The following is a 56,259-nucleotide window of genomic DNA, read 5'->3' on the forward strand; positions in this document are numbered from 1 at the left end:
CGCCGGTACCGCAAAAGAAGCCGGTGTCGCTGCCGGAAACCGTCGAAGGCCTGCCGTGGGTGAGCAATCACGAGGTCAAGAAGGAGGCGAACCCATTCACCGATCGCGACTGGCGCATGCTCGTCTATGCCTGGTCCGGATTGCTGGTGCGCCTGGCGATCATCTTCACCTTGATCTTTTCGGTCTACCAGTTCCTGGCGAACCAGGAGCAGAAGCGCGTCGAGCAGACGATGTCGCTGGTCGAGCTCTGGGAAAGCAAGGATTACCAGCAGGCGCAACGGGCCCTCAAGCAACGCCTGGCGGCGCTCAACGCCAAATACGGCAATCTGCTCAGTGCCAATCCGACGCCGACCGAGGAACAGGTGTTCAGACAGCGCATCGGCATCGAAGCGATGAGCGCAACCGGCGGCGACATGCCGCTTGCCGAGTTCAGCGACAATTTCGACCGCATCGTCTATTTCCTCAACCGCCTTTCCTTCTGCGTCGAAGGCAGGCTGTGCTCGCGCGACGTCGCCGACTCCTATTTCCGCGACTATGCCGCTTCGTTCTGGAGCTATTTTGCCGGCTATATCGACAAGGAGCGCAAGGCCGGTTCACCGACTTTCGCCCAGCCGATCGAGAACTATGTCCGCCAGGCGCCATCCTCGGCCCAGTCCAGATAATCCCCGAAAAATGCGAAGCCGGCGACGGAAATGCTCCGCCGCCGGCAGGTTTTCCGCGACGATCGCGGCCGAAATTCTGCAAGCCTATTTGTACAGGCTGTTGATCCACTGGACGTTGATGGCGTTCAGACGCACGGCGGTATTGGCATCCGGGCTCTCGGCCACGTTCACGCCGGTGATGACGCGCTGCTTGGAGCCATTGTCATAGGCATAGACCGAGCTGCCGCTCGACCCGGGATAGGTGTCGCAGTCGTACTGGAAATACTCGGTGGCGATGTTTTCGGCATGCACTTCGCAGGTCGCCTTCCACATCGTGCCCATCGGCTTGTCGCCGGGATAGCCGATGATATTGGCGGTGAAATCGCCGAGGTCGTCATAATTGGCATAGCCGAGCCAGCCGAGGTTGGTGCCGACATCCTGCTTCAGGGTGACGATGCCGAGATCCCACGGCACGACCGAGCCGTAAAAGCCCTGGTAATTGTCGATGAAGCCCTGGATGACATAAGCGCTTTCATAGGTGAAGGCGCCGAACGGCGCGTCGTCGGCAGTCTTGCCGTTGAGAGCCGGCACGAACAGGATATCGTCGAGCCAGGCCTTGTCCTCGTGGCTGTAGAGGCAGTGCGCCGCGGTGAGCACCGTGCGCGGGCCGATCAGCGTCGCCGAGCAGCTGCCATAGCTGCCGCTCTTCGATTTGCCTTCGAGATAGCCGATCGCGGTGAATGGGTAGGTTTTGGTATTCTTGATCTGCTCGCGGTCGTCCGTGCCGAACACCTGACGGCCAGCCTCTTCGCCTCCGCTCAGTCCGGAATTGTCGGACTTCTGCCCGTCGGCGGGCGCGTTCATGTCCTTGATGACAAGGTCCTTCAGCGTCTCGTTCGGGTCAATCTTGATGTCCTTGCCATCGGCGGAGCGGCCGACGATGCCATAGGATTTGACGGCCGTTGCTTCGTCGGTGAGCGGCGCGGCGCGGTTGGCCTCGTCGTCGGTCAGTTTCGGCGGGGCGATTGGTTTCGCCCGGCCGGGCTTGTAATCGCCCGATGTTACATCCCGCATGCTTTCGCCGTTGCCGGCATTGGCGGAACCTGGATCGGCAGCCAAGGCAGGAACCGCCCACATTGCGGTGGAAAGCAACGCGGAGGCAATAATGCTATGTGTCAGTTTTGTCATGGTGAGACTCTCCCAAAAGTCAGCAAGGACTGGATCAAGATACAGAAATATTGTCGAGATCGTGGTGGCGCAAAAAAATGAAATTGGTTACCGGTGCCTTTACCGGGCCATTATTCAGTGCAGCCAGTTTAGGTCCCCGCCAAAAATGCCTGCAACGGTATACTGCCTAAAATAATCCAACATTGGCAACGACAAATTGCTTCCACATAGCCCGTGGGGGGCTATAGGATTTTGGGCGGGTTGGCTCGACAGCACGACTAGCAGAAATGGTGCTCGGCTTTGTGACGGATCGTGCTTCGCCGTGGAGCATGATCTCACCGGCCGGTTCCATTTGAGTGGACCATGCGTCGGCGACTGACCTGTCGGGAACATCGTCTCAGGGGGTTCGAGGTGAAGATCATCCATAGGTTCAGACCGATTGCCGCCGCCGCGCTGCTCGGCATCGCGGCGGCCTTGCCGGCCGTCAATTCCGTTCATGCCACGGACGCGGCCGCTCGGCCGGAGGCGGCGATCTCGCCGATGAAACGCGTGGCCGAGGCCAGGGCCAAGGCCAGGGCGGAGAACCCCGACGGCGCCGATCGCGTCTACGGCGGCAAAGAGGCCGAGAAGGGCGCTTACCCGTTCCAGGTGGCATTGCTGACCACCGGCAAACTGGACAAAAGCCCGGCCTCGCAGGCGAATGCGCAGTTCTGCGGCGGCAGCCTGATCGCGCCGCAATGGGTGCTGACGGCGGCGCACTGCCTCAATGACGACGGCGAGCCGATTTCGCCTGATGTGGTCACCGTGCTCACCGGCGCCACCGATCTGAGCGAGGGCAAGCGCTACAAGGCGGTGGAGATCATCGTCAACGAGGGCTACAGCGAGCAGACGCTGGACAACGATCTCGGCTTGATCCGGCTGGCCGCGCCGGCCGATGCCCCGACCATCAAAATTGCCCGTGAGCCGACACCGGACGCCGGCAAGACGACGGTCACCGGCTGGGGCAAGATGCAGGACGGAACGTTTCCCACCGCGCTGATGGTCGCCGACCTGGACCTCCAGCCGAACGCAACCTGCAACAGCGGCATCAAGGCGATTTATGCGCATGATTTGAAGGCAGCGCTCGGCGAACTCGCCCGCCGCATGCGTTATTCGGAAAGGGGCATCGAGGCGGCCGCCAACGCGATTGCAGCCGATATGGCCGATCCGCTTACCGGCAACATGATCTGCGCCGGCACGGCCAGCGGCGAGCGCGACGCCTGCAATGGCGACAGCGGCGGACCGCTGTTCGTGACCGGCGCCGATGGTCCGGTGCAGGTCGGCGTCGTCAGCTGGGGCGAAGGTCCGGCCGACGGCGGCACCGCCTGCGGCCACAAGAACGCCTACGGCATCTACACGCGGCTGGCCAATTACACCGGCTGGATCGAGGAGAAGATGAAGACGGCGGCGCCCGCAGCGCCCAAAGCCCTCGGCACGGCGCAGAAGCCCGCCACGCCCTGACCGGTGTCATTTGCTGAACCAATGAACAGCGGGAGCAATCCCTCTGGTTCTTTCCCAAAACCCGGTTCTGTCCCAAAAACCTGGGGTCGGGACTAGAACCAGCGATCGCGGCGCTGATCTGTGGCGGCCAGGGTGAGGCCGAGTAGCGCTCCTACGGCCGCTCCGAGGATGAATGCCGACGATATTGTGCCGGGATTCTCCTGGACCACGCCCGACACCGTCTGCGCCCTGTTGCGCAGGGCTTGTGCTGTCCGAGAGGCGCGCTCGGCAGCGTTGTCATACCAGCCGCCGGCGTCTTCGATCGCCTCTTCCGCGCGTTCGGCCAAGGTCCGATTGATCTTGTTGATCTCGCGCCTCAGCTGCGCGACCTGCTTCTCCAGGGCTTCCTGAGCTTCACGTTGAGTCATCTTCGGTGCTGCGGATTCGTTCGGTTCGTCGGCCATTGTAATCTCCTTTGCTCAGGCTCGGCTCAACGGCCGGCCCACTGTGCAGGTTCCTCCGCAAAACGCGTATGTCCGGTGTTTGTTCGGTGAGAAACCGGCTTTTGTCCGGCATGTCTGCGAATTCGGCATCAACATCGGATCGTTCCGGCGCTCCCCGCGTTGGTGAAAACGCCACAAGGGAGGATCCGCCATGGACGACGATCGGCATGAAAAGATTCGGCAGCGAGCCTATGAAATCTGGGTGCGCGAGGGCCGCCCGGATGGCGCGCATGAACGTCATTGGCAGCAGGCGAAGCAACAGCTTGGCCTCGACGACGCGGACGTTCCGGCGGGAACGATCGCCAGCTCCGACGTTCTGACGGTCGAGGCACTGGCGATGCGCACCGGGATAACCGGTGATCAGGCGCAAGAGCTGATCGACAGGCTTGGCAACGACAGGGCGACGCTGGAGGAAGCCGCGCGGAACCTCAAGGCAGCCGAAAGTTAGCCGCTGGCCACCGTGTCGAAGACAGCTACCAGTTCGCGCTGCCGCGTCTTTTCGATGAAACCGGACCGCAGACCGTCGTCGCCTACTTCCTCGGCGGCCCCTTGCGCTCGGCCGATGCCGCCCAGAGATTGATGTCCGACTCGCGGGCAAAGCTGTCTATCTCGGCGAGCTCGGCATCGCTGAAGTCGAGCGCCTTCAGCGCGCCGACGCAATCCTCGACCTGTTCCGGCCGGCTGGCGCCGATCAGCGCCGACGTCACCCTGCCCCGGCGCAGCACCCAGGCCAGCGCCATCTGCGCCAGCGTCTGGCCGCGGCGACGGGCGATGACGTTCAGCGCCTCGATATTGGTGATCGACTTGTCGTTGATGAATGCCGGGCGCAGCGACTTGCCCTGGCTGGCGCGGCTGCCGTCGGGGATGCCGCCGAGATATTTGTCGGTCAGCATGCCTTGCGCCAGCGGCGAGAACACGATCGAGCCGACACCGAGCCCCTCCAGCGTATCGAGCAGGCCATCATCCTCGACCCAGCGGTTGAGCATCGAATAGCTCGGCTGATGGATCACGCAAGGCGTGCCGAGCTGCTTCAATATGTCGGCGGCCTCGCGGGTGCGCTGCGAATTATACGAGGAAATGCCGGCATAGAGCGCCTTGCCCGAGCGCACCGCGTGATCGAGCGCGCCCATCGTTTCCTCCAGCGGGGTGTCGGGGTCGAAGCGGTGCGAATAGAAGATGTCGACATAGTCGAGCCCCATCCGCTTCAGGCTCTGGTCGAGGCTGGCCAGCACATATTTGCGGCCGCCCCACTCGCCATAAGGCCCTGCCCACATTTCGTAGCCGGCCTTGGTCGAAATGATCAGCTCGTCGCGATAACCGGCAAAGTCCGTCCGCAGGATCTCGCCGAACGCCCGCTCCGCCGAGCCGGGCGGCGGGCCGTAATTGTTGGCGAGGTCGAAATGCGTGATGCCGAGATCGAACGCCCTGCGCGTGATCGCCTGCTTGGTTCTATGCGACGTGTCGTCGCCGAAATTGTGCCACAGCCCAAGCGAGATCGCCGGCAGCTTCAGGCCGGACCGCCCGCAGCGATTGTAGACCATCTTGTCATAGCGGTTTTCGGCGGGGACATACGGCATGGGAAATCCTCAAATCGAAACGAGCCGACAGCTGCGCCGCAACAGTGGGGCAGTCGAGCTTGCCACCCTTAGCCTCTCCCCGCGCAAACGGGGAGAGGCTTTTTGCGGTGCTTGGGCGGCGCGCCGCCTACTTGGTTTTCTGCTTCGCCAGCAGCTCCTTCGCCGCCTTGACGCCGAGTGCCGCGGGCCGCTCGCAGCTGGTCTGCATAGCGACGAACTTTCCGGTCTCGCCCGAACGCAACAGGCCGGTCATGACGTCGACGGCATGCAGCGCCAGTTCCATCGAGCAGCGGTGCGGCCGACCTTCGGTAATCGCGATCGCCATGTCGGCCAGACCGGCGGTGCGATAGTTGGCCATCATGCCTTGCGAATGCATCTCGTTGGGCACGCCGAACGGATGCGGCCATTTCGGCAGCTTCTTCACCGGTTTGGCGGCTTCGGTGTAGCGCACTTCGCCGCCGAAGAAGTTCGGATCCGGCACGAACACCGTGCCCGCCTCGCCATAGAGTTCCATCGGCGCGTGGCCATGGCTCCAGACATCCCAGCTGGTGTTGAGCGTCACCATGGCGCCGTTCTCGAATTCCAGCACGCCGTGGATCGTCGTCGGCGTGGAGACCGGGATCTTTTCGCCGGCGCGCGGCTTCGAGCTGATGATGCGTTCCGTCATCGGGATCGAAGCGAAGGCGGCGACCTGCTTCACCGGCCCGATCAGCTGGATCAGGTTGGTGATGTAATACGGTCCGATGTCGAGCACCGGCCCGGCGCCCGGCTGGAAGAAGAAGTCCGGATTGGGGTGCCAGTGCTCCATGCCGTGGCTCATCACATGACAGGTGCCGCTGGTGATCCTGCCGAGCCTGCCGGTGTCGATCAGGTCGCGGACAAGCTGGTGCGCGCCGCCGAGGAAGGTGTCGGGCGCCGAACCGATGCGCAGCCCCTTGCTTTCCGCCCGTTTTTTCAGGTCGAGCCCTTCCTTGACCGACAGCACGAAGGGCTTCTCCGAATAGACGTGCTTGCCGGCGTCGAGGATCTGCTTCGACACCTCGTAATGCACCGCCGGAATGGTCAGGTTGACGATGATGTCGATATCGTCGGCCTTGAGCAGCCCCTCGACGGTCTCGGCGCGCAGCTTGAACTCTTTTGCCCGCGCTTTCGCCGCTTCCATGTTGATGTCGGCGCAGGCGCGCATCTCGATGCCGCGAAACAGCGGCGCCAGCGAGAAATACGCCTTCGAGATGTTGCCGCAGCCGATGACGCCGATGCCAAGTTTTGTTGCCATGCTGATGTGCTCCTAATAGGTCTTGGCGGCTGCGATCGAGCGGCGGGCGAAGCGCTCGATATCGTTGGGATTGTCCTGTTCCATGACGTAGTATTTTGCGGCGCTTTTGGCGCGTAGCGCCTTGATCAGGCCGGGCCAGTCGATGGTGCCGTGGCCGACGTCGGACCAGCCGTCCTCGTCGAGGCCCTCGCCCGGCTTGGCCAGGTCCTTGACATGGACGGCGACGATGCGCTTGCCGTGCTTCTCGATCCAGGGCAGCGGATCGACGCCGCCGCGCACCACCCAGGCGACGTCCATCTCCCAGCCGATGTCGGGCGCGGAGGACAGGATGTGGTCTTGCGGCACCGAGCCGTCGGCGAGCGCCTTGAACTCGAAATCATGGTTGTGCCAGGCAAAGCCATAGCCGGCTTTCCTGGCCGTCTCGCCGACCTTGGCCAGGCGTTCGCCGAAGCCGCGCCAGCCGGCTGTGTCGGCCGGCCTGAACTCGGCATTCAGGAACGGGCAGATGAGCAGCGTGATGCCGAGCGCGTCGGCCGTCCTGCGCACGCCGTCGAAATCCTTCTCGAGCGCGTCGATCGAGAAATGCCCGGTCGGCATGGCGAGCCCGTTCTTGTCGAGCTCGGCACGGAACGCCTTGGGATCGTCATAGACGCCGCCGAACCCTTCGACTTGGCTGTAACCAAGCTCCCCCAGCATCTTGAGCACGCCCTCCCAGGGCTGGAAATTGCGGGCGCTGTAAAGTTGGAATGACCAGTTCATCGTCTCTGTCCGTTTTCTTGTGGATGGTTAGTTTTGGGGGGATGAGTCTTGGGGGAGTGGAAGAGTCTTGGGAGGCTAAATCATGCTCTAGAGGCGGTTACCTGTGACGGCGTCGAAAAGCGAGGCGCGCATCGGGTCAAAACCGATGCCGACCGCCTCGGCGTTGTTTGGCGTGCGCTCGGCTGTCACCCGCACCGTGAAATTCTGGCCGGCGAGCTTCAGCCAGACCAGCGTGTCGGAACCCATGGGCTCGACGACCTCGACATTTGCCGTGGCTGCGAACGGCCATCCCGTGCCGCTGTTGAACGCCACGTGCTCGGGGCGGATGCCGAACACGGCCGGCCCTGGCACCGGGTCCTTCTCGAAAGCATAGGTGGCAAGCGGTATCCGCACATCCTCGGCGACGAAGTGCCAGTCGCCTGCCGCTTGCTCCAGTCTGCCGTCGAGGAAGTTCATTGCCGGCGAGCCGAGGAAGCCGGCGACAAACCGGTTGACCGGCCGGTTATAGATGGTCTGCGGCGCATCGAGCTGCTGGATGACGCCGCCCTTCATCACCGCGATACGGTCGGCCAGCGTCATCGCCTCGATCTGGTCGTGAGTGACGTAGATCATGGTGTTCTCGAGCTTGCGATGCAGCAGCTTGATTTCGACGCGCAATTCCGCGCGCAGCTTGGCGTCGAGATTGGAGAGCGGTTCGTCGAACAGAAATACATCGACGTCACGCACAAGTGCGCGCCCGATCGCCACGCGCTGGCGCTGGCCGCCGGACAGCGCCGCCGGCTTGCGATGCAAAAGCGGTTCGATCTGCAGGATCTCGGCGGCCCGGGCGATGCGCTTGGCGATCTCGTCCTTGGCGAGGCCGGCAACGCGCAGCCCGAACGACAGGTTCTTCTCCACCGTCATCTGCGGATAGAGCGCGTAGGACTGGAACACCATGCCGATGCCGCGATCCTTGGGCTCTTCCCAGGTGACGTTCTTGCCCTTGATGAAGATGCGGCCTTCGGAAACGTCGAGCAGCCCGGCAATGCAGTTGAGCAAGGTCGACTTGCCGCAGCCGGACGGGCCGAGCAGCACGATGAATTCGCCTTCGGCAACATCGAGGTTGAGCGTCTGCAGCACCGATATCGCACCGAAATTCAGCGACAGGTTCTGGATCGAGACGCTGGTGCCGTTTGCCGCAATGCTGCCGTTTGCGTTCATCGCCATCATCCTTTCACCGCGCCGGCGGCGATGCCGCGCACGAACAATTTTCCGGACAGGAAATAGACGATCAGCGGCACCAGGCCGGTCAGGATGGTGGCTGCCATGTTGACGTTGTATTCCTTCACGCCTTGCACCGAGTTGACGATGTTGTTGAGCTGCACCGTCATCGGATAGGTGTCGGGGCGGGTGTAGACGACGCCGAACAGGAAGTCGTTCCAGATGCCGGTCACCTGCAGGATGATGGCGACGACAAAGATCGGCAGCGACATCGGCAGCATGATGCGGAAATAGATGCCCCAGAAGCCGGCGCCGTCGACACGCGCTGCCCGGAACAGCTCCTCCGGCATGGAGGTAAAGTAGTTGCGGAACAACAGTGTGAGGATCGGCATGCCGAAGATGGAATGGACGATCACCAGGCCGCTGAGGCTGCCGTAGAGGCCGACTTCGCGCAGGATGATGACGATCGGATAGATCATCACCTGATAGGGGATGAAGGCGCCGACGATCAGGATGATGAAGAAGGTGTCGGCACCTTTGAAGCGCCAGTTGGCAAGCGCATAGCCGTTCACCGAGGCGAGCGCGATCGACAGGATCACCGACGGGATCGTGATGCGCACGGAATTCCAGAAGCCACGCGACAGCCCGTCGCAGTTGAGCCCGGTGCAGGCGCTCGACCAGGCCTTGACCCATGGCTCGAAGGTGATCTCCATCGGCGGCGAGAAGATGTTGCCGAGGCGTATCTCGGGCATGCCTTTGAGCGACGTCACCACCATCACATAGAGCGGCAAAAGATAGTAGAGCGCCACCACGATGAGCGTGCCGTAGAGGAAGATGTTGCGGCGCGAGAACATATGCCGCGGCTTCGGCCCGCTCGGCCCGTACGCTTCGAGCGTGCCGGGGCCGGCCGGCAAGGAAACGGTATGGTCAGACACGCTTCTTGCCTCCAAACTCGAGATAGGCCCACGGCACGATGACGATGATCACCGACAGCAGCATCATGGTCGAGGCGGCGAACCCCTGACCGAGGTTCTGGGCGAAGAACATGTAGTCATAGACATATTTGGCCGGGACTTCGGAGGCGATGCCGGGCCCGCCGCTGGTCTGGGCGACAACCAGGTCATAGATCTTGACGATACCGGCAGCGATGATGACCAGCGTGGTGATGAAGACCGGCCGCATCATCGGTATGATGATGAACAGATAGGTCTTCCAGGTCGGTATCCCGTCGACCCGCGCTGCCTTCCAGATATCCTCGTCGATCCCGCGCAGGCCGGCCAGCATCAGGCACATGATGAGCCCGGTGCCCTGCCAGAGAGCGGCGATCAATATGCCGTAGATGACGATGCTGGAATCATAGAGCGGATTGAAGCTGAAGCTCTCCCAGCCGAGGCTGCGCACCACTCCCTGGATCCCGAACTCGGGGTTGAGCAGCCACTGCCAGACGAGGCCGGTGACGATGAAGGAGAGGGCGAAGGGATAGAGGAAAATGGTCCGGAACGTGTCCTCGAACCGGATCTTCTGGTCGAGCAGGGCGGCAAGCAGGAAGCCGATCACCAGCGAGAACAGCAGCGACAGCACGCCGTAGATCAGCAGGTTCTCGATCGAGACCAGCCAGCGCGGCACCGACCACAGCCGGTAGTACTGGTCGAGCCCGACGAAATTCAGCCGTGGCAGGAGCTTCGAACTGGTGAAGGAATAAAGCACCGTCCACGCGCTGCCGCCGACAAAGATCACCAGCGCTGTGAGGATCATTGGGATCGAGGCGATCTTCGCATTGAGGTTGCGAAAGAGTTGGCTAGGGCGTTCGCTCTTGCTCATCTGCACAGCCGCGCTGGATCGGGTAAGGGCCGGAGGGTCAAGAGGCCTTGACCCGAGCTCCCGCCCTGCGTTTGCAGGGGCGGGAGTGAGGCGGTCGGTCGATCGCTCAATCGGCCGAACCGACAATGGCGACGAAGCGCTTCTGCGCATCTTCCACGGTCATGTCCTGCTTGGCGAAGAACTCGGAGAAAAGATCCTCCTTCTGCTTCTGGGTATCCTGCGAAAGCAGCTGGTCGGTCCAGGGCATGACATTGCCCTTGGCGAGAATTTCGAGCCCCTTCTTCATGCAGTCGTTCGCCGCCTTGAGGTCGACGTCGCCGCGTACCGGCAGCGAACCTTTCTTGAGATTGAAGGCGACCTGCGTCTTGGGATCGAGCAGCGTGTGGGCCAGCACTTCCTGTGCCTTCGATTTTTCGGGATCCTTCAGCAGCGGGAAGTAGAAAGCGTCGCCGCCGGTGGCGATCATCTCGTTGAGACCGAGGCCCGGAAGGCAAGTATAGTCCTTGCCGGCGGTCTGGCCGGCAACCTGGAACTCGCCCTGCGCCCAGTCACCCATGATCTGGCCGCCCGCCTTGCCGGTGATGACCAGATTGGTGGCCTGGTTCCAGTCCTGCACATTGGTGTTCTTGGCCATCTTGCGGGCATCGTCCGCGGCCTTGAAGACCTTGGCGACCTCGGGCCCGGCGGCGAATTCCGCGTCCTTGTCCTTGTAGACCTTGAGGAAGGCGTCGGTGCCGCCGACCGCCGCAAGCAGCACGTCGAAAGCGCCGGAGGCCTGCCAGGGCTGCCCGCCGACCGCGAGCGGCTGGATGCCTGCCTTTTCAAGCGCGGGCGCCGCAGCGACATATTCATTCCAGTTCTTCGGCACCGGCACGCCGGCTTTTTTGAAGGCCGCATTCGACAGCCACAGCCACTGCCAGGAGTGGATATTGACGGGCACGCAATAGATCTTGCCGTCGAGGGTACAGCCATCGAGCAGGCTCTTCGGCTGCACGATTTCCGTCCACTTTTCCTTGGTGGCGAGATCGGTGAGGTCGCGCATCAGCCCGGCCTGCACCAATTCTTCCGCCTGCCGGCCGTGATTGAACTGGGTCGCGCCCATCGGGTCGCCGCCGGTGATGCGGCTGATCATGATCGGCCGCGCCGTGCCGCCGGAGCCGGCGATGGCGCCGTCAACCCAGTGATTGCCGGTTGCGTCGAAAGCCTTGGCGAGTTCGGCGACCGCTGCCGCCTCGCCGCCGGAGGTCCACCAATGGGTGACTTCCAGATCCGTCGCGGCCGCCGGGCCGGCAAATTGCAGCGCGACCGTCGTAGCCAGCGCAGCAGTCATGAGTTGGTATCGCATTTCGTTCCTCCCAGAATCTGAAACGTTACAGATTTTCGATACGGCAATTGCTTAAGGCGCGCAACCCCTCAGGCGAAGGTGGCATCAAGTTTTTTCGAAGCGCGAATAAAATCACGCGGCTCGTCGGCCTACCGCATCGCAACAAGAGGGGTTGCACTGCAAAATGGAATGCTGCGACGCCAAAAAATCGGAAAAGCCCGTTCCAATCACGGTTTTGCACCGACTGCAGCACCGCTCGTTCTGCATCTGTCACCAGTGATATGGCGACGGTCGTGACAATCTGTAACGTTTCAGTATATAGCGGTTTCATTCGGTGAGGGCCCGCGGCGAACCCGCGGCCGGCCGATTGCCGGCCTGTCCGGCAACTGTTATGCGCCTGACGGGGCGGGATGAATGAACAGGCATCAAAAAGAGAAGGCCGACGAAGCGTCGGGCCAGGGCCGGCCGACACTGAAGACGCTCGCCTTCATGACCGGGCTGGGCGTCACCACCGTGTCGCGCGCGCTGAAGGACGCCCCCGAGATCGGCGCCGAGACCAGGCGGCGCGTCCAGCTTGTCGCCAAGCAGATCGGTTATCGGCCCAACCGTGCCGGCGTCCGCCTGCGCACCGGCAAGACCAATGTCATCAGCCTGGTGCTCAACACCGAGCACGAGATCATGAGCTTTGTCTCGGATATCATCTACGGCGTTTCCGAAGTCATTGCCGACACGCCCTACCATTTGATCGTGACACCCTACTCGCGCTCGCAGGATCCGCTCGACCCCATCCGCTACCTCGTGGAAACCGGTTCAGCCGATGGCGTCATCATTTCGCGCACGCAGCCGAACGATCCGAGGGCCCGTTATATGCTGGAGCGCGGCATCCCCTTTGCCACGCATGGCCGCACCGATATGGGGCTGATCCATCCCTACCATGATTTCGACAATTACGCTTTCGCAGCCGAGGCAGTGCGCCATCTGGCCGGCCTCGGCCGCCGCCGCCTGGCTCTGTTGGCGCCGCCGGTCGAGCTGACCTATCACGGCCACACGCTCGCAGGCTTTGCCGATGCGCTGAGCGAGGTCGGCGCCAGCGAGATTCCATTCAACACCGTTTCGATCGATCATTCGATCGAGCAGATCAGAATGCGGACCGCGCAGCTGATGCGCCGCGAAAGCCGCCCGGACGGTTTCATCAGCAGCGCCGCCGCCGCGACGCTCGCCATCGTTGCCGGCATCGAAGACGCCGGCCTCAAGCTTGGCCGCGATGTCGATGTGGTGTCCAAACAATCGTCGGAGCTTCTGCACCTGTTTCGCAGCGAATTGCTGGTCGTCAACGAGAACTTCCGACTGGCCGGCGCCGAACTCGCCCGCTCGGTGCTGGGCTGGATCGGCGGCGCCGCCCCCGGCTCCTTGCAAAGCCTGAGCGAACCGGGCGAAGTCCAGGCCTATCGCCGCCCGGCGTGAGCGGGATATGTTCAGATTGAACTGGCCATCCCGCGCATCTATTTGTCTTGGCCGCATTTCTGCGACGCGAAATGACCCCACTTGGCTGCAATGCAAAATGCGCGCTGCTGACTGGCAGCCTTGGGGCCGGAGAACGAACCCGCTGCGGGGGATGGGCGCGCGCAGCGGGTTCGTTCTCCGATCTCTTGCAAGTCATTCCCGAACGTTGGTGCACTTCTCGAAATTCGCCGTTGCGAATACGGGATTCCGTGTACGTGCGTGCCGGACCCTTAATGTCGGCGCGGCCGGCGATTGCGCTGGACTCGCTCTTGTAGTTCCCGGAGGTAAGTAATGTTCCGCTTGATAACGGCAGACAAACTACCATCGGGGTTTAGTCGCATCGCTCTCTGCAGATGCTCATTCGCGTTGGCAACATATTGGTCAAACTGCGCGTAAGACCGTTCACGTGCCGGTTGCGGTACGCCGCTGCGTCGCGCATTGTTATAGCACTTGTTCGCCATTCCGATCAGCGCATCACCACGAAGTTGATGGTACGACGCGCTATGCTCAACTTCAGGATGATCTCGAGCGAAATCATCCATCAGCTGAATCGCGGCCTTCTGCTCGCGACTTCGGATCATGGCTACAGCAATACGACGGAGTTCTTGCTCTTCGAGCCGGCCGACAGCAGCTTGGATTAAAATTTTGCTAGCTAGTGCACGCTGCTCCTCAGTTGTCTCGTCTCCAGAAAGGAGAGCTTCTCCAAACTGGACGAGAACATCGCGTGGTAGGCCTAGGTAACTATTGCTGCGCGTGTTAAGCCACTCCTGCACCGGCCTAGGATCTTTTAATGATGCTTGGACTTCTGCGAAGAGTTGTAAGGCTCGAACATTACGTGAATCCCGCTTAAGTAAATCTGCTACGGCTCGCTGAGCTTCAACAATGTCACCTATGGCCAAGTCCTGCTCAATGGCCCGCAGTTCTCTTATCGTTGCGTATCGCGGATGTGCGGGAAGAACACACAAAACCCGTGCTTCATCAATATCGAATACCGGCGGTGGGCAACCTTCCTCGCGCATTGCACGAAGAATAGTAGGTATCCCCTGCCCTTCTGCTTGCGCTATCTGCAATCGATTGAAGAACCAAGCTAACGTTTGGTTTCGCCAACGTGGCGCAGCCTCCCCGGCCCGAAACTTGTCGGCGTTCACGCCATAAGGCAGTGATCCCGGCGATAGTATTTCAATACGATCTTCGAATACTGTGACGCGCGTTGGTTCGGTCTCTTCGTAGTCACGATGAGCAAGAGCATTCCCCATCGCTTCATACAAAGCGCGCTTTGGATACTTCACTGCATTCGGGACAACCCTATCGCTCTTGTCGAAGGTGGTGAATGACTGAACATCTAACAACTCGTTGAGTCGTCTCGACTGCTCAATCAAAGTTCCATAAAGTTCGTGCCGCTCAGCATAGACATCAGAACGATCGCGGCCTGGATAGATAGAAAAAAGGCTGACCAAACCTGGAACAAAACGCTGCGGCTCACGGCCGAAGAGGATTACTGCGAAATTCCTAGGGCGCAATAATCCAGTAAGCGGCTCTCGACCACAGAGCGGAGGAACCATTGCACTAAGCGCTGTTTCGTCGGAAAGATAAGCTTCAACGCCTCGTTCAGCAGAGAACATCCTCATCCGTTGCAAGGCATCTCTTAACGCAAGCAAGTCCAAATCGTTGATTGTGGCGCCGTTGCAAAGCCGACGATCCCACGGCAGCTTCGCTCCCTTACGGATTAGCAACTCACGCAGGGTCCCGTTCCGCGCCTCTCGCGTTTCGCGACCGATCCGGACGAAGTGCTTGGCGCCGTCGTCTCCGGAACGGACGCTATGCGCATCACCTGTGGATGGCTGGATGAAAATCAGCAAACGTCGAGAAGGATCATCGCTGGGCAGCTCTTCTACTATAGGAGCGATGGGCGGAGCGACGCGATCACGGCAGCGTTGGAGAACCTGACCTTTCCTTCAGCCGATTGGCTGTCAGACCGACCTTCATCAAGGCCGGGAAGCCGTGGGTATCTTTCGCCTCACGTGCACCACAGACAACGTATCCTCCTCCAAGGTTGGCTAGGTCATTCGCGAATGCTGATAACGTTCGTACGACGTCTTCGATGTCCGCCACGTTCTCTTTCCATTCAATCTGTTCCGACTCGCGCGCTGCGAGTTGGTCCAAGTCGATGGAATGGCGGAAGCCTTGGTTAGCTCGGGATTGGTTGGAGTTTGACACCAATATATGACCTTGCAATGTGTACTTACAAATCCGGCTTGATACGCTACGGCGATTTTCGCCTAAGTCGGCCTCGATAGCAGAAGATGGGGACAATCGCAGCGCATTTATGTGAATTATTGTACGTGTCTCGTAGCGCTTGCCGGGCCTAGTGCATCCCGGTGAACGCGGAACCCGAGCGGGAAGGGCTCTGAGACTGGTCTGGCTCATAGCGGTGGCGACGGATTGATAGATAAAAAAGAACGCCCGGTTGCCATGGCAGACGGCATCGATATGTTGCGCTGGCGGGCCCGGTCGCTCCCAGCCGAAGTCAGGTTTCAACGTTCCATTCTTTTTTGGCGTGAGCGCGCCAGCGCAATGACGTCCGCTTCCGCTATGTGGCGCCAAAACCAGACAATTGGCAAAGCCCCATTTGCCGGCGTCGGGCGCGGCCGCGAGGTTGATGAAGGGCAGGTTCTGGGATCAGCAATCTGCGTGCTGAACGGCAACTATGCGGCGCTAGCCGCCCGCTCCGCTCCCCCACGGGCCATGGAATGCACCCTGCCCGTCGATACGCTCGAAGCCATGCGCGCCGAAGAAATCGCGCTGCGCCTGGATCAGGTTCGAAGTGCCGCGGCCCTGCCGGTAGCTGTCGAAATAGGCAAGTGCAGATGACAGGGCCGGCACCGGCGAGCCGGCTTCGGCCGCCCTTGCGACGACACGGCGAAGCGACGGATGTGCCTCCTGCATCAATGAGACGAAAGCCGGCGCCATCAACAGGTTGGTGGCTGCACCGCCGGCGCCGAAGGCCTCCGCCATCGTATCCAGCAATTGCGAGCGGATGATGCAGCCGGCCCGCCAGATCTTGGCGATGACCGGCATCGGCAGGTTCCAGTTGAATTCCTTCGACGCGCCGCTCATCACCGCGAATCCTTGCGCGTAGGCGGCGATCTTGCCGGCAAACAGAGCCAGCTCGAGATCGCCGAGCAGGGCGTCCCTGTCTCCGGAAATCTTGCTCACGCCGCCGCCATAGACCTTTTCGGCGGCAAGCCGCTCGTCCTTGATCGACGACAGCACGCGTGCCGCCACAGCCGCCTCGATCGCGGTGGCCGGGATGCCTAGCTGCTGCGCCTCGATCACCGACCATTTGCCGGTGCCTTTCTGGCCGGCGCGGTCGAGGATGATGTCGACCACCGGTTTGCCGGTCTTGGGATCGTCGGCGGCCAGCACCTTGGCGGTGATCTCGATCAGGTACGAATTGAGCCGACCCGTGTTCCACTGGGAAAACACCTCGGCGATCTCTTTCGGCCCCATGCCGAGCCCGTCGCGCAATATGCCGTAGATCTCGGCGATCATCTGCATGTCGGCATATTCGATGCCGTTGTGGATGGTCTTGACGAAATGGCCGGCGCCGTCGGTGCCAAGCCACGCCGCGCAAGGCTCGCCCTTGAACTTGGCCGAGATCGCGGTCAGCACCTTTTCGACGCGCTTCCAGGACTCTTCGGTGCCGCCGACCATGATCGAGGGACCGTGGCGTGCGCCCTCCTCGCCGCCGGACACGCCCATGCCGATGAAGGTCAGGCCCGAATCGGTAAGCTCGGAGAAGCGCCGCATCGTATCGCGGAAATTGGCATTGCCGGCGTCGATGACGATGTCGTTGGCCGACAGCACGCCGCGCAATGCCGCGATCTGCTCGTCGACTGGCTTGCCGGCCAGCACCATGATGATGATCGGCCGCGGCGGCCGGATCGCGGCGGCCAGTTCTTCGAGGCTGTAGCAGGGCACCACCCTATCCCGAAGCGCGCCGGCATTTTCGACAAAGGCATCGGTGCGCGCCGCGGTGCGATTGAAGACGGCGATGCGGTGCCCCTTCTCGGCGATATTGAGCGCCAGGTTGGAGCCCATCGTGCCAAGGCCGATCAGGCCTATTTCGGCTTTTTCCATCGTTTCTTCCCTGCTTTCGGATCTTGTTGGTTTGAGCCCGCGATTGGGTTGGACGCCCATTCTTGATGGCGATGATTGACGGGGGTTCGCGGCCGCGTCAACCGCCTCGCCGAATTGTCTTGCAGCCTGAGGCGTGCTGAGCTTCAGGTCAGGCCGAGCCGGGGTCGAAGACGGGCGCGTAAGCGACCAAACAGGTGGTTTCCGAGAACCGGAGCGGAGCGTACTTAAGTACGTGAGCACCGGAAGCGCAGGATACCGCCATTTGCAGGCCGGCATCACCTGACTATCAGCACGTCACTCCGGCCTGATATCGATCGGCGCCTCTATCTTCACCATCTCGAAATCCGAGACCAGGATATCGAGCCGCGCCGTCCACCGGCCGGAGACCGGAATGACGAGATCGTCGACGCGCCAGGTGCCGTCGCCAAGCCTCGTCGCCGGGCGTTTTATCGGCTCGACACCGGAATCGGGCTTTGACAGCACCAGCGTTGCCTGCTTGGCGTCGAGCGGGCCGAAATCGCCGGTCATGATGAAGATCGAAGCGGCAACAGGCCCGGTATGGCCGGGCACAATGCTGAGATCGGCCATCGCTTGCAGCGTGTGGATATGCACCGATGCCGGCTGTGCGGCGGCGATCGCCAGCGCGCGCGGTGGCGGCGTGAAGCGCCAACCGGCGGCGATGCCGAAGATCGCGACCACGATCAGCACCTCGATGCCGATCGAGCGGGCCAGTCGCCTCTGGACTTCCGTCTTTCCCGCCTCGGCGGGGACCGTAAGCTTGAAGCGGTTGACGGCAGCGAGCGTGAACAGAAAGACAAGCAGCACCAGCTTGATCAGCAGCAGCCGGCCATAGGCAGTGTGGACCAGCGCCGACGGCGTTTTCACCTGGATGACGGCGAGCACGATGCCGGCTGCCGCAAGCCCGACCACGACGGGCAGGATCGCTTGCGAAAACCGGCGCAGCAACGGCCCGGCTTCGGCCGGCTGCCGTTTCAAGGCTAGACCGAGCGGCGTCAGCGCTCCGGCCCAGACAGCAATGCCGACGCCGTGCAGAAACACCATCGGCCTTGTCAGCCATTGCGGCTCGGCGGCACTGGCATGCCCGCTGGCGGCAAGTGCAGCGCCGACGCCGACCAGTCCGGCCAAGGCGAGCGGCCTTGCGTCGGCGGGCGGCACGACCAGCGACAACAGGCCAAGGCCGAGCGCCATCAGCGCGATCAACACCGTCCAGCCAAAGCTGGTACCGAGCGCGGTCTGCCAGATGACCGGCTGCGCCAGCCGGGCGAGCGGCGCACCGAGTGCATCCAGCCCCTGGAAACCGAGCGACAGCGGTGCCGCCGCCAACCCGCACAGGATCGCAGCGACGATCATGTTCCGGCCGGATCGCCCGCCTTGCGCCAACCAGGCCTGCGCAAAGGCACCGCCGACCCCGAAAAACAGGCCGATGTATAGAAAAACCTTGCCGATCCAAATCGCCGTTCGAAGCCCCCGGTCGACGGCTTCGGCAACGGTCGGCGCAGCACTCGATGCACCGACCGAGAACAGCACCGAGCCGCCGACCGGATGCCCGTCGGCGGAGATTACCCGCCAGCTCAGCACATGTGTGCCCGACGTGAGCGCCTGCGGATTGTCGATCTCGACGGTCTGGCCGCTGAGCCGAAAGGACGTCAGCGGAACCGCCGTGCCGTCGGGCCGCACCAGCGTCAGCACCAGCGGCGAAACCGGTTCGCTGAAGGTCAGCGACATTTGCGACGGGCTTTGCGCCAGCACCGCGGCGTCAGCCGGCTCGGCCTTGATCAGCGCCGCATGGGCGAAGGCTGCGTTTGGCGCGGCAATGGTGGCAAGCAGCACAATCACGGCCAGCAGGCCGATGGCAAGCCGGCCGGTTGTGCAGGCCGTTCGCAGGATGGATGCCGCACTCATGTCACCGCCACAAAGACAGCGGCGCGCTCTTTCGGATAGAGCGCGCCGCGTAAGGATCATTTCTTCGGCAGCAGCTTGAGGCCGGGCGCCGGAAATTCCAGCGCGTCCTCAGCCTGCCCGGCCGCCGGAATTTCGATCCAGCGATCGGCAACCCCGTCACATTCCTGCACCACCGGGAAATGCAGCGTCTGGCCTGCCGGCAGGTCGGGCGCCAGCGTCGCGCGAAAGACGAATTCGTCGTAGAACTCGTCCGGCAGGCTGCCGGCGCTCCAGTCGATCTCCTTGACGCCGCTGGTCACTGCCTGGCCGTAGAGCTGGTAGGACTTTTCGTATTTGCCGTTCTTGACCTGCAGTGTCCAACCCGGCTTCGGCATCGGTTTGACCGAGAGCACCCCTTCCGGGATCTGCACGCGCAGCGCGGTCGTCGCCTTGCCCTCGCAGCCATGCGGCACCCGAAGAACCGCCTTGTAGGTCGAGCCCACCGCCGCCTCCGGCGTTTCGAGCGTGATGTGGGCAAAGGCCGCGCTGGTCCCGAGGACAAGAAGCACGCAGCCGGGCAAAAGAGATTTCGTCATGACGGTACCTCTCGAAGCGGCCAAGTCAGTCGTCGTCCTGGGGCGCCGCGCTGCCGATGCCTTGCACGGCGAATTCAATCTGCACGGGCCCGGCTTCCTCGAAGGTCAGCGTGGCGGAGAACGTTTCGCCCTCCTTGGGCTGCCGCTTCAAATCCATGAACATCAAATGATAGCCGTTAGGCGCCAGCGCGACCTTGCCGCCAGCCGGGATTTCGAGGCCGCCGATGACCGGCCGCATGGTCATGACGCCATTGCTGACGCCCATCTCGTGCAGTTCGGCCTTGGCCGAAATGTCGGAGGTGATCGACAGCAGGCGATCCGCCGCACTGCCTGTGTTGGTGATGGTGAAGTAGCCGCCGGCCACCTTGGCGCCGGCTGGCGTGGCGCGCGACCAGGGGTGCCCGATCTCGAGATCGCCAAGCTTGAACTCGTGTGCCAACACCGTCTGGGCGCTGGCGAACAGGAGGGCAAGAACGCAAAGGGCGACGCCGAGACGCTGCTCGAAACGACCCAGTGAGAAGCGCCTGCGGCTGGATGCGGCAGCGCGAAAAGAGTGAGACATGATTGCTCCGTGGACTTTAGGGGATCGCGCCGATGGCCGGTCGCGAACGATGTCGATAAACGCGCCGGCAAAGCGTTGCGCGGCGCGAACCAGAACGGATCAGGCCGTCGCCGGTGGTGCGCGCGGATTGGACGGAGTGCGGGCGCGGGCGAAATCGCGATGCCGGAAGGCCGGCAGGAAAAAGGCGATGGTTTCGACGGAAAGGCTGCGAGCCAGGCTCCCGGCGGCATCGGGTGGCGCGTAGACCGCCGAAACGAGGTTGCAGCCAAGCATGCAGCAAGCCGGCATGTGCTGCTGATGCGGATCGCCGGCGGGGAGTTGCGTCGCACCGTCATGGGTGCAGATCGTGTTGCCGAAAGCATCGAATTGCGAGGCGTTCGGCGCGCCGCCGGAAGCAAACGCGCCGAACATCGACTGGAGCATGAAAAGCCACGCCGCGGCGAACGCGACCGGCATGCTCCATCGTCTCCGGCGTATGGTCAAGAACCAGCCTCTTCACGCAGCAACGTCAGCTCTCTAGCACGGAGCCGGCGGCCGGAAAATCGCCAAAACGTTGCTGCGGCAACGCAACACAATCACGCGCGTTGCGGCTGCCTGCCCTCGGGAATGGACGTCAGCAGCGTGTGGCGGGCCGATTTCAGGTGCTTGCGGCAGGCGGCGTCGACCTTGGCGAGATCGCGCGATTTGAGCGCGGCGATATAGGCGAGATGCTCCTGGACCGCGACTTCGTTGCGCTCGCGCTCCTGCGCCTTGTTCCACTGGTAGTGGTAGTGGAAGATCATGGCGATGACGTCGTAGAAATCGACGATGAAGCGGTTGTGCGACGCCCGATGGATCAGCCGGTGAAAGCGCTCGTCAAGCTCGGAGAATTCGTTGAAGCGCACGGCGATCTCGCGCTCCAGCCGGTGATGCTCGTCTTCCAGGCGGTCGAGGTCGGCCCACACCGGGCTGTCCTCGGGCAGAGCGGCAAAGGCTGCGGCCGAGCGCAGTTCGAACATCTCGCGGATTTCGGTCAACTCCAGCGCGAAGGCGCGGGTAAAGCCTTTCAGCACCCAGTGGCTGTTGCGGCGCTTCTCGATCAGCCCGAAGCGCGAGAAGCGGATCAGGAATTCGCGCACGCTGGTGGTGCCGACGCCGATCTCACGCGCCAGTTCGAGCTCGTTGATCTGCATGCCGGCTTCGGCACCGCTGGCAAGCAGCCGCCGCATGAAGGAGCGCTCGATGATCTCGGCCAGCGTGTCGGTTTCTTCCTCGGGGAAGAAATCGTCCGGTCGTGGTTCGCGCAGGACCGTTTTGCTGCGCTTGTTCCAGTCGATCAGCCCGGTTTCTTCCATGCGCGCAAGGATAGTGCGGACCGTCGTGCGGCTGACGCCGAGCAGCGTACCCAGCTCCGGCTCCGAAGGCAGGCTCCTGGTTTCGTCGAGCAGCCTCAGACCGCGATTATAGGCGTCCTTGTAAACGTTGTTGCTCTTCGACATCCCCTGCCCCGTGGCGCATCGGCGTTTGCGGCCAGTGTGAAGCGTTTCTCGCGCATGAAACCGGTACCTTTTCGGAAAACATCATGCGCAACGCTAGTTTTGGTTGTAGAGCCTACTTCTCGCATCCAAAAGACGCGTCGCGCTCTGGCGAAAAAACAATTGACGCAAAAATGTTTTTTCACGATAAAAGACATTATATGTTAAGAGCCGCGTGTCAATCCGCTCGCGCACCCAGGAACACACCCAGGAAGCTCCCGTGAACGCCGCAAACAGCATTCTTCTGTCTCCCGCCGACAATGTCGCGGTCGCCAATGGCCGCATCGAGATCGGCACCGTGCTGCCGGGCGGCGCCGTCGCCGCCGCAGTGATCGAGCCGGGCCACAAAGTGGCGATCAAGCCGATTGCGGCCGGCGAGGCCGTGGTCAAATACGCCCAGGCGATCGGCCGCGCCACGCAGGACATCGCGCCCGGCGAGCATGTCCATTCGCACAATCTGGTCTTCGAAAGCGGGCGTTTGCCGGTGGTGCCGCCGAGCGAGGCAGTGCATGCGACCGAGGCCGACCGCGCCCGCACCTTCATGGGCTACCGCCGCGCCGACGGCCGCGCCGGTACGCGCAACTTCATTGGCATTCTCGCCAGCGTCAATTGCTCGGCCACCGTCTGCCACGCCATCGCCGACGCGGCGAACCGCACGCTTTTGCCGCAATATCCCGGCATTGACGGCTTCGTCCCGATCGTCCACGGCCAGGGCTGCGGCATGAGCGCCACCGGCGACGGCATGATGGTGCTACACCGCACGCTGGCCGGCTACGCCCGTCATCCGAATTTTGGTGGTGTGCTGATGGTCGGGCTCGGCTGCGAGGTCAACCAGCTCACCCTCTACGGCCAGAAGGGCGTTGCCGCGGGAAAACGTCATTTCAACATCCAGGAAGCCGGCGGCTCGCGCAAATCGGTCGAGAAGGCGTTGGTCGTGCTGGCCGAGATCGCCGAGGAGGTCGGCAAGCTTCAGCGTGAGCCGATCCCGGTCAGCGAGATCGTCGTCGGCCTGCAATGCGGCGGCTCCGACGGCATGTCCGGCATTACCGCCAATCCGGCGCTGGGTGCCGCGGTCGACATCCTGGCCGGCGTCGGCGGCATCGGCATCCTTTCCGAGACAACGGAGATCTACGGCGCCGAGCACCTGCTCGCCTATCGCGCCGCAACCCCCGAGATCGCCGCCAAGCTCGACGGTTATGTGAAATGGTGGGAAGACCACGTCGCCAAGCATGGCGCATCGATCGACAACAATCCCTCACCGGGTAATAAGCGCGGCGGCCTGACCACCATCCTGGAAAAGTCGCTCGGCGCGGTCGCCAAGGGCGGCCAGACGCCGCTCAACGGCGTCTTCGGCTATGCCGAAAAGGTCACCGGGCACGGGCTGGTGTTCATGGACACGCCCGGCTACGACCCGGTTTCGGCCACCGGCCAGGTGGCGGGCGGCGCCAACGTCATCGTCTTCACCACCGGCCGCGGCTCCTGCTTCGGCTGCCGGCCGACGCCGTCGATCAAGGTCGCCAGCAACTCGACCATGTATCACACGATGGAAGAGGACATGGACGTGAATTGCGGCGTCATCGCCTCGGGCGAAAAGACCATCGCCGGCATGGGCCGCGAGATCTTCGAACTGATCGTCGAGACGGCTTCGGGCCGCAAGACCAAGAGCGAAGAGTTCGGCTACGGCGACAACGAGTTCGTGCCTTGGCATCTCGGAGCGACGCTCTAAGCCGGACATGCGCAATAGTCGCGAACACCGGACGTGATCGCCAGGCGTCACAGTTCCAACGCTCCCGAAAAAGAATGAACATTCCATATTGACTGAGTGATGGAATTAATATTCCATACGGGATATTGGAGGAGATTGGCAGCGGAATTCCGAGGGAGCAAGCTTTCCCGCCCAGCCATTCGAGCGGCCATCAAACATCGCTTGCGCCGACCGAGGTGATGCACTATCAAAATGCGGTAAATGTTTTTTATTGATAAAGTTCCGTTCGGGCCGCGCCATCCGAATGGAGCTTCCGCAACATTCACCGGGCGACTTAGGGAGGACTCCTAATGAAATTCGTGACCAGCATTCTCAATCGCCGCGCCTTCGTGGCACTTGCAGCCGCCTCGATGCTTGCCGGCGTGATGCATTCGGCGCCGGCATCCGCGGCCGACGCGACCATTCCGATCATCGTCAAGGACACCACGTCCTTCTACTGGCAGATCGTTCTGGCGGGAGCCCGCAAGGCCGGCAAGGACCTCGGCGTCAACGTGCCGGAGCTCGGCGCCCAGGCCGAGACCGACGTCAACGGCCAGATCTCGATCCTTGAAAATGCCGTCGCCGGCAACCCGGCGGCCGTCGTCATTGCGCCGACCGAAGCCAAGGCGCTCGGCAAGCCGATCGACGAGGCCGCCACCAAGGTCAAGATCATCGGCATCGACTCTGGCGCCGACTCCAAGGCCTTCACCTCGTTCCTGACCACCGACAACATCCAGGGCGGCCGCGTTGCCGCTGACGGCCTTGCCGCAGCCATCGGCGAAGCCAATGGCGGCAAGGTCGAGGGCGACGTCGCCCTGATCACCGCTCTTCCGGGCGCCGGCTCGCTCGAACAGCGCGCCCAGGGTTTTAAGGAACAGCTCGCTGCCAAATATCCGGGCCTCAAGCTGGTCGCCGACAAATACGCCGACGGCCAGGCCACCACCGGCCTCAACATCGCCACCGACCTGATCACCGCCAACCCCAACCTCAAGGGCATCTTCGCCTCCAACCTGATCATGGCGCAGGGCGTCGGCCAGGCGATCGCCGAGAACAGTCTTGCCGGCAAGGTCGGGCTGGTCGGTTTCGACAGCGACGAGAAGCTGATCAAGTTCCTCAACGACGGCGTCATTTCGGCTCTCGTCGTCCAGGATCCGTACCGGATGGGCTATGACGGCATCAAGACGGCGCTCGCCGCCTCGAAGGGCGAGAAGGTCGAGGCCAATGTCGACACGGGCGCCAATTTGGTCACCAAGGCCAACATGAAGGATCCGAAGATCGACGCGCTGCTCAACCCGAAGCTCGACTGAGCATAGCCTCAGGTGAACTGTTTCCGGGGCCTTTTCGCCCCGGAAACATCCCACTCGTGCCAATCGCGAGGCCAATCTTTGGGGGCCAATCTGGGAGGATTGTCATGATGTCGACGGCGCAGGAACTCCATCCGGCCCCAACGCTGGAACCGGGCAGGACCATCCTCGAACTCCGCGGGCTGGAAAAGCGCTATCCCGGCACCCATGCGCTGAAGCCGGTCGATCTCGCCTTCAAGGCCGGCGAGATCCACGCCATCGTCGGCGAGAACGGCGCCGGCAAATCCACCCTGATCAAGCTTCTTACCGGCGTCATGCCGCGCACCTCCGGCGACGTCATCTGGGAGGGCAAACCTGCCGCATTGGCAACGCCGCATGAGGCGATGGCGCTCGGTATCAATGCCGTGCATCAGGAAGTCGTCCTGTGCCGCCATCTCACCGTCGCCGCCAACATGTTCCTCGGCGAGGAGGATTCCCGCTTCGGCATCCTGCAGCAGCGGGCGATGATCAGGCAGGCGCAGAAGATCATCGACGATCTCGGCTTCGACCTGCCGGCGCATGTCATGCTGGGTGACCTGACCATCGGCCAGCAGCAGTTGATCGCCGCCGCCCGCGCCACCGTGCGCGGCACCAAATTCCTGATCTTCGACGAGCCGACCGCCTATCTTACCCGCAAGGAGGCCGACCAGCTGTTCACGCTGATTCGCCGGCTGAAGGGCGAAGGCGTCACCATCATCTACATCAGCCATCGCATGGAAGAAGTGTTCGAGCTCGCCGACCGCGTCTCGGTGCTGCGCGACGGCACGCTGGTCGGCACCAGGAACATTGCCGAGACCAATGACGCCGAGCTGGTCAAGATGATGATCAACCGCTCGATCGAGCAGGTCTACCACAAGGAGCATTTCACCCCCGGCGCGACCATCGTCGAAACCAGGAACCTGTCCGGCAAGGGTTTCGAAAATGTCTCGATGTCCGTCCGCGCCGGCGAGATCGTCGGCCTCTACGGCCTGATCGGCGCCGGGCGCAGCGAGTTCGTCACCACGCTCTATGGCCGCCACCGCAAATCGGCCGGCCAGATCCTCTGGGAGGGCAAGGAGGTCAAGGTGAATTCCGAACATGACGCGATCAGGCTCGGCATGGCGCTGGCCCCGGAAAGCCGCCGCGACCAGGGCCTCTGCCTCAACCTGCCGGTCGGACTCAACCTCAATCTGCCGATCTACAAGCGCATCTCCAGCAATCTGCTGATCTCCCGCGCGCAGGAAAAGGCGCAAGCCGATCGCCAGATCGCCGACCTGCGCATCAAGACGCCGACGCGCGGCGCGCTGGCCTCCAGCCTGTCCGGCGGTAACCAGCAGAAGATCGTCATCGGCAAATGGCTCGCCCATGGCGCCAAGCTATTCATCTTCGACGAGCCGACTGTCGGCGTCGACGTGGGCACCAAGGCCGAGATCTACCGCCTGTTCGGCGCGCTGTTGTCCAAGGGAGCCGGCATCATCCTGATCTCGTCCTACCTGCCCGAGGTTTATGAACTCGCCGACACGCTGCACGTGTTCCGGCGCGGCAAGCTGGTGGCCACGCACGGCTTTCGTACCGCTGACCACGAGGAGATCCTCACCCAGGCGCTGGCCGAGAAACAAGAAAAACCGGGAGGACGGATATGAGCACCGAGGCGATCGCTGCCGAAAGGCCGAAACGCAACTACAACGCCCTGTTCGGGCTGACACTGCTGGCGCTGCTGGTTCTTTTATGGATCATCCTGTCGGTGGCGACGCCGAGCTTCGCCTCGGCCAACAACATCTCGAACCTGTTGCGGCAAGGGTCGATGATCGCCATCCTGGCGGTCGGCCAGACCTTCGTCATCATCACCGGCGGCATCGATCTTTCCGTCGGCGCCGTGGTCGGCTTCGCCACTGTCATCGTCGCGATGCTGATCAACGCCGGGACACCGGTTTTCCTCGCCATCCTGATCACCTTGCTGGTCGGCGTCGCCATCGGCATGTTCCATGGCTTCGGCATCGTCAAGATGGGCCTGCCGCCCTTCATCATCACCCTGGCGACGCTGACCTCGCTGCGCGGCATCGGTCTGTTGATGACCAACGGCAACTCGATCTCGATCAACAACGACGCCTTCCAGACGTTCTCGCGCAGTTCCTTCGCCGGCGTCCCCAATCTGTTCTGGATGGTGATCCTGGTCGGTATCCCAGCCTACATCTTCCTGCACCACAGCCGCTGGGGCCGCTATCTGTTCTCGGTCGGCTCCAACGCCGAGGCGTCGCGCCTCTCAGGCGTCAACGTCCAGCGCACCATCTACATGGCCTACACGCTGTCGGGGCTGTGTGCGGCCTTCGTCGGCGTGCTGCTTGCCTCGCGCATCGGCATCGGCAATCCGACGCAGGCCGAGGGCTGGGAATTGCAGGCGATCGCCTCCTCGGTGATCGGCGGCACCTCGCTGTTCGGCGCTGTCGGCTCCGTGCACGGACCGCTGCTCGGCGCCTTCATCCTTGCCACCATCAACAACGGCGCCAATCTGCTCAACGTCAACGCCTTCTGGCAGCGCATCATCACCGGCGTGCTGATCATCGTCATCGTCTATTTCGACGGGCTGCGCCGCCGCGGCAAATAGACTGCCTCCCAACAACCGCCGGCCTCGCGACAGCAGGGCCGGCGGTGCCATGAACCGACTGGATTGAAGCATGAAAGCCGTCGTCTGCCGCTCGCCCGGCGAACTTGTCCTCGAAGATCGTCCGGCGCCTGGCGCGCCCCCCGCCGGCTGGGCGCTGGTCGCCGTCAGCCATGTCGGCATCTGCGGCACCGACTATCACATCTTCGAAGGCAAGCACCCGTTCCTCGCCTATCCCCGCATCATGGGCCACGAGGTTTCTGGCACCGTGATCGAGGTTGGCGAGGACGTCGATCTCGCCGTCGGCGAAGCGGTGATCGTCAATCCCTATCTCGCCTGCGGCAAATGCATCGCCTGCCGGCAAGGCAAGCCGAATTGCTGTGTCATGATCGAGGTGCTCGGCGTCCACCGCGACGGCGCCATGTGCGAGCAGATCCTGGTGCCGGCGCAAAATCTTTATCCGGCAAACGGCCTGTCGCTGGCCGATGCCGCCGCCGTCGAATTCCTGGCGATCGGCGCCCATGCCGTGCGGCGCTCGCTGGCTGATCCACGTGCGCGCACACTGGTCATCGGTGCAGGCCCGATCGGGCTCGGCACGGCGCTGTTCGCCCGCATCGCCGGGCTCGATGTGATGCTGCTCGACATGAGTGCGGAGAGGCTGGGTTTCGCCGAAAGCGAACTCGGCTTCGCGACCCTCGACGGCTCGCGGGGCGCTGCTGCCGACCTGGTGCGGGAAGCAACCGGCGGCGACGGCTTCGACGTGGTTTTCGATGCCACCGGCAACACCCGGTCGGTGCAGTCGGCCTTCGCCCATGTCGCGCACGGCGGGGCGCTGGTCCTGGTCAGCGTCGTCAAGGACGACATCGCCTTTTCCGATCCCGAATTCCACAAGCGCGAGATGATGCTGATCGGCAGCCGCAACGCCCTGCGTGCCGATTTCGACCATGTCGCCGCTTCGATCCGCAACGGCGCGCTGCCGCTGACAAAGCTGGTCACCCACCGCACCACGCTTGGCGAGACGCCGCACGACCTCGCCCGCTGGGCGCATGAGAAGTCCGGCCTGATCAAGGCCGTCATTCAGGTCGGATGATGCCAGGGCTGCCGCATCTCAGAGCGCCGACAATTTGAGCTCGATCCGCTCGGCCGGGAAGCGCGACTCCGAAAACTGTATCGGCTGACCGTCGGGCGTGACGTTGACGGCAACCGTCACCAGCACGATGGCGCCGGGCTGCAGCTCGAGGTCCGCAAGGTCGACGGCATCGGCATGGCGCGCCGACAGCACGGTCGATTGCCTGAGATAGTCGTCGATGCCGAAACGTGCCAGCGATGCGGTGATCGAACCGGTTTCCGCCATGGCGGCATCGATGCCGGCAAAGCGCTTGGCATCGAACCAGCCGGCAGCGCGGGACACCGGCATTCCATCGGCTTCGCCGCGCGTTTCCAGGCGTATCACATCGGCGCCCGTCGCAAGGCCTAAGCCCTCTGCGACACGACGGTTGGCCGGCTCGACCGATGACGCGAGCAAGGTGATATGCCGCTCGGACGCCTGTCCTTGCAATCCCTCGGAAAAGCGGGTGCGAGCGCCGATCGGATAAGACAGCAGCTTGCGCGACAGCACGAAGGTGCCGCGCCCCTGCTCCGCCCTGAGCACGCCCTCCTGCACCAGCGCTGCGATAGCGCTACGCACCGTATGGCGGTTGACGCCATAGCGTCCGGCCAACGCGATCTCCGGCGGCAGCGCGGCATTCTCGGGAAAATCGCCGACGGCGATCGAATGCAGTATCTGGTCGGCGATCTGCCGCCACAGCGCGACACCGCTGCGCCGCTCGATGCGGTTGGCTTGTCCGATCATCTCCCGCCCCAATTCTTTGCGCCGATCTTTTGGCCGTGTCACGTGCCCGTCATGGACACGCGCTAAATAACAAGTATAATTTGTATAGTTGTCTATATCAATAGATAAATTCACGCAAACGAGGAGTACGGCCATGCGAGGACGGGAAGCGCGAGAGCAGGCCGAGCGCAAGGCCGTGATGGCGACGCTGGCGCAATCGGCCGGCGAAGACATCGTCCGCCTGTGGGACGAAACCGGCCTGCCTTGCGAAGCGGAACTTCTGCGTGGCCCCGAAACCGGCCTGGTTACGGTACGCGGCCGCATCGGCGGCGGTGGTGCCCCTTTCAATGTCGGCGAGGCGACGGTCACCCGTGCCACGGTGCGGCTCGCGTCCGGCCATGTCGGCCACTGCTACGCACTTGGTCGCGACAAGCAGAAGGCAAGGCTGGCGGCGATCGCCGATGCGCTGTGGCAGGACCCGGCCCACCGCAATGAGGTCGAGATCAGGATCGTTGCGCCATTGCAGGCGGCACTGGCCAAGGCGCGTGAACAGCGCCGCGCCGAGACGGCGGCGACCAAGGTCGATTTCTTCACCATGGTACGCGGAGAAGACTGATGGACATCGTAACCCAAGCGATCGAAGGCGGCTTTGCCGATCCGGTATTCAACGCGCAGACCGTATTCCGTGCCGTGATGGACGCGATGGCGCGGCCGGGCAGCGTCCAGCCCTTGCCGGCCCTTGCCCACCCACCGGCGCCGCTGTCGGCCACCGCCGGCGCCGTTGCGCTGGCGCTGTGCGACAACGACACGCCGCTCTGGCTCGACCCGGCTTTGCAGGTGTCGGCGGTGAAATCCTGGCTTGGCTTCCATACCGGCGCGCCGCTGGCCAACACCCCGGCCGACGCGCATTTCGCGCTGATCGCCACGCCGGCCGAGATGATGGCGCTCGACGGGTTTTCGCAAGGCACCCAGGATTATCCCGATCGCTCCACGACGCTGATCCTCGAGGTCGGCGATCTTGTCTCCGGCGCTGCGCTGCTGCTCGAAGGCCCGGGCATCGAGACGACGGCGACGATCGCGCCGGCGCAAATGCCGCGCCATTTCGTCGAGCAATGGAAGCAGAACAACCAGCGCTTTCCCCGCGGTGTCGACATCGTCCTCGCCACCCCTGACAGCGTTGCCTGCCTGCCGCGTACGACGCGCATCAAGATGATGGAGGCGTAGCATGTATGTTGCGGTAAAGGGTGGCGAAGCGGCCATTCGCAACGCCCACAAACTGCTCGCCGACCGCCGGCGCGGCGACCGCTCGGTGCCCGCACTTCGCCTCGACCAGATCGTCGAGCAGCTGGCGCTCGGCGTCGACCGGGTGATGAGCGAAGGTTCGCTCTACGACCGGGAATTGGCGGCACTCGCCATCGTCCAGGCGCGCGGCGACATGATCGAGGCGATCTTCCTGGTTCGCGCCTATCGCACGACGCTGCCGCGTTTCGGCTACACAAGGGCGATCGACACCGGCACGATGCTGGTCGAGCGACGGGTGTCGGCGACCTACAAGGACCTGCCCGGCGGCCAGCTGCTCGGCCCGACTTTCGACTACACCCACCGCCTGCTCGATCCCGAGCTCGCCGCCGGCGGCGATGTCGCCGAACCGGAGCAGCGCGCAGGCGAGGCGGAAGCCATGCCGCGCGTCTCGGCCATCCTCGCCCGCGAAGGCCTGATCGAGCCCGACGGCGACATGCCTGGGGATCATACCCTCGGCGACATCACCCGCGAGCCGCTCGAATTCCCGATGGCGCGCGACATCCGCCTGCAGGCGCTGTCGCGCAGCGACGAGGGGTTTCTGCTGGCGCTCGGCTATTCCACCCAGCGCGGCTACGCGCGCAACCATCCCTTCGTCGGCGAGGTTCGCATCGGCGAGGTCGAACTGGAACTGGACGTGCCGGAACTGCCCTTTGCCGTGCCGCTCGGCAGCATCCGCGTCACCGAATGCCAGATGGTCAACCAGTTCAAGGGCTCGGCCAAGGCGCCGCCGCAATTCACCCGCGGCTATGGCCTCGTCTTCGGCCAGAGCGAGCGCAAGGCCATGGCCATGGCGCTATGCGACCGCGCGCTGCGCGCCTCGGAGTTGGGTGAGGATGTCATCGCCGCAGCGCAGGACGAGGAGTTCGTCATCTCGCATTCCGACAATGTCCAGGCGACCGGCTTCGTCGAGCATCTGAAGCTGCCGCATTATGTCGACTTCCAGGCCGAGCTCGACCTCGTGCGCCGCATGCGCGCCGAGCATGATGCCCGCGAAAATGCCGGCAAGGCCGAAGAAAAGAGGGAGGCAGCGGAATGAGTGCACAACCAGCGGACATCGCCACCTACAACTTCGCCTATCTTGACGAACAGACCAAGCGGATGATCCGCCGCGCCATCCTCAAGGGCATCGCCATCCCCGGCTATCAGGTGCCGTTTGCCTCGCGCGAAATGCCGATGCCCTATGGTTGGGGCACCGGCGGCGTCCAGGTCACCGCTTCGATCATTGGCCCGGACGATGTGCTCAAGGTCATCGACCAGGGCGCCGACGACACCACCAATGCCGTCTCGATCCGCGCCTTCTTCAAGAAGGTCGCCAATGTCGCGGTCACCACCGAGACGGCCAAGGCGACCATCATCCAGACCCGCCACCGCATCCCTGAATATCCGCTGAGTGCCGGTCAGGTGCTGGTCTACCAGGTGCCCATCCCCGAGCCGCTGCGCTTCCTCGAGCCGCGGGAAACGGAGACGCGCAAGATGCATGCGCTGGAGGAATACGGCCTTATGCATGTGAAGCTCTACGAGGACATCGCCAGGCACGGCCGCATCGCCACCACCTACGCCTACCCGGTCAAGGTTGAGGGCCGCTATGTGATGGATCCCTCGCCGACGCCGAAATTCGACAATCCGAAGATGCACCGTTCGCCGGCTTTGCAATTGTTCGGCGCCGGCCGCGAAAAGCGCATCTACGCGCTGCCGCCCTTCACCGATGTGGTCAGCCTCGATTTCGAGGACCATCCGTTCGAGGCACAGACCTTCGACCAGCCCTGCGCGCTGTGCGCGGCCGAGAACGTCTATCTCGACGAGGTCATCCTCGACGACCATGGCGGCCACATGTTCGTCTGCTCCGATACCGATCATTGCGAGAGGCGGCGCGCGGAAGGCCACTGCGGCCATCTCGCGCCCGAGACCCATCTTGCCCCAGGAAAAACGGAGCCGGCGCAATGACAGACGAACCGCTGCTGCGCGTTTCGGCGCTGTCCAAATTCTACGGCTCGCGCGTCGGCTGCGAGAACGTCACTTTTGACCTCTGGCCGGGCGAAGTGCTGGCGGTGGTCGGCGAATCCGGTTCCGGCAAGACGACTTTGCTCAACTGCCTGTCAACTCGACTGCTGCCCAGCTCCGGCACCGCCAGCTACCGGATGCGCGACGGCCAGTTTCGCGAACTCTACCGCATGAGCGAGGCCGAGCGCCGCTTCCTGATGCGCACCGATTGGGGTTTTGTCCATCAGAACCCGGCCGACGGGCTGCGCATGACGGTGTCGGCCGGCGCCAATGTCGGCGAGCGGCTGATGGCGGTCGGCGACCGCCACTATGGAAAAATCCGCGCCACCGCGGTCGACTGGTTGTCGCGTGTCGAGATCGACGAAGACCGCATCGACGACGAGCCGCGCGCCTTTTCCGGAGGCATGCGCCAGCGCCTGCAGATCGCCCGCAACCTCGTCACCGGGCCGCGGCTGGTGTTCATGGACGAGCCAACCGGCGGCCTCGACGTCTCGGTGCAGGCGCGCCTGCTCGATCTGTTGCGCGGCCTGGTCACCGATCTCGGCCTGGCCGCCATCGTCGTCACCCACGATCTCGCCGTGGCGCGGCTGTTGTCGCAGCGCATGATGGTGATGAAGGACGGCCGCGTCGTCGAAAGCGGCCTCACGGACCGCGTCCTCGACGATCCGCGCGCGCCCTATACCCAGTTGCTTGTCTCCTCGATCCTGCAGGTGTGACGATGGAACGCATTTGCCTGGCACCTACCCCCACCCCGCTGCTTCGCAGCGACCCTCCCCACAAGGGGGAGGGTAAAACGCCGGCGCCCTACCTCCCCCTTGTGGGGAGGTCGGACCGAAGGTCCGGGTGGGGGTACTCCGGCCCGCAGACGAATGACGATTGGAGAACCCTCTGATGGCAACCCCGCTCGTTGTCTCCGATGTCGCGAAGAGCTTCACCATGCATCTGCGCGACGGCATCAAACTGCCGGTGGTCGCTGGTGTCTCGTTCGCGATCAGGGCCGGCGAATGCGCCGTGCTCGGCGGCCCGTCCGGCGCCGGCAAGAGCTCGATCCTGAAGATGCTCTACGGCAATTATGCCGCCGACGAAGGCCAGATCATCGTCCAGCACGAGGGCGGGCTCATCGATCTCGCCTCGGCCAGCCCGCGCACCGTGCTTGCCGTGCGCCGGCTTACCATCGGCTATGTCAGCCAGTTCCTGCGCACCGTGCCGCGTGTCTCTGCGCTCGATGTCGTGGCCGAACCGCTGGTCGAGCGCGGCGAGGAGCGCGAGGTCGCGCACGGCAAGGCACGTGCCTTGCTGGCGCAGCTCAACCTGCCGGAAAAGCTCTGGGCGCTGCCGCCGGCGACGTTCTCCGGCGGTGAACAGCAGCGCGTCAACATCGCGCGCGGCTTCATCACCGAGCACCCGATCCTGCTGCTCGACGAGCCGACCGCTTCGCTCGACGCCAGGAACCGCGACGTGGTGATTTCCCTGATCGCCGCCAAGAAGGCGGCGGGCGTCGCTTTGCTCGGCATCTTCCACGACCACGACGTGCGTGAGGCGGTGGCCGACCGTATCATCGACGTGACCGCCTTCGCCGCCGGAAAAATTGCCGCATGACGAGGAAACTGTCGGAGGCGCCGCTGATCCACGAGACGGCGGAAGTCGAGAACTCAACGCTTGGCCGCTGGACCGAGATCGCCGAGCGCTGCCGGGTTTCCGAAAGCACGCTCGGCGACTATTCCTACATGATGCAGGACTGCGGCGTCTGGTGCGCAACGATCGGCAAATTCGCCAACATCGCCGCAAGCGTGCGCATCAACGCTACCAACCATCCGACCTGGCGGCCGGCGCTGCACCATTTCACCTATCGCGCCTCGGATTATTGGGACGACGCCGAGCACGAGAGCGAATTCTTCGCCAAGCGCCGCGCCAAACGCGTCACCATCGGCCACGACACCTGGCTCGGCCACGGCTCGACCATCCTGCCCGGCGTCACCGTCGGCCATGGCGCGGCGGTCGGTGCCGGCGCGGTGGTGTCGAAGGACGTCGCGCCCTACACCGTCGTCGCCGGCGTACCGGCCAAGCCGATCCGCGAACGCTTCGACCGCCGCACCGCGGAGCGCTACCAGGCGCTCGCCTGGTGGGACTGGGACCATGCAAGGCTGCGCGCCGCGCTCGACGATTTCCGCGAGCTGGAGGCCAATCAGTTTTTGGAGAAGCATGGGGGTTGACGCCCTGAATAAGTCAGCCGCTCAGGCAAATGTCCAAAATAATAGAAAGAAATCCTAACGTAATAAGAATAGCAACACCAGTCTGATTTAACCTGATAAGTTCTATAAATTTTTTGTCATAACCAATATCTATAAGCGATTTGGTTTTTTCCTCAACTTTATTTGCAAAATTTATCGTAACTAGAACGATTAAAAAAATGAGAATCATTAGAATAATGGCCGCGTCACGCCCATTTCCATAATTGTACAAGTATCCAGATATTGGATGGTTCAAGCTACCAACCCGATATATGGACGTCAAAACCAGGGCCACTGTGAAACTCATCGCAGCGACTACCCCTGCAGCATACAGTCGCAACCACTGGCGCCAACGTAGCAATTAGGAAGCCTCTCTTTGATACGAGTTTGAATCTTTATTTCAATCTTGATGATGTGGAAACCCCGGCAGCATCACTTGGCGAATCATGCCTTTGATATTCTACTTCTTGGCACGGTTTTCATGTCCCTGACACATCGTCGGGGCAGGACGCGGCCTTCCTTTGGAGATCGCAATGCCTGTTTCAGTCAGACCTTCGCTCGCCGGATTCTTTGCCGGCTCGAACCCGACCCCTCCGGTGCATCTCGGCAGGCGCTACGACACCTCTGGTAATTTTCTCAACGAGCCCGGCAACACGGTCGTCTGCCATCTCGTCAACGGCTCGGCTTCGGAAGCGGTGATCATCGACGTGCGTGAGCGCATGCGCGCCATGCCTGATGCCGACGGGCTGGCCTTCACGCCCGTCTCCAGCCTGCACATGACGCTGTTCCAGGGCATCATCGAATACCGCCGCCGGCTTCCCTATTGGCCGGAGGATGTGCCGCTCGACACCAGCATCGACGACATGACCCGCCTCTATCAGGAACGCCTGAACGGCTTCGAAGGCTACGGCGCCTTCAAGATCAAGGTCGTCGATGTCGTGCCGACGGGCTTGACCGTTGCCGGCGCAACCGATGAGGACGTGCATATCCTGCGCGCATGGCGCGATGCCTTGTCGGCGCCTTTCGGATACCGGCATCCCGACCACGACACTTACGTCTTCCACATCACGTTCGCCTACCAGATCCGGCGTCTGGCGGACGAAGGGGCGTCCGAGTGGCAAGATCTGTTCGACGATTGCCTCTCGCTGTTTGCCCGCCAGGCTCCGGTGATCGAGCTGCGGCCACCTGCCTTTTGCCGCTTCAGGGACATGGAGCATTTCGAGGAGTTGCTGATCCTCGGCTGATCCCATCCAAGCCGCCCGGACGGCAGCGGTTTGGGTCAACTCGCCTTCGCGCCAAACGCGCCTGTGGGCAGTAACAAAACTGACATCAATCCGACACCGCAGGTTCATGCCGTTGCGCTAGCGAGGGTTAACAGACCTTCAACCGCGACTGGACTGGAACTTACCCATGTCAGCAACGCCAGAAATGTCAGCAACGCTCGAAATTCGCGGCGTCACCCGCCGGTTCGGCAAGAACACCGCTGTCAGCAATGTCGACATCTCGATTCCGCACGGTCAGATGGTCGGCATCATCGGTCGCTCCGGCGCCGGCAAATCGACGCTTCTGCGCATGATCAACCGCCTCATCGATCCGAGCCAAGGATCGATTTTTTTTGACGGCGCCGAAATTTCCCGGCTGCGCGGCTCGCCGCTCCGACGCTGGCAGCGCGACTGCGCCATGATCTTCCAGCAGTTCAACCTGGTGCCGCGCCTCGATGTGCTGACCAATGTGCTGCTCGGCCGGCTCAATCACCGTTCGACCGTGTCCAACCTATTTGGCATGTTCTCCCGCGGTGAATGCGCCGAGGCGGTTGCAGCCCTCGAGCGCCTCGACATCGCCCGCACCGCCCTGCAGCCGGCCGGCACGCTTTCCGGCGGCCAGCAGCAGCGCGTTGCGATTGCGCGCGCCATGATGCAGCAGCCGAAGGTGTTGCTGGCGGATGAGCCGATTGCCTCGCTCGATCCGCTCAACGCCAAGGTGGTGATGGATTCGCTGCAGGACATCAATTTGCGCGAGGGCATCACCGTCATCACAAATCTGCATACGCTGGATACGGCCCGCACCTACTGCAACCGCATCATCGGCATGGCCGCCGGCAAGGTCGTCTTCGACGGCCCGCCTGAAGCCCTCAACCGCGAGGCCGTGCGCATGGTCTACGGCGCCGACAGCAATGGCGGCGAAATCTCCGAGGCCATCACCTCCACCAGTGTCGCCATCAAACAGAAAATCGCTGCATCCGCCGGACCGCTCGAGCCCGCATTCCCGGGATATTGAGAACGACCTGATCGCCCGCCCGCGTCAAAGGCACCTGTCAAAAAATTCGAACGCTACCGGCGCGAGGCCGGGACCAACAGGAGAGAGATAATGTTCAGGAAGATGGTTTTTGGCGCCGTTTCATTGCTCGCCATCGCGGCAAGCGCCGCTCACGCCCAGGATATCAAGGAATTCCGCATCGGCATCCTTGGCGGTGAAAACGAAGCGGACCGGCTGCGCAACTTTCAGTGCCTCGCCGATCACATGAAGTCCGAATTCGGCTTCGAGAAGGTCTCGCTGTTCCCGGCCGCCGACTATGACGGCGTTATCCAGGGCCTGCTCGGCGGCACGCTCGATTTCGCAGAGCTTGGCGCGTCGGGCTATGCCAGCGTCTACCTCAAGGATCCGAACGCCGTGACCCCGATCCTCACCACCCAGCAGACCGACGGCGCGACCGGCTATTATTCGATCGGCCTTGCGCTGAAGTCGTCCGGCATCACCGACATCAAGTCGGCCAAGGGCAAGAAGCTCGGCTATGCCGACCCGGATTCGACCTCCGGCTACCTGATCCCGCTGACCCAGATCCCGAAAGACACCGGCGCTTCGAACGAAACCTTCTTCGCCTCGACACAGTTCAATGGTGGCCACGAGAACAACCTCCTCGCCGTTCGCGACGGCAAGGTCGATGTTGCGGTTGACGATTCCTCTGGCATCGGCGACTTCAAGAACGGCTACACCTCCGGCACCTTCCACAAGGAAGTCGCCAAGGGCGCCGTGGACCCCAACGATTTCGTCGAAGTCTGGCGCTCCGGCTTGATCCCGAACGGCCCGCTGGTCGTGCGCACCGCACTCGGCGGCGATATGAGCGCCAAGCTCGCCAACTTCTTCACCAGCCTGCCGGCCAAGGACAAGCCTTGCTTCGAGGCCATCGAAGGCGGCGATTTCACCGGCTATGTTCCGGTGAAGCCGGACTTCTACAGCGTCATCGTCGAAGCCCGCAAAGCCGCGATCGGCGGCTGACGACAATTGCGGAAAGGGCGGCGTCCATTAGAGCGACGTGCGTCCACTTGGACGCACAAAGTACGCTCTAACACTTAGATGCCGCATCGTGCTTTCCGAAAGTCGACTTTCGGGCCGATGCGGTCGCCGCCTTTTTTTCGTGTCCGCTCGTGACCCCGTATGACCTTCGCCGCTACAATTCGTTCAGACGCGGTCCGGCAGGCAGCAGACGCCTGGCGACGCCAGACGTCCTTGCGCCGGTTCTACACGGCGCTCGGCATCGGCTCACTGCTTGTCGCCATGTGCACAGCCATGTGGTTCGCCGACGAGGCCAATGCCGGACATTTCTTCGATCGGCTGCCGCACATACTGGATTTCCTTAGTTGGCTTGTTCCCAAGGACTGGAACGACGTCTGGCGGGCGCTGTTCGACATCACATCGCCGCACGACAAGGGCAGCCAAGAGTTCAACTTCCCGCTTGGCCGCGTCTATCTCTGGGGCGGCTTTTATCTACCCGAATATTTCGAGCTGATGCTCACCACGCTTAACGTGGCGCTGGTTTCCACTTTCATCGGCTTTGTCTTTGCGGTGCCCTTTTCCTTCATCGCCGCGCGCAACTTGACGCCGAGTCCGGTGCTCAGGCTCGTCGTCAAGCGCTTCATGGAACTGCTTCGCGCCTTCCCCGAGATCGTCATTGCCGGCCTGTTCGCAGCCATCCTCTCGACCGGCCCGGTCGCAGCCATCATCGCCATCGGCCTGCATTCCATCGGCGCCCTCGGCAAGCTCTTCTACGAGATCAACGAAAACATCGACATGCGCGCCGAAGAAGGCCTGCGCGCGGTCGGCGCCAACTGGTTCGAGCGCGTGCGCTTTGCCGGCCTGCCGCAAGTGCTGCCCAATTTCATGTCCTACACGCTGCTCAGGATCGAGATCAATGTGCGTATCTCGACCATTATCGGCGCGGTCGGCGGTGGCGGCATCGGCGAGGAACTGAAGCTCTCCATCTCGCGCGGCTTCGGCGCCAAGACGCTGGCATTGGTGCTGCTGCTGTTCACGACGATCTTCCTCGTCGACCAGTTTTCCGCCTGGCTACGCCGCAAGCTCGTCGGCGAGCAGGCATTCATGATGGGTGCCTGACCATGATCCCAAAAAGTGGATTCCCGTTTTTGGAAAAGATCATGGCAAATCAACAAGAAGACTGCCCATGGCCGCAATGACCGCCGATGAGATGCGGTCGATCGAGGAGCGCTTCCCCCAAGTGTTCCGGCGGCCCTTGTACAAACGCTTCGGCCCGCTGGTCCTGTTCACCAGCATCCTGCTCTATCTCCTCTACGCCTTGTGGTTCTTCAGCCTGCCGCAAGTGCTGAGGGAATCGCACTGGGAGCGCCTGCCGCTCTTCCTGACGCAATGGATCAGCTACGATCTGCAGCCGGAATTCCGTCTCGACCAGCCTCAGATCACACCCAGATATCCGCGTTTTTCGGCGCTCGGCGAAGACCCGCATCCCGATTGGGTCATCACCAACGCCAACGGCTCCTACACCGTCCTGATCGACGGCCGGGCCAAATCGGTCACCTTCGACAAGGCCGAAGCGACGCTTGTCGCCAATGGCCAGGCGGTGCCGATGTCGTTGACCAGCGGCAAACCGGTAATATCCGGCCCGGTGCCGGAGTGGATCACCGCGCATGACGATGAGATCGTCGCCAGGATGGGCTTTGCCGGCGAGGTCCGCATAACCGTCGATCGCGTCAAGGTCCGCAAACGCTTCCTCGGCTGGGCGAATTTCGTCTTCGACACACGCTCGCCCTTCTTCGGCAAGTCGCCCGGCGAGGTGGTCTCGTTGCTGATGTCCGGACCCCAGCTCAAGCCGGGCACATCAAACATTGCGCTGGCCGCCGACAATATCTGGAACAACGCCCAATGGCAGCATGGCGACGTCTGGACGAAGCTGTTCCAGACCATCGTCATGGCGTTTCTCGGCACCTTGCTCGGCGGCATCGTTGCCTTCCCGCTCGCCTTCTTCGCCGCCCGCAACATCACCCCGAGCGGCCTGCTTAGCCAGGTGCTAAAGCGGTTCTTCGATTTCATGCGTTCGGTCGACATGCTGATCTGGGCGCTGTTCTTCACCCGCGCCTTCGGCCCGGGGCCGCTTGCCGGCAGCGCCGCGATTTTCTTCACCGAGATCGGCACGCTCGGCAAAGTCTATTCGGAAGGCCTCGAGAACATCGACGACAAGCCACGCGAGGGCATCCAGTCGACCGGCGCCAACGGCTTGCTGGTGCAGCGCTATGGCGTGCTGCCGGAAGTGATCCCGGTCTTCATCAGCCAGACACTCTATCAGTGGGAATCCAACACCAGGGGCGCGACGATCATCGGCGCCGTCGGTGCCGGTGGCATCGGCCTGAAGCTCTGGGAGGCCATGCGCACCAATTCCAACTGGGCCAATGTCTTCTACATGGTGCTCTTGGTCCTGCTCGTCGTTTTCATCTTCGACAACATTTCCAATTTCCTGCGCCGCCGCTTGAGCAGGACGATCCACGACTACAACCGGATCCAGGCCGGCCAGGGCTGACGGGGGGAGTTGCGCAGGCGTGCGGTTAGGGCGCCTTCCTCCATCCATTCCTGATATGCCTGTAGCCGTCGCGGTAAACAGCTTCCGGGCCTTCGGAAAAGTCGCGCCACACCTTGGTGGCCGCGGCCAGATCCTTCAGCGAACGCCCGAACGCCTCGATCGTCAGCCAATCGTCGTAGCCGCTCTTGCGAATGGCGGAGAAAGTCTCCTTCCAGGGGACGTGGCCGCGGCCCGGCACGCCGCGATCGTTCTCCGAAATATGGATATGGACGATGTTCTTGCGGTTGCGCATATAGGCGCCGATCGGGTCGGCCTCTTCGATGTTGGCGTGGAAGGTGTCGTACATCGCCTTGATGTGCGGCCGGTCGATCGTGTCGATATGCGCCGACAAATCGTCCATCGTGTTGAGCAGATAGCATTCGAAGCGGTTGAGCGCCTCCAGCCCGATGGTGACACCCTTGTTGCCGGCATGGTCACCGATGACGCGCTGCGAAGCGACCGAACGTTTTTTCTCGGCCGCCGTCGGCCCGCTGCCGGAGAAGACCCCGAGTGTCGAATGGAGCGGGCCGCTCAACGTGTTCGCGCCAAGCGCCTGAGCGCAGTCGATCGCCGATTTCATGTAGTCGATACCGGCCTTGCGCGTCGAGGCATCCGGCGAGATCAAATTCATCGCCGGATCGCCCATCGCCGAGACGGCGGTGCGTTGCAGCCCGATACGGTCGAGCAGCTCGCCGAGTTTCCTGTAGTTGTCCGGCGTGCCGGAGAAGACCGGTATCTCGACGCCGTCGAAGCCGGTCGCCTTGATGTCCCTCAACAACGGCTCGTGTTTTTTCGAGACACTGGTCGTCCACAACAACATGCACATGCCGATTTTCATCGACGCCCCTCCCCTTTTTACGGCCGGGCTTGCTCCTCCGGCGACTTCGCCACAAGCCCCCTCATCCGGCCGCTTCGTGGCCACCTTCTCCCCGCCGGGGAAAAGAGTGAACGCCAGCGCCAACGATCTCCTCTCCCCACGAGGAAAGGTCGGATTGCCCCGAATTGCCTTGCAATTCGGCTGGCAATCCGGGTGACGGGGACTTCCCATTAACCGGGCGCAGCGATTAAAGCTTCGTCCACGCTCCGTTCTTCTTCGACGACTTCACGCAGGCCTCGATGAAGGCCATGCCCTCGACGCCGTCCTGCACGGTCGGGAAGACGACATCCTTGGCCGGCTTCCCGCCCTTCCGGCGCGCTGCACGAATAGCCCGCGCGGCTTCCTGATAGATGTTGGCGAAACCTTCGAGATAGCCTTCCGGATGCCCTGGCGGAACGCGGCTGACGCGCCCGGCGACGGGGAGCGCGCCGGCGCCATTACGGGTAATCAACTGCTTCGGCTGGCCGAACGGCGTGTACCAGAGATAGTTCGGGTCGGCCTGCACCCATTCGAGGCCGCCCTTCGAGCCGTAGATGCGCAATTTCAACCCGTTCTCGTGGCCGGGCGCCACCTGGCTTGCCCAGATCATTCCCTTGGCCGGGTGCGACCCGCCGACCGGCTTGAAGCGCAGCAGCACATTGATGTTGTCGTCGAGCGGCCTCCCCGGCACGAAGGCATCGAGATCGGCCGACAACGAATCGAGCTCCAGCCCGGAGACGAAACGGGCAAGGTTGTAGGCGTGCGTGCCGATATCGCCCAGCGCACCGCCGGCACCGGCCTGCTTGGGGTCTGAGCGCCACGCAGCCTGCTTCTGGCCGGTGGCGGCCAGATCTTCGGTCAGCCAGTCCTGCGGATATTCCGACTGCACGATGCGGATATCGCCGAGCTGTCCCTTGGCCACCATCTCGCGTGCCTGCCGCACCATCGGATAGGCGGTGTAGTTATGCGTCAGCACGAACACCTTGCCGGTCTTCTCGACCAGCGCGGCCAACCTCTTCGCCTCGGCCAGCGACGTCGCCAGCGGCTTGTCGCAGATGACATGGATGCCGGCCTCGAGAAAAGCCTTGGCTGCCGGCACGTGCACATTGTTCGGCGTGACGATGGCCACCGCCTCGATGCCATCCGGCCGCTTGGCCTCCGCCTTGGCCATCTCGGCATAGGAGCCGTAGCTGCGTGCCGGATCGAGCCCAAGCTCGGCCGCCGAGGCCTTGGCGCGCTCCGGATTCGACGAGAGGGCCCCGGCAACCAGCACGAACTCGTTATCAATGCGCGCCGCGATGCGGTGCACCGCGCCGATAAAGGCGCCTTGTCCGCCGCCAACCATGCCGTAGCGGATCGGACCGCCTCCCGTTTCCGTCTTCGATGCGCCAACCATGATTTTCTCCCTCGTCACTGAAATACCCCTCCGCTTGAGGGGAAGGTGGCCCGCACGGCCGGGTGGGGTTGGTTCATGCCGAGCTCTACGCCCGGCGACCCCACCCCGATCCGCTGCGCGGATCGACCCTCCCCTCGAGGGGGAGGGATATCTGTGCTAGATCCCCATCATGCCGCGCAGCACCTTTTTATCGGTCGTGCCGCCGGCGAAGTCGTCGAATGCTTTTTCCGTCACCCTGATGATGTGGTGCTGGATGAAGGGAGCGCCTTCGGCCGCACCATCCTCCGGGTGCTTGAGGCAGCATTCCCATTCCAGCACCGCCCATGAATCGTAATTGTATTGAGTGAGCTTGGAGAAGATGCCGCCGAAATCCACCTGCCCGTCACCGAGCGAGCGGAAACGCCCGGCACGGTTGGTCCAGCTCTGGTAACCGGAATAGACACCTTGCCGCCCGGTCGGATTGAATTCGGCATCCTTGACGTGGAACGCCTTGATCCGCTCGTGGTAGATGTCGATGAATTCGAGATAGTCGAGCTGCTGCAGCAGGAAGTGCGACGGGTCGTAGTTGATGTTGCAGCGCTTATGGCCGCCGACCGCATCGAGGAACATCTCGAATGTCGCGCCGTCGAACACGTCCTCGCCCGGATGGATTTCGTAGCCGACATCGACGCCGTTCTCGTCATAAACGTCGAGGATCGGCTTCCAGCGCTTGCCGAGTTCGGCAAAGGCTTCCTCGATCAATCCCGCCGGCCGCTGCGGCCAGGGGTAGAGGTATGGGAAGGCCAACGCGCCGCAAAACGACACCGACGCCTTGAGCCCGAGATTCTTCGACGCCTTGGCGGCGAACTTCATCTGTTCGACCGCCCATTGCTGCCTGGCTTTTGGATTGTTGTGCACCGCAGCCGGCGCGAAGCCGTCGAACTGCGCGTCATAGGCGGGATGCACCGCCACCAGTTGCCCCTGCAGATGCGTCGACAGTTCGGTGATCTCGACGCCGGCATCGGCGCAGATGCCCTTCACCTCGTCGCAATAGGCCTTGGAGGAGGCTGCCTTCTCGAGATCGAACAATCGGGCGTCCCATGTCGGGATCTGCACGCCCTTGTAGCCCAGACCAGCCGCCCATTTGGTGATCGAGGCCAGCGAATTGAACGGCGCGGCGTCGCCCGCAAACTGCGCCAGGAACAGACCAGGCCCCTTCATCGTCGTCGGCATCGGCATCTCCCTATGTTTCACGACCAAGCATAGCGCCGATTGAAAACAGGGCCAGCGTCTTTGGTCTCTTTGCACAGCGCGCTCAGCGCCGCTATTCTGGTATTACCAAATGCCGAAATCTGGTCAAGCCATTTGACGCGCTGCCGCGGTCCTGCAACCATGCCGAGTTAGGCCACATGTTTAAGTATAATCAATAGCATAGACAGGAGCCAACGCTTGATGGCAGCACTTCTTGCCGTCCAGATGAAATTACTGTAGACCTCCCATCAGGCCCAATTGGTCGAACCAGTTTGCAAAAAATGCTGGGACGCCTTGGGGAAGAATCATGCGGCACGCTTCGGCAGAGTGCGCCGCAGGCGAACTGGTACAGGTGATTCTGGGAAGGATAGACCATGCATCTTTCGACGCACAATTGGATGCGGGCGGAGCCGCTGGAAACGACGCTCAAGCGCATCAAGAAATTCGGCTACGAGTCGATCGAGATCTCCGGCGAACCCGATCAGTACAAGCCCAAGGAGACGCGCGCACTGTTGAACGAGTACGGCATTCGCTGCTGGGGAGCGGTGACGCTGATGCTGGGCGAGCGAAATCTCGCCGCCAAGGACCAGGGCCAACGCGAGCGCTCGGTGCAGTATGTCAAGGACGTGCTGACCATGGTCAGCGAACTTGATGGCGAGATCATCACGCTGGTTCCGGCCACCGTCGGTAAGGTGGTGCCGGACGGCACCGAGGAAGAGGAGTGGAAATGGGTGGTCGACGCCACCCGGGAATGCTTCACCCACGCCAAGAAGGTCGGCGTCAAGATCGCGGTCGAGCCACTCAACCGCTTCGAGACCTATCTGTTCAACCGCGGCGCCCAGGCACTGGCGCTGGCCGATGCGGTCAGCCCCGAATGCGGCGTCTGCCTCGACGCCTACCACATCCACATGGAAGAATTTAACGTCTACGACGCCATCCGGCAGATAGGCAAGCGCCTGTACGACTTCCATGTCGCCGACAACAACCGCTTCGCCGCCGGCCTCGGGCAGATCGACTGGCCGAAGATCGTCGGCACGCTGAAGGAGATCGGCTATGACGGCGCGCTGACCAATGAATTCGTCGCCCCCGTCGACCGCACGCCGGCTGCCCCCTATCCCGACATGGTCGAACGCAACCCCGTCGACATCTCGCCGGAGCAGCTGAAATTCATTCAGGACCACGGCTCCAGCGTGCTCACGGAGAAATTCTACACCGACCAGATGCGCATCAACGCGGAAACGCTGCTGCCGCTGATCAAGTAGCCGAGCCGTTTGGAAAGAGCCCTTCCGCCTCACCGCGGCCGGGCCGAGGATGAACATGCGCATCAAGACGGTCCAAGCCTGGTGGGTCCGCATACCGATCGAAGCCGCGAAGCAGCACCGCAGCGACTTCGGTCAGGTGGCGACGTTCGACGCCGCCATCCTGCGCATCGAGACCGACGACGGGCTGGTCGGCTGGGGCGAGGGCAAGAATGCCGCCGGCAGCGCCGGCAGCTACGGCGCCCTTGTCCATTTGCTGAACTACGAGGTCGGCCCGCAGCTGGTCGGCCGCGACCCGGCTGACATCGGCGTCATCTGGGAGATGCTCTATAATGGCACGCGCCACGACAGCGCCGCTCGCGCCGGCCACGCCATGCCGCAATTGGCGCGACGCGGCATGAGCATCGCGGCTATCAGCGCCGTCGACATCGCATTGTGGGACATTCTTGGCAAATCGCTCGGCGTTCCGGTCTGGCGGCTGCTCGGCGGCCGCAAGCTGGACCGCATGCCGGCCTATGCTTCCGGCGGCTGGGCCACTGCGGAAGCCATCGGCGACCAGCTGCAGTCCTACATCGCCAAGGGCGGTTTCAAGGCGCTGAAGATGCGCGTCGGCGCCATGGACGGCGCCCCACACATCTCGGCCGCTCGCGTCCGTGCCGCCAGACAGGCGCTCGGTCCCGATATCGACCTGATGGTCGACGCGCACGGCACCTACACGGTGGCCGAAGCCAAGCGCTTTATCCATCTCGCCGGCGACCTCGATCTCGCCTGGTTCGAGGAGCCGGTGATCGCCGACGACAAGCCCGGCATGGCCGAGGTGCGCGCCTGCGGTTCGATCCCGATCGCCACCGGCGAAAGCGAGGCGACACGCTATGCCTTCCGCGACCTCGCCGTGCTCAAATCCGCCGATATCTTCCAGCCGGATCCGGCCTTTTGCGGTGGCATCAGCGAGGCGATGAAGATCGGCACCATCGCCAGCGCCTTCAATCTGCGCTTTGCGCCGCATCTTTGGGCCGGCGCGCCCTGCTTCTTTGCCGGGCTGCATGTCTGCGCCGCTTCGCCGGCGAGCTTCACCGTCGAATATTCGCTCGGCGCCAACCCGATGATCCACGATCTGATCGAAGAGACTGTCGAAGCAAAGGACGGTATGGTAGCGATCCCTGATAGACCCGGGCTGGGATTCACCATTTCGGAGCGGTTCCTGGAGGCGCACGCGCAACACGGCTGACATGAAAGAAAAGAACCTTCTCGCGGAACTCGCCGCCTATCTGTTCTCCCATTCGGACAAGGAGACGGGCCGCACGCCGTCGGAGCGCGAACTGGCAGAGCATTTCAGCGTCAGCCGCGGCCAGATCCGCGAGGCGCTGGCCATTCTCGAGGCCATGCGCATCGTCGAGCGACGGGCGAAATCCGGCATCTACATCGATACGAAGCAGGCGAGCGTCGAGGCGATGGCGCTGTTCGCCCGCGCCGGCCTGCCGCTCGATCCCGTCCAGATCTACGAGACGGTCGAGTTGCGCAAGATCCACGAGATCAAGGCCGCCGAACTTGCCTGTTCACGCGCCACCGAGGAGAATTTCGAGCGGCTGCGCGAGATCCTGAAGGCCTCCGAGGATCGCATCGCCGCCGGTGAAGGGCTTGCCCGGGAAGACCGCGAGTTCCACCTCGAGATCGTGCGGGCGACCAAGAACAGCGTCTTCCACAATATCTGCAGCGTCTACTACATGATGGGTGAACTGCGCCTGCCGATCTATTTCAACGATCCCGAACGCAGCGTGCGCTCCCATGCCGAGCATATCCAGATCTACGAGGCGCTGCTGCGCCGCGACGGCAATCTCGCCCAGGCGCTGATGAGCGCCCACCTGCAAGGCGCGGAAAGCTACTGGAAGGGGCTGATCGAGGGGCGTGGGGCGAAACCGGAAAGCCCTGCGCTCGAAAAGGCCTGAAATGCCCAAGATCCTGTCAACACACAGACTGCACCCTCGTGCCGCTTCCATGCTGACCGGGGCCGGCGAACTCGTTGTTGCTTCCGCCCTCGATGCGGCCACGCTGGCCGCCGAGGCGAGGAACGCCGATGTCATCATCGTTCGCGCTCCCTTGCCTGCGGCGCTTTTCGAAGGCGCGAAGAAGCTCAGGGCCGCGATCCGCCACGGCGCCGGGCTGGACATGGTACCGATGGAAGCGGCCAATGCGGCCGGCGTGCTGGTGGCGAATGTGCCGGGGGTGAACGCGCGATCTGTCGCCGAATATGTGATGTTCGCGGCGCTGGCGCTGCTTAGGCGCTTCCGTGTGTTGGACCGCGACTTGCGTGCGAAGGGCTGGCTGGCGGGCCGCGAACACACGGTGGTAGCCAGCGAGCTAGCGGGCAAGACGATCGGCATTGTCGGCCTCGGCGCGATCGGTCAGGCGGTTGGCCACATCGCCGCCCATGGGTTCGATCTGAATGTGGTGGCGACGACGCGCAGCATGCGGCCGGCGCCGGACAGGGTCGGCTTCCTGTCGATCGATGCACTCATCGAGCAGAGCGACATCATCGTTCTGTGCTGCCCGCTGACGCCCGAAACACGGGGGCTGATCAGCCGCGAGCGCATTGCGCGGATGAAGCCGGATGCGCTGCTGATCAATGTTTCGCGCGGACCGGTGATCGATGACGACGCGCTGATCGAGGCCTTGCAGAAGGGCCGCATCGGCGGCGCTGCGCTCGATGTTTTTGCTACACAACCGCTACCCCCCAACCATCCTTATTTTGGCTTCGACAACGTCATCGTCACCCCGCACATGGCTGGGATTACCGAGCAGTCGATGATGCGCATGGGCGTCGGCGCGGCTGGCGAAGCCTTGCTGGTGCTGGCCAACAGATTGCCGGTCAATCTGCGCAACCCCGAAGTGGTCGAGCACTACCGGCGGCGGTTCGCTGCCGATTTCTGAAAGCGCCCCAATTTTCCCGAATTCGCCGGCGATGGTGCCGGCATGGCAAGCGTCACAAAATTCCTGCTGACCGCCGGCTTCTGCGTGGCGACGGCGCAAGCCTTCGCCAACGAACAGGGCAGCTACGTGTTCTGCGACAACGGCATACGCTGCCTGGCGGCACCCTGTCCATCGAACAGCGCACTCGACCTTGCTGCTGGGAAGCTCATCAAAGGCGTTTCAATCGACATCGATCGCCTGCCGCAGCAAGACAAGGCGCTCGATCTTTCAGACAAGCTCTATGCCGGCAAGGTCGTTGTTGTCGGCTCGATCGAGAACCGCACCCGGACCTTCAACGGCAAGCGGTACACCCTGCCTTGGCTGGTCGCCACCAGCATCGAACGCGCCGCCAAGGACAGCGAACGCGGCCACTGCTCGTCGCGCTGACACGCGCTATCCGATCAATTTGCAAGCAGCTCCTCCACGCCGGCTGCGACGCGCAGCAGGTGGTGGTCATGGCCATTGCGCGCCACCAGCATCAGCCCGGCCGGACGCGTCATTCCCGGCATCGGCAGCGAGATGGCTGATAGATCGAACTGGTTGGCGACCTGCGTGTTGCGCAGCAGAAGGCCTTCCATCCTGTTGCACAGCGCCTCGTCGCTGGTCATCGACACGATCGTCGGCGCCGTCACCGGTGTGGTCGGCAGGGCCAGCACGTCGATCGACGCCAGCCGGTCATCCATCGCGGCGGCCAGCGCCGTGCGGCGGCGCATTGCCCTGATATAAACCGTGGCCGGAATGGCGGCGGCGCGCGACAATGGCCCGCTTACCCGCGGATCGACCGGCCTCGTCGCTCCCGCCGCCAGCCAGTCGGCATGGATCTCCGCCCCTTCCATCGCCGCGATCGACGCGCGTTGGGTTGCCACGCGCAGATCGGCAAGCAGGTCGTCGATCGACAGCTCCACAAGCCGTGCGCCGCTAAGCTCTATCTTGCGCAGACACCGGTCGAACGTCGTCGCGACCTCTTCCTGCGTATCATCGAACAGCACGCCGCGCGCAATACCGATGCGCAGGCCGTCCAGCGGCAGCGGCAACAGTGCCGCCAGGTTTTCGCCCGACATCACTGCATCGGCCGCCGCACATTCGGCGACGGTGCGGGCCAGCGGACCGATCGAGTCCAGCGTGGCTGACAGCGGAAACGCACCCGCAAGCGGCACGCGCCGCGCAGTCGGCTTGAAACCGACGACGCCATTCAGCGATGCCGGAATGCGCACCGAACCACCGGTATCGGAACCGATGGAGATTTCGCTGGTGCCTTCGCCCACCGAAACGCCGGCGCCTGAGGAGGAGCCGCCCGGAATACGGCTGGCATCGCTAGCATTGCCGGGCGTGCCATAATGTGGATTGACGCCGATCGCAGTAAAGGCGAACTCGGTCATGTTGGTCTTGCCGAGGATGATTGCACCGGCCTGGCGCAACTTTTGCACGACAATGGCATCCCGCAGCGCCGGCGCTGCGTTGGCGAGCAGCAGAGAGCCCGCCGTGGTCGGCTCGCCGGCGACATCGAACAGATCCTTGATCGAGACGATCGCCCCATCGAGCGGCCCGAGCGTGACGCCGGCTTTTCGCCGCGCATCGGTGGCGTCCGCCGCCGCCCGGGCGGCTTCCGGGTAGAGCTTTACGAAAACCCTCTCATCGTCGACGCGAGCGGCAAGAGACGAAAGAATTGCTTCGAGGTGATCGCGGGCTGATTGCATTTTTCGGTGTCGGACTCCGCGCGCTTGCAACGTCTTAAGGTAGCAGCCAGAAACTGGCCGCAGGAGACATAGCCCGGCACGGTCGGATTTGCACCTGTCGAACCGAAGGAGGAAGGCGCGATGCTCTACCAAGGCAGCTGCCACTGCGGCAAGGTCGCGTTCGAGGTCGAAGGCGAGCTGACCGGAGCCGTTCGGTGCAATTGCTCGATCTGCTCGCGCAAGGGTGCACTGCTATGGGCAGTTCCGCATGAGAGCATGCGGGTGCTTGCCTGGGGCGATGATCTCGGCCGCTACAGCTTCGGCAACCATGTCATCGCCCACCGCTTCTGCCGCAGCTGCGGCATTCACCCCTTCGCCGAGGATGTCGGCGAAGGGAGCGGGCGAAGTGCCTATATCAATATTAATTGCATCGAGGCGTTGGACGTCGCCGCCGTGCCGGTCTTCGACTTCGACGGCCGTTCCGTTTAGGCCTTGGGGTCGTCGATCGGCTTGGGGCCAAGGAAGAACGCCGCCAGTGCCGCAAGCAACGTCGCCGCCGCGCAATAGGCGAAGGCGGTGGCAACGCCGGTATTGTCGACAAGCAGGCCGCCGAAGACGGCGCCCAACGCAATGGCGACCTGGAACGTCATAACCATGAGCCCACCGGCGCTTTCCGCCTGATCGGGGGCGGCCCGCACCAGCCAGGTCTGCAGCCCGACTGGGACGGCGCCGAAGGCAAAGCCCCAGCTGGCCACTGCTATTGCAGCCACGACGGGTGAACCTCCGACCACCAGCAGCAGGAGCGCCGAAAACGCGATCAGCAGGGGCGCCAGGCTGACGGCTGCCTTGAGGCTGCGTTCGGCAATGAAGCCGCCGGCAAAATTGCCGAAGAAGCCACCAATGCCGTAGGCGAGCAGCACAAGCGAGATCGTCTCGATGTCCAGCGCGGGCACCTTCTCGAGAAACGGGAGGACATAGGTGAAGCCGGCAAAATGTCCCGAGGCGACCAGTAGTACCACCAGCAGTGCCACCCTGATCATCGGCCGCTTCATCACCTCCAGCAGCGTGCGAAAACCTGCCGTACCTGCAGGCTGCAGCTTCGGAATGGTAGCCACCTGCACCAGCAGCGCCAGCGCTCCGACCACGGCGGCGATCATGAACGCCGTCCGCCAGCCCCAGATGTCGCCGACATAGGCGCCGACCGGAGCCGCGCAGACCGTCGCCACCGAAACGCCGGTGAGAATGATCGACATGGCGCGCGGCATCAGCCGCATCGGAACGAGCCGCATGCCATGGCTGCCGACATCGACCAGAAGCCGCCAAGACTGATCCCGAGCATGATGCGGGCAATCAGAAGAACGGGAAGCGAGGACGCAAACGCGGCCACCAGGTTTGACAGCACAAGCAGCACCGTCAGCGCCCACATGACCAACCTGCGGTCCAGCCGCTTGGTGACAATGGCCATGGTCGGCGCCGCAATCGCGCCAATGACGGCGGTTGCCGTTACCGCCTGCCCGGCGGCGCCTTCGGTGATGCCGAGATCCTGCGCAAGCGGCGTCAGCAGGCTGGCAGGCAGAAATTCCGCGGTCACCAGGCCGAAGACTCCGAGCGCCAGGGAGACCACTGCCCCCCATGCGGGCTCGGATCGTTCGCCGGTTTCCGATGGGTCGAGAACGGCGTCCATGACGCCTGTCGCGGGTTCGGTCATGAGGGATCTCCGATCTGGTTGCAGCGCAGCATCTGGCTGCAGTGCAACATAGGGAGTGACTGTCTGGAGTTTCCATGCTAGAAACACCATTATGCTTGACCGTTCGTCCAAAATCCCCGTCACCGGTGATCCGCTGACAGACATATTGCGCGGATTGCGCCTCGAAGGCGTCGATTACGGCCGTTGCGAGATGAAGGAACCCTGGGGCATCCATTTTCCGGCTCAGGCGGCGGCACGGTTTCATTTCATCGGCCGCAAAGGCTGCTGGTTGCTGCAGCCGTCCGGCGAATGGGTGGAACTGAAGGCTGGCGACGCGGTATTGTTGCCGCGCGGCTCAGCCCACACGCTGGCGAGCGAGCCGGGTACCGAGGCGGCGCCGATCCACGGCTATGAGGTCGAGGAAATCTGCAAGGGTGTCTATTGCATGTCGAATGACGGCATGCCCGGCTGCCGTCCGGGGACCTTGCTGTTTTTCGGCAGCATGTATTTCAATCTCGATGGCTTGCACCCCTTGCTCGGCATGATGCCGGACGTGATGCGCGCACATGAGTTGGAGGCCTATGAGCCAGGTATCCCGCATTTGCTGGAAGCGATGGCCCGCGAGGTGATGATGGAGCGCGTCGGCTCCGGCGGCATCCTGGCGCGGCTGGCCGATGTGCTCGCCGCGACCGTCATCCGCTCATGGGTCGAGCGCGGCTGCGGCGACTCTTCCGGTTGGATTGCGGCGGTCAGGGACCGCGAGATCGGCCGGGTGCTGGCCGCGATCCATCTGGAACCGAACCGCGACTGGACGGTGGAAGCTCTGGCGAAGATGATGGGTGCCTCGCGATCAGGTTTCGCCGAGCGCTTCGCAACCATTGTCGGCGAAACACCGGCAAAGTACGTCACGCAGGTGCGGATGCACCAGGCGAGGCAATGGCTGGTCCGCGACCGGCTCAAGATTTCCGTCGTCGCGGCTCGTCTCGGCTACGAATCCGACGCCTCCTTCAGCCGCGCCTTCAAACGGGTCATCGGATCGCCGCCTAGCCATTTCCGGGCCGAGGAACAGGCTGATATCCGCCAGGCCGGCTAAACGTTGGCCGGGTTATTGCTCGGTGATGCAGGCCGAGCCGGCGCTGCTCTTGCAATATTTACCGGAAGCCCCGCACCTGCCATCCGAGACTTCCACGACGGTGCCGCTCAACAACAGCTTGCAGTCGCTGGTGGACAGATTGACCGTGCCGTTGAGATCCTTGATCTTCTTGGCGTCGACCTTCGCGCCGGCGACAACTTTCTTGGCTGCCTGCGCCTCGCCCAGATGCGCCGCCGACAATCCCATACCGGCGACGAGTAGGATCGTCGCAAAACCGCGAAATAGAGTTCCCATAGCCAACCCTCCGTTTTGGGCCTCCAAATTGGGCTTGCAAAGCCCGTTTGGGACCAAAGGATCAGCCTATTTGACAAATCGGAGCATCCGCATCCCCCGTATGGGGGATGACGGGAAGACTCGAGCATTTAGCAGCCAAGGGAATCACTCGACGTCGCACAAATGCGGCTAAAACACATGGTTTAGAGCGGTATGCACGGCTCGATTTGAACGCATCCGTTCTAGCTGCAGCAAAGAGGCTTGTACTTAGCCGGCGTGACGCAGGCTTATTCCGCTGCCCTTGTCGAACAGCACCACCTTGTCCGGGTTCCAGGCAAAGCGCACCGGCTGCTCTATCTGCACGTCGGTCCTGGCCGGCACGGTGGCGCGCAGCATGGTGTCGCCGACCCGCAGCGTCAGGATCTTTTCGACGCCATGGTTCTCGACATCGTGGACCCGCGCCTCGACCGGCGCGCCGGTCTCGAGATAGACGTCTTCAGGGCGAATTCCGAAGACGAGCGGGCGACCGTCGGTCGCCGCGCCCGTCTTTAGCCCCCCCGAAGTCTTGGCACCCCCCGAAAACGGCAATTCGAAATTCAGCGGTGCCATCACCGCACGTCCGTTGACAAGCTTGCCGTCGATGAGGTTCATCGGCGGCGAGCCGACGAAGCTTGCCACGTAGGTGTCGCGCGGATTGTTGTAGATCTCGTTCGGCGTGCCGGTCTGGACGATGCGGCCATGGTTGAGCACGCCGACCTTGTCACCCATCGACATCGCCTCGATCTGATCGTGCGTCACGAACAGGAAGGTGGCGCCAAGCTGCATCTGCAGGTTCTTCAATTCGGTGCGCAGCGCTTCGCGCAATTTGGCGTCGAGCGCCGACAACGGCTCATCCATCAGGAATACCCTCGGCTTGCGCACGATGGCGCGGCCGATCGAGACGCGCTGCATCTCGCCGCCTGAAAGCCTGTCGGTCTTGCGGTCGAGCAGATGCTCGATCCGCAGCGTCCTGGCCGCGCGGTCGACGCGATCCTTGATCTCGGCATCGGGCAGCCGGCGGATTTTCGGCTTCAGCGGAAATTCGAGGTTCTGGCGTACGGTATAGCGCGGGTAGAGTGAATATTGCTGCAGCACCAGCGCCACGTCGCGCTCCGCCGCGCCCCAATCGGCGACATCGACGCCGTCGATCAAGACCTGACCTTCGCTCGGTTTTTCCAGGCCGGCAATCATGCGCAGCGTCGTCGTCTTGCCGGCGCCGGTCTCGCCGAGCAGGACGAAGAACTCGCCATCGGCGATGTCGAGATCGAGCCCGGTCAAGGCGGTGTGGTTGCCGAATTTCTTCGAGATGTTCTTGAGCTGGATGTGGGCCATCAGAGTCTCACTCCCAGCGATTTGCCGCTCGCCGTGTCGAAGAAATGCGCCTGGCCGGGATCGATTCTGACGAAGACTCTTTCGCCGGGGCCGCCGATGAAGCCGCTCTTGGTGCGCGCACGCAGCATCTTGGAGCCGACCTTGAGGTCGACGATGTCGAAGGAGCCGAGCGGCTCGACGATCTGCGTCTCCACCGGCAAGAACCCTTCGGCTGCTTCGCGGCGGACGAGGACGCCTTCCGGCCGGATGCCGAGCGCGAGTTGGCCGCCGGCATGGCCGTTGAGCTTCGACAGCAAGGCGCGCGGGAATTCGAAACCGGCGGCCGCATCGCCGACGGTGACCGAGGCCGACGAGGCTTTCTCGGTCACCGAAGCGTCGGCGACGTTCATCACCGGGCTGCCTACAAATTGCGCGACGAAAAGGTTCGCCGGATGCGAATAGACCTCGTCCGGCGAGCCAACCTGCTGCAGCACACCTTCATGCATGATGACGATGCGGTCGGCGAGGCTCATCGCCTCGATCTGGTCGTGGGTGACGTAGATGCTGGTCGAGCCCTGCTTGATGTGCAGCCGCTTGATCTCGGCCCGCATCTCCTCGCGCAGCTTGGCATCGAGCGCCCCGATCGGCTCGTCCATCAGCATCGCCTTCGGCCGCCGCACCAAGGCTCGGCCGATCGCCACGCGCTGCATGTCGCCGCCCGACAGCGCCGACGGTTTCTTGGCGAGGAGATCGCTGATCTGCAGCGTCTTGGCGACCGAGCGCACCTCGCTGTCGATCTCCGCCTTGCTCTTGCGCGTCGCCCTGAGCGGAAAGGCGATGTTCTCATAGACGCTCATATGCGGATAGAGCGAGAACGACTGGAAGACCATGGCGATATCGCGATCGGCGGCCTTGAGGTGCTGGACCGGCTTGCCGTCGATGAGGATGTCACCGCCGTCGATCGTCTCCAGCCCGGCAATCGCCCTGAGCGTCGTCGTCTTCCCGCAGCCCGACTGGCCGAGCAGCACGATGAACTCGTTGTCGTCGATCTTCAGGTTGAGGTCTTTGATGACCTGGACGGCGCCGAAATATTTCTGGATGCCTCGAAGCTCGATCTGGGTCAATGCTGTGCCCCCGGATTTGCCCCTTGCCCGGTGCCGGCCTTCTCCTCCGGCGCGATCTTGGAGGTGATGTTGAAGCCGATCAGGCCGATCAGGATGATAGTCACGCCATAGCTGTGCAGCAGCATGTTCCACGGCTGGCAGAGCGCGATGATACCGAGCACCATCAGCACCTGGCTGCCCGGTTCGAGATATTTCTGGTTGATGTCGCGAAAGCTCATTTGCGGATCGCTCCAAACGACATGCCGCGCAACAGGTGGTTGCGGAGCAGGAAGGTGAAGATCGCGACCGGCAGCAGGAACAGGAAGGTTCCGGCGGCAATCACCGTCCAGTCCGGCAGGCCGGAACCGACCTGGCTGGGGATGAAGGGCGGTGCTGTCTGGGCACGGCGGCTGGTCATGATCAGTGCGAAGGCATATTCGTTCCACGCCGTGATAAAGCAGAACACGGCGGTGGCGGCGATGCCGGTGGCGGCCTCGGGCAGCACG

General features: G+C 62.9%; 54 protein-coding genes and 1 pseudogene (2 of these 55 cut by a window edge). 28 read left to right on the forward strand and 27 right to left on the reverse strand.

The genetic code is table 11. The features are described 5' to 3' along the window. A protein-coding gene (locus tag NKJ81_RS01895) for a DUF4760 domain-containing protein (protein ID WP_352539429.1) crosses the window boundary here: on the forward strand, positions 1-662 show its 3' portion. It extends 43 nt beyond the left edge of the window; only the last 662 of its 705 coding nucleotides appear in the window; its start codon lies beyond the left edge, outside the window; it ends in the stop codon at positions 660-662. A gap of 84 nt (positions 663-746) precedes the next feature. On the opposite strand, the gene NKJ81_RS01900 is transcribed toward NKJ81_RS01895, so the two are convergent. Then, complete coding sequence (locus NKJ81_RS01900; protein ID WP_352474872.1) at positions 747-1,829, reverse strand: trypsin-like serine peptidase; 1,083 nt, start codon at positions 1,827-1,829, stop codon at positions 747-749. Between the two features lie 390 nt (positions 1,830-2,219). On the opposite strand from NKJ81_RS01900, the gene NKJ81_RS01905 reads away from it, so the two are divergent. Further along, a complete protein-coding gene (locus NKJ81_RS01905; RefSeq protein ID WP_352539430.1) occupies positions 2,220-3,308 on the forward strand; it encodes a S1 family serine peptidase in 1,089 nt (362 codons plus the stop codon). Positions 3,309-3,400: 92 nt separating this feature from the next. Here the strand turns inward: NKJ81_RS01905 and NKJ81_RS01910 are convergent, their stop codons facing one another. Further along, positions 3,401-3,751 (reverse strand): hypothetical protein, encoded by a 351-nt coding sequence (locus NKJ81_RS01910; protein ID WP_352474874.1) that lies wholly within the window; start codon positions 3,749-3,751, stop codon positions 3,401-3,403. 190 nt (positions 3,752-3,941) lie between these two features. On the opposite strand from NKJ81_RS01910, the gene NKJ81_RS01915 reads away from it, so the two are divergent. After that, entirely contained in the window at positions 3,942-4,238 is a 297-nt protein-coding gene (locus NKJ81_RS01915; RefSeq protein ID WP_352539431.1) for a DUF2934 domain-containing protein, read from the forward strand. Between the two features lie 82 nt (positions 4,239-4,320). On the opposite strand, the gene mgrA is transcribed toward NKJ81_RS01915, so the two are convergent. The 7 genes from mgrA to NKJ81_RS01950 all read right to left on the reverse strand — a co-directional run bounded on the left by mgrA (position 4,321) and on the right by NKJ81_RS01950 (position 11,768). Next, positions 4,321-5,367 (reverse strand): L-glyceraldehyde 3-phosphate reductase, encoded by a 1,047-nt coding sequence (gene mgrA / locus NKJ81_RS01920; RefSeq protein ID WP_352539432.1) that lies wholly within the window; start codon positions 5,365-5,367, stop codon positions 4,321-4,323. A 127-nt stretch (positions 5,368-5,494) separates the two neighbouring features. Further along, the gene (locus NKJ81_RS01925) at positions 5,495-6,643 is read right to left on the reverse strand and encodes a Gfo/Idh/MocA family protein (RefSeq protein ID WP_352539433.1); all 1,149 of its coding nucleotides are present in this window, start codon (positions 6,641-6,643) and stop codon (positions 5,495-5,497) included. A 12-nt stretch (positions 6,644-6,655) separates the two neighbouring features. Continuing rightward, positions 6,656-7,402 carry a sugar phosphate isomerase/epimerase family protein gene (locus NKJ81_RS01930; RefSeq protein WP_023675224.1) on the reverse strand — a complete coding sequence of 249 codons (747 nt, stop codon included), beginning with the start codon at positions 7,400-7,402 and terminating at the stop codon, positions 6,656-6,658. 87 nt (positions 7,403-7,489) lie between these two features. Beyond that, entirely contained in the window at positions 7,490-8,602 is a 1,113-nt protein-coding gene (locus NKJ81_RS01935) for an ABC transporter ATP-binding protein (protein ID WP_352539434.1), read from the reverse strand. A gap of 5 nt (positions 8,603-8,607) precedes the next feature. Beyond that, complete coding sequence (locus NKJ81_RS01940) at positions 8,608-9,537, reverse strand: carbohydrate ABC transporter permease (protein WP_023675222.1); 930 nt, start codon at positions 9,535-9,537, stop codon at positions 8,608-8,610. After that, positions 9,530-10,423 (reverse strand): carbohydrate ABC transporter permease, encoded by an 894-nt coding sequence (locus NKJ81_RS01945; RefSeq protein ID WP_352456791.1) that lies wholly within the window; start codon positions 10,421-10,423, stop codon positions 9,530-9,532. Before NKJ81_RS01945 ends, NKJ81_RS01940 begins: the two co-directional genes overlap by 8 nt. A gap of 106 nt (positions 10,424-10,529) precedes the next feature. Beyond that, the gene (locus NKJ81_RS01950) at positions 10,530-11,768 is read right to left on the reverse strand and encodes an ABC transporter substrate-binding protein (RefSeq protein WP_352539435.1); all 1,239 of its coding nucleotides are present in this window, start codon (positions 11,766-11,768) and stop codon (positions 10,530-10,532) included. A gap of 393 nt (positions 11,769-12,161) precedes the next feature. Between NKJ81_RS01950 and NKJ81_RS01955 the strand changes: the two genes are divergently transcribed. Beyond that, positions 12,162-13,211 carry a LacI family transcriptional regulator gene (locus tag NKJ81_RS01955; RefSeq protein ID WP_352539436.1) on the forward strand — a complete coding sequence of 350 codons (1,050 nt, stop codon included), beginning with the start codon at positions 12,162-12,164 and terminating at the stop codon, positions 13,209-13,211. A 269-nt stretch (positions 13,212-13,480) separates the two neighbouring features. Here NKJ81_RS01955 and NKJ81_RS01960 read toward each other — a convergent pair whose 3' ends face one another. The 7 genes from NKJ81_RS01960 to NKJ81_RS01990 form a co-directional block, all read right to left on the reverse strand. Continuing rightward, positions 13,481-15,109, reverse strand: a complete 1,629-nt coding sequence (locus NKJ81_RS01960; RefSeq protein WP_352539437.1) for an ATP-binding protein — start codon at positions 15,107-15,109, stop codon at positions 13,481-13,483. An 856-nt stretch (positions 15,110-15,965) separates the two neighbouring features. Continuing rightward, complete coding sequence (gene gnd, locus NKJ81_RS01965) at positions 15,966-17,390, reverse strand: NADP-dependent phosphogluconate dehydrogenase (RefSeq protein WP_352539438.1); 1,425 nt, start codon at positions 17,388-17,390, stop codon at positions 15,966-15,968. 294 nt (positions 17,391-17,684) lie between these two features. Then, a complete protein-coding gene (locus NKJ81_RS01970; protein ID WP_352539439.1) occupies positions 17,685-19,313 on the reverse strand; it encodes a copper resistance CopC/CopD family protein in 1,629 nt (542 codons plus the stop codon). Positions 19,314-19,369: 56 nt separating this feature from the next. Beyond that, entirely contained in the window at positions 19,370-19,888 is a 519-nt protein-coding gene (locus NKJ81_RS01975; protein WP_352539440.1) for a YcnI family copper-binding membrane protein, read from the reverse strand. A 25-nt stretch (positions 19,889-19,913) separates the two neighbouring features. Next, positions 19,914-20,450: a copper chaperone PCu(A)C gene (locus NKJ81_RS01980; RefSeq protein ID WP_352539441.1), complete on the reverse strand. Its 537-nt coding sequence runs from the start codon at positions 20,448-20,450 to the stop codon at positions 19,914-19,916. 99 nt (positions 20,451-20,549) lie between these two features. Next, positions 20,550-20,906 carry a DUF2946 family protein gene (locus tag NKJ81_RS01985; protein ID WP_352539442.1) on the reverse strand — a complete coding sequence of 119 codons (357 nt, stop codon included), beginning with the start codon at positions 20,904-20,906 and terminating at the stop codon, positions 20,550-20,552. Between the two features lie 119 nt (positions 20,907-21,025). Beyond that, a complete protein-coding gene (locus tag NKJ81_RS01990) occupies positions 21,026-21,928 on the reverse strand; it encodes a GntR family transcriptional regulator (protein ID WP_352448373.1) in 903 nt (300 codons plus the stop codon). A 256-nt stretch (positions 21,929-22,184) separates the two neighbouring features. Between NKJ81_RS01990 and NKJ81_RS01995 the strand changes: the two genes are divergently transcribed. The 5 genes from NKJ81_RS01995 (at position 22,185) to NKJ81_RS02015 (ending at position 28,722) form a co-directional block, all read left to right on the forward strand. Continuing rightward, positions 22,185-23,690: a UxaA family hydrolase gene (locus NKJ81_RS01995; RefSeq protein ID WP_352474097.1), complete on the forward strand. Its 1,506-nt coding sequence runs from the start codon at positions 22,185-22,187 to the stop codon at positions 23,688-23,690. Positions 23,691-24,019: 329 nt separating this feature from the next. Beyond that, on the forward strand, positions 24,020-25,015 hold the full coding sequence (locus tag NKJ81_RS02000; RefSeq protein WP_023675208.1) for an ABC transporter substrate-binding protein: 996 nt from the start codon (positions 24,020-24,022) through the stop codon (positions 25,013-25,015). 104 nt (positions 25,016-25,119) lie between these two features. Further along, positions 25,120-26,673, forward strand: a complete 1,554-nt coding sequence (locus NKJ81_RS02005; protein ID WP_352539443.1) for a sugar ABC transporter ATP-binding protein — start codon at positions 25,120-25,122, stop codon at positions 26,671-26,673. After that, positions 26,670-27,635: an ABC transporter permease gene (locus NKJ81_RS02010; RefSeq protein ID WP_352448376.1), complete on the forward strand. Its 966-nt coding sequence runs from the start codon at positions 26,670-26,672 to the stop codon at positions 27,633-27,635. The genes NKJ81_RS02005 and NKJ81_RS02010 overlap by 4 nt, the downstream gene beginning before the upstream one ends. 70 nt (positions 27,636-27,705) lie before the next feature. Beyond that, entirely contained in the window at positions 27,706-28,722 is a 1,017-nt protein-coding gene (locus NKJ81_RS02015) for a zinc-binding alcohol dehydrogenase family protein (RefSeq protein WP_352539444.1), read from the forward strand. 18 nt (positions 28,723-28,740) lie between these two features. On the opposite strand, the gene phnF is transcribed toward NKJ81_RS02015, so the two are convergent. Further along, the gene (gene phnF, locus NKJ81_RS02020; protein ID WP_352539445.1) at positions 28,741-29,484 is read right to left on the reverse strand and encodes a phosphonate metabolism transcriptional regulator PhnF; all 744 of its coding nucleotides are present in this window, start codon (positions 29,482-29,484) and stop codon (positions 28,741-28,743) included. Positions 29,485-29,617: 133 nt separating this feature from the next. Between phnF and phnG the strand changes: the two genes are divergently transcribed. From phnG to phnE (NKJ81_RS02080), 12 genes are all read left to right on the forward strand, one after another. Continuing rightward, positions 29,618-30,079, forward strand: coding sequence for a phosphonate C-P lyase system protein PhnG (gene phnG, locus NKJ81_RS02025; protein ID WP_352539446.1), 462 nt, complete (start codon positions 29,618-29,620; stop codon positions 30,077-30,079). Continuing rightward, complete coding sequence (gene phnH / locus NKJ81_RS02030; protein WP_352539447.1) at positions 30,079-30,687, forward strand: phosphonate C-P lyase system protein PhnH; 609 nt, start codon at positions 30,079-30,081, stop codon at positions 30,685-30,687. Before phnG ends, phnH begins: the two co-directional genes overlap by 1 nt. Before the next feature lies 1 nt (position 30,688). After that, complete coding sequence (locus NKJ81_RS02035; RefSeq protein WP_352539448.1) at positions 30,689-31,801, forward strand: carbon-phosphorus lyase complex subunit; 1,113 nt, start codon at positions 30,689-30,691, stop codon at positions 31,799-31,801. Beyond that, on the forward strand, positions 31,798-32,709 hold the full coding sequence (locus tag NKJ81_RS02040) for an alpha-D-ribose 1-methylphosphonate 5-phosphate C-P-lyase PhnJ (RefSeq protein WP_352539449.1): 912 nt from the start codon (positions 31,798-31,800) through the stop codon (positions 32,707-32,709). The genes NKJ81_RS02035 and NKJ81_RS02040 overlap by 4 nt, the downstream gene beginning before the upstream one ends. Next, on the forward strand, positions 32,706-33,482 hold the full coding sequence (phnK, locus tag NKJ81_RS02045; protein ID WP_065009749.1) for a phosphonate C-P lyase system protein PhnK: 777 nt from the start codon (positions 32,706-32,708) through the stop codon (positions 33,480-33,482). Before NKJ81_RS02040 ends, phnK begins: the two co-directional genes overlap by 4 nt. A gap of 175 nt (positions 33,483-33,657) precedes the next feature. Continuing rightward, positions 33,658-34,365 (forward strand): phosphonate C-P lyase system protein PhnL, encoded by a 708-nt coding sequence (phnL, locus tag NKJ81_RS02050; protein ID WP_352539450.1) that lies wholly within the window; start codon positions 33,658-33,660, stop codon positions 34,363-34,365. After that, positions 34,362-34,979, forward strand: coding sequence for a DapH/DapD/GlmU-related protein (locus NKJ81_RS02055; protein WP_352539451.1), 618 nt, complete (start codon positions 34,362-34,364; stop codon positions 34,977-34,979). The genes phnL and NKJ81_RS02055 overlap by 4 nt, the downstream gene beginning before the upstream one ends. A gap of 551 nt (positions 34,980-35,530) precedes the next feature. Continuing rightward, a complete protein-coding gene (locus tag NKJ81_RS02060) occupies positions 35,531-36,241 on the forward strand; it encodes a DUF1868 domain-containing protein (protein WP_352539452.1) in 711 nt (236 codons plus the stop codon). Positions 36,242-36,407: 166 nt separating this feature from the next. After that, positions 36,408-37,274 carry a phosphonate ABC transporter ATP-binding protein gene (gene phnC, locus NKJ81_RS02065; protein ID WP_352539453.1) on the forward strand — a complete coding sequence of 289 codons (867 nt, stop codon included), beginning with the start codon at positions 36,408-36,410 and terminating at the stop codon, positions 37,272-37,274. 90 nt (positions 37,275-37,364) lie between these two features. Then, the gene (gene phnD / locus NKJ81_RS02070) at positions 37,365-38,273 is read left to right on the forward strand and encodes a phosphonate ABC transporter substrate-binding protein (RefSeq protein WP_352539454.1); all 909 of its coding nucleotides are present in this window, start codon (positions 37,365-37,367) and stop codon (positions 38,271-38,273) included. Positions 38,274-38,432: 159 nt separating this feature from the next. Continuing rightward, the gene (gene phnE / locus NKJ81_RS02075; RefSeq protein ID WP_352539455.1) at positions 38,433-39,389 is read left to right on the forward strand and encodes a phosphonate ABC transporter, permease protein PhnE; all 957 of its coding nucleotides are present in this window, start codon (positions 38,433-38,435) and stop codon (positions 39,387-39,389) included. 67 nt (positions 39,390-39,456) lie between these two features. Further along, complete coding sequence (gene phnE, locus NKJ81_RS02080; protein WP_352539456.1) at positions 39,457-40,824, forward strand: phosphonate ABC transporter, permease protein PhnE; 1,368 nt, start codon at positions 39,457-39,459, stop codon at positions 40,822-40,824. A 25-nt stretch (positions 40,825-40,849) separates the two neighbouring features. Here the strand turns inward: phnE (NKJ81_RS02080) and NKJ81_RS02085 are convergent, their stop codons facing one another. From NKJ81_RS02085 to NKJ81_RS02095, 3 genes are all read right to left on the reverse strand, one after another. Then, entirely contained in the window at positions 40,850-41,701 is an 852-nt protein-coding gene (locus NKJ81_RS02085) for a sugar phosphate isomerase/epimerase family protein (protein WP_352539457.1), read from the reverse strand. A 226-nt stretch (positions 41,702-41,927) separates the two neighbouring features. Beyond that, positions 41,928-43,115 carry a Gfo/Idh/MocA family protein gene (locus tag NKJ81_RS02090; RefSeq protein ID WP_352539458.1) on the reverse strand — a complete coding sequence of 396 codons (1,188 nt, stop codon included), beginning with the start codon at positions 43,113-43,115 and terminating at the stop codon, positions 41,928-41,930. A 156-nt stretch (positions 43,116-43,271) separates the two neighbouring features. Beyond that, positions 43,272-44,327, reverse strand: a complete 1,056-nt coding sequence (locus NKJ81_RS02095; protein ID WP_292661180.1) for a sugar phosphate isomerase/epimerase family protein — start codon at positions 44,325-44,327, stop codon at positions 43,272-43,274. A gap of 392 nt (positions 44,328-44,719) precedes the next feature. On the opposite strand from NKJ81_RS02095, the gene NKJ81_RS02100 reads away from it, so the two are divergent. From NKJ81_RS02100 to NKJ81_RS02120, 5 genes are read left to right on the forward strand one after another with little or no spacing between them, the layout of a single operon-like run. Beyond that, on the forward strand, positions 44,720-45,607 hold the full coding sequence (locus tag NKJ81_RS02100) for a sugar phosphate isomerase/epimerase family protein (RefSeq protein WP_352539459.1): 888 nt from the start codon (positions 44,720-44,722) through the stop codon (positions 45,605-45,607). Between the two features lie 55 nt (positions 45,608-45,662). Then, the gene (locus NKJ81_RS02105) at positions 45,663-46,832 is read left to right on the forward strand and encodes a mandelate racemase/muconate lactonizing enzyme family protein (RefSeq protein WP_292661184.1); all 1,170 of its coding nucleotides are present in this window, start codon (positions 45,663-45,665) and stop codon (positions 46,830-46,832) included. Position 46,833: 1 nt separating this feature from the next. Then, the gene (locus tag NKJ81_RS02110; RefSeq protein ID WP_352539460.1) at positions 46,834-47,550 is read left to right on the forward strand and encodes a FadR/GntR family transcriptional regulator; all 717 of its coding nucleotides are present in this window, start codon (positions 46,834-46,836) and stop codon (positions 47,548-47,550) included. Position 47,551: 1 nt separating this feature from the next. Continuing rightward, positions 47,552-48,532: a hydroxyacid dehydrogenase gene (locus tag NKJ81_RS02115; protein WP_352539461.1), complete on the forward strand. Its 981-nt coding sequence runs from the start codon at positions 47,552-47,554 to the stop codon at positions 48,530-48,532. A 42-nt stretch (positions 48,533-48,574) separates the two neighbouring features. Further along, complete coding sequence (locus NKJ81_RS02120) at positions 48,575-48,958, forward strand: hypothetical protein (RefSeq protein WP_352474072.1); 384 nt, start codon at positions 48,575-48,577, stop codon at positions 48,956-48,958. A 14-nt stretch (positions 48,959-48,972) separates the two neighbouring features. Here the strand turns inward: NKJ81_RS02120 and NKJ81_RS02125 are convergent, their stop codons facing one another. Continuing rightward, positions 48,973-50,268, reverse strand: a complete 1,296-nt coding sequence (locus NKJ81_RS02125) for an amidase (protein WP_352539462.1) — start codon at positions 50,266-50,268, stop codon at positions 48,973-48,975. A gap of 120 nt (positions 50,269-50,388) precedes the next feature. Here NKJ81_RS02125 and NKJ81_RS02130 point away from each other — a divergent pair, with 120 nt between their 5' ends. Further along, positions 50,389-50,736, forward strand: coding sequence for a GFA family protein (locus NKJ81_RS02130; RefSeq protein WP_023675184.1), 348 nt, complete (start codon positions 50,389-50,391; stop codon positions 50,734-50,736). On the opposite strand, the pseudogene NKJ81_RS02135 reads toward NKJ81_RS02130, so the two are convergent. Beyond that, a pseudogene (locus NKJ81_RS02135) lies at positions 50,733-51,955 on the reverse strand (MFS transporter). The gene NKJ81_RS02130 and the pseudogene NKJ81_RS02135 overlap by 4 nt on opposite strands. Positions 51,956-52,046: 91 nt before the next feature. On the opposite strand from NKJ81_RS02135, the gene NKJ81_RS02140 reads away from it, so the two are divergent. After that, the gene (locus NKJ81_RS02140) at positions 52,047-53,027 is read left to right on the forward strand and encodes an AraC family transcriptional regulator (protein WP_352539463.1); all 981 of its coding nucleotides are present in this window, start codon (positions 52,047-52,049) and stop codon (positions 53,025-53,027) included. 12 nt (positions 53,028-53,039) lie between these two features. On the opposite strand, the gene NKJ81_RS02145 is transcribed toward NKJ81_RS02140, so the two are convergent. The 5 genes from NKJ81_RS02145 to NKJ81_RS02165 form a co-directional block, all read right to left on the reverse strand. After that, on the reverse strand, positions 53,040-53,321 hold the full coding sequence (locus NKJ81_RS02145) for a hypothetical protein (protein WP_352474067.1): 282 nt from the start codon (positions 53,319-53,321) through the stop codon (positions 53,040-53,042). Between the two features lie 246 nt (positions 53,322-53,567). Then, entirely contained in the window at positions 53,568-54,671 is a 1,104-nt protein-coding gene (locus tag NKJ81_RS02150; RefSeq protein ID WP_352539464.1) for an ABC transporter ATP-binding protein, read from the reverse strand. Then, complete coding sequence (locus NKJ81_RS02155; protein ID WP_352539465.1) at positions 54,671-55,774, reverse strand: ABC transporter ATP-binding protein; 1,104 nt, start codon at positions 55,772-55,774, stop codon at positions 54,671-54,673. Before NKJ81_RS02155 ends, NKJ81_RS02150 begins: the two co-directional genes overlap by 1 nt. After that, a complete protein-coding gene (locus NKJ81_RS02160; protein ID WP_023675179.1) occupies positions 55,771-55,992 on the reverse strand; it encodes a hypothetical protein in 222 nt (73 codons plus the stop codon). The genes NKJ81_RS02155 and NKJ81_RS02160 overlap by 4 nt, the downstream gene beginning before the upstream one ends. Then, on the reverse strand, positions 55,989-56,259 hold the 3' end of the coding sequence (locus NKJ81_RS02165) for a carbohydrate ABC transporter permease (RefSeq protein WP_292661213.1). 689 nt of this gene lie beyond the right edge of the window; the window shows 271 of its 960 coding nt (coding positions 690-960); the start codon falls outside the window, past its right edge; the stop codon is at positions 55,989-55,991. The genes NKJ81_RS02160 and NKJ81_RS02165 overlap by 4 nt, the downstream gene beginning before the upstream one ends.

The organism is Mesorhizobium sp. M0018, assembly GCF_040323955.1.
Classification (GTDB): Bacteria; Pseudomonadota; Alphaproteobacteria; order Rhizobiales; family Rhizobiaceae; genus Mesorhizobium.

Excerpts from the sequence above, each read along its gene's own strand:
- NKJ81_RS02055 (WP_352539451.1), top strand. The coding sequence starts at position 34,362 with ATGACGAGGAAACTGTCGGAGGCGCCGCTGATCCACGAGACGGCGGAA.
- NKJ81_RS02085 (WP_352539457.1), bottom strand. The coding sequence starts at position 41,701 with ATGAAAATCGGCATGTGCATGTTGTTGTGGACGACCAGTGTCTCGAAA.
- NKJ81_RS01945 (WP_352456791.1), bottom strand. The coding sequence starts at position 10,423 with ATGAGCAAGAGCGAACGCCCTAGCCAACTCTTTCGCAACCTCAATGCG.
- NKJ81_RS01950 (WP_352539435.1), bottom strand. The coding sequence starts at position 11,768 with ATGCGATACCAACTCATGACTGCTGCGCTGGCTACGACGGTCGCGCTG.
- NKJ81_RS01985 (WP_352539442.1), bottom strand. The coding sequence starts at position 20,906 with ATGCCGGTCGCGTTCGCCGCGGCGTGGCTTTTCATGCTCCAGTCGATG.
- NKJ81_RS02060 (WP_352539452.1), top strand. The coding sequence starts at position 35,531 with ATGCCTGTTTCAGTCAGACCTTCGCTCGCCGGATTCTTTGCCGGCTCG.
- NKJ81_RS01925 (WP_352539433.1), bottom strand. The coding sequence starts at position 6,643 with ATGGCAACAAAACTTGGCATCGGCGTCATCGGCTGCGGCAACATCTCG.
- NKJ81_RS01990 (WP_352448373.1), bottom strand. The coding sequence starts at position 21,928 with ATGTCGAAGAGCAACAACGTTTACAAGGACGCCTATAATCGCGGTCTG.
- NKJ81_RS01970 (WP_352539439.1), bottom strand. The coding sequence starts at position 19,313 with ATGAGTGCGGCATCCATCCTGCGAACGGCCTGCACAACCGGCCGGCTT.
- gnd (WP_352539438.1), bottom strand. The coding sequence starts at position 17,390 with ATGGAAAAAGCCGAAATAGGCCTGATCGGCCTTGGCACGATGGGCTCC.
- NKJ81_RS02140 (WP_352539463.1), top strand. The coding sequence starts at position 52,047 with ATGCTTGACCGTTCGTCCAAAATCCCCGTCACCGGTGATCCGCTGACA.
- NKJ81_RS02145 (WP_352474067.1), bottom strand. The coding sequence starts at position 53,321 with ATGGGAACTCTATTTCGCGGTTTTGCGACGATCCTACTCGTCGCCGGT.
- phnF (WP_352539445.1), bottom strand. The coding sequence starts at position 29,484 with ATGATCGGACAAGCCAACCGCATCGAGCGGCGCAGCGGTGTCGCGCTG.
- NKJ81_RS02095 (WP_292661180.1), bottom strand. The coding sequence starts at position 44,327 with ATGCCGACGACGATGAAGGGGCCTGGTCTGTTCCTGGCGCAGTTTGCG.
- NKJ81_RS02115 (WP_352539461.1), top strand. The coding sequence starts at position 47,552 with ATGCCCAAGATCCTGTCAACACACAGACTGCACCCTCGTGCCGCTTCC.
- NKJ81_RS02035 (WP_352539448.1), top strand. The coding sequence starts at position 30,689 with ATGTATGTTGCGGTAAAGGGTGGCGAAGCGGCCATTCGCAACGCCCAC.
- NKJ81_RS01975 (WP_352539440.1), bottom strand. The coding sequence starts at position 19,888 with ATGACGAAATCTCTTTTGCCCGGCTGCGTGCTTCTTGTCCTCGGGACC.
- NKJ81_RS02130 (WP_023675184.1), top strand. The coding sequence starts at position 50,389 with ATGCTCTACCAAGGCAGCTGCCACTGCGGCAAGGTCGCGTTCGAGGTC.
- NKJ81_RS01935 (WP_352539434.1), bottom strand. The coding sequence starts at position 8,602 with ATGAACGCAAACGGCAGCATTGCGGCAAACGGCACCAGCGTCTCGATC.
- NKJ81_RS02125 (WP_352539462.1), bottom strand. The coding sequence starts at position 50,268 with ATGCAATCAGCCCGCGATCACCTCGAAGCAATTCTTTCGTCTCTTGCC.
- NKJ81_RS01910 (WP_352474874.1), bottom strand. The coding sequence starts at position 3,751 with ATGGCCGACGAACCGAACGAATCCGCAGCACCGAAGATGACTCAACGT.
- NKJ81_RS01900 (WP_352474872.1), bottom strand. The coding sequence starts at position 1,829 with ATGACAAAACTGACACATAGCATTATTGCCTCCGCGTTGCTTTCCACC.
- mgrA (WP_352539432.1), bottom strand. The coding sequence starts at position 5,367 with ATGCCGTATGTCCCCGCCGAAAACCGCTATGACAAGATGGTCTACAAT.
- NKJ81_RS01955 (WP_352539436.1), top strand. The coding sequence starts at position 12,162 with ATGAACAGGCATCAAAAAGAGAAGGCCGACGAAGCGTCGGGCCAGGGC.
- NKJ81_RS01980 (WP_352539441.1), bottom strand. The coding sequence starts at position 20,450 with ATGTCTCACTCTTTTCGCGCTGCCGCATCCAGCCGCAGGCGCTTCTCA.
- NKJ81_RS02120 (WP_352474072.1), top strand. The coding sequence starts at position 48,575 with ATGGCAAGCGTCACAAAATTCCTGCTGACCGCCGGCTTCTGCGTGGCG.
- NKJ81_RS02090 (WP_352539458.1), bottom strand. The coding sequence starts at position 43,115 with ATGGTTGGCGCATCGAAGACGGAAACGGGAGGCGGTCCGATCCGCTAC.
- phnD (WP_352539454.1), top strand. The coding sequence starts at position 37,365 with ATGTTCAGGAAGATGGTTTTTGGCGCCGTTTCATTGCTCGCCATCGCG.
- NKJ81_RS02005 (WP_352539443.1), top strand. The coding sequence starts at position 25,120 with ATGATGTCGACGGCGCAGGAACTCCATCCGGCCCCAACGCTGGAACCG.
- NKJ81_RS01915 (WP_352539431.1), top strand. The coding sequence starts at position 3,942 with ATGGACGACGATCGGCATGAAAAGATTCGGCAGCGAGCCTATGAAATC.
- NKJ81_RS02010 (WP_352448376.1), top strand. The coding sequence starts at position 26,670 with ATGAGCACCGAGGCGATCGCTGCCGAAAGGCCGAAACGCAACTACAAC.
- NKJ81_RS02040 (WP_352539449.1), top strand. The coding sequence starts at position 31,798 with ATGAGTGCACAACCAGCGGACATCGCCACCTACAACTTCGCCTATCTT.
- phnG (WP_352539446.1), top strand. The coding sequence starts at position 29,618 with ATGCGAGGACGGGAAGCGCGAGAGCAGGCCGAGCGCAAGGCCGTGATG.
- NKJ81_RS02105 (WP_292661184.1), top strand. The coding sequence starts at position 45,663 with ATGCGCATCAAGACGGTCCAAGCCTGGTGGGTCCGCATACCGATCGAA.
- phnE (WP_352539455.1), top strand. The coding sequence starts at position 38,433 with ATGACCTTCGCCGCTACAATTCGTTCAGACGCGGTCCGGCAGGCAGCA.
- NKJ81_RS02100 (WP_352539459.1), top strand. The coding sequence starts at position 44,720 with ATGCATCTTTCGACGCACAATTGGATGCGGGCGGAGCCGCTGGAAACG.
- NKJ81_RS02000 (WP_023675208.1), top strand. The coding sequence starts at position 24,020 with ATGAAATTCGTGACCAGCATTCTCAATCGCCGCGCCTTCGTGGCACTT.
- phnC (WP_352539453.1), top strand. The coding sequence starts at position 36,408 with ATGTCAGCAACGCCAGAAATGTCAGCAACGCTCGAAATTCGCGGCGTC.
- NKJ81_RS02110 (WP_352539460.1), top strand. The coding sequence starts at position 46,834 with ATGAAAGAAAAGAACCTTCTCGCGGAACTCGCCGCCTATCTGTTCTCC.
- phnE (WP_352539456.1), top strand. The coding sequence starts at position 39,457 with ATGGCCGCAATGACCGCCGATGAGATGCGGTCGATCGAGGAGCGCTTC.
- phnK (WP_065009749.1), top strand. The coding sequence starts at position 32,706 with ATGACAGACGAACCGCTGCTGCGCGTTTCGGCGCTGTCCAAATTCTAC.
- NKJ81_RS02160 (WP_023675179.1), bottom strand. The coding sequence starts at position 55,992 with ATGAGCTTTCGCGACATCAACCAGAAATATCTCGAACCGGGCAGCCAG.
- NKJ81_RS01930 (WP_023675224.1), bottom strand. The coding sequence starts at position 7,402 with ATGAACTGGTCATTCCAACTTTACAGCGCCCGCAATTTCCAGCCCTGG.
- NKJ81_RS02015 (WP_352539444.1), top strand. The coding sequence starts at position 27,706 with ATGAAAGCCGTCGTCTGCCGCTCGCCCGGCGAACTTGTCCTCGAAGAT.
- NKJ81_RS02150 (WP_352539464.1), bottom strand. The coding sequence starts at position 54,671 with ATGGCCCACATCCAGCTCAAGAACATCTCGAAGAAATTCGGCAACCAC.
- phnL (WP_352539450.1), top strand. The coding sequence starts at position 33,658 with ATGGCAACCCCGCTCGTTGTCTCCGATGTCGCGAAGAGCTTCACCATG.
- phnH (WP_352539447.1), top strand. The coding sequence starts at position 30,079 with ATGGACATCGTAACCCAAGCGATCGAAGGCGGCTTTGCCGATCCGGTA.